At 51.8% G+C, this 57671-nt stretch carries 57 protein-coding genes, 1 rRNA gene and 1 riboswitch (1 of these 59 running past the window's edge); of the genes, 57 read left to right on the top strand and 1 reads right to left on the bottom strand.

Annotated features, from left to right (window positions below; genetic code table 11):
* From ispE to AC6ESO_RS28530, 6 genes are all read left to right on the top strand, one after another.
* Positions 1 to 284: the 3' end of a 4-(cytidine 5'-diphospho)-2-C-methyl-D-erythritol kinase gene (ispE, locus tag AC6ESO_RS28555; RefSeq protein WP_494822107.1), read on the top strand. The gene continues 571 nt to the left of window position 1, outside the view; only the last 284 of its 855 coding nucleotides appear in the window; the start codon falls outside the window, past its left edge; it ends in the stop codon at positions 282 to 284.
* Between the two features lie 83 nt (positions 285 to 367).
* On the top strand, positions 368 to 1207 hold the full coding sequence (gene purR / locus AC6ESO_RS28550; RefSeq protein ID WP_497094355.1) for a pur operon repressor: 840 nt from the start codon (positions 368 to 370) through the stop codon (positions 1205 to 1207).
* Between the two features lie 27 nt (positions 1208 to 1234).
* Positions 1235 to 1627 carry a RidA family protein gene (locus AC6ESO_RS28545; protein ID WP_090985915.1) on the top strand — a complete coding sequence of 131 codons (393 nt, stop codon included), beginning with the start codon at positions 1235 to 1237 and terminating at the stop codon, positions 1625 to 1627.
* Positions 1628 to 1756: 129 nt separating this feature from the next.
* Positions 1757 to 2044, top strand: coding sequence for a septation regulator SpoVG (gene spoVG, locus AC6ESO_RS28540; protein WP_091225515.1), 288 nt, complete (start codon positions 1757 to 1759; stop codon positions 2042 to 2044).
* A gap of 217 nt (positions 2045 to 2261) precedes the next feature.
* On the top strand, positions 2262 to 3662 hold the full coding sequence (gene glmU / locus AC6ESO_RS28535; RefSeq protein ID WP_497094354.1) for a bifunctional UDP-N-acetylglucosamine diphosphorylase/glucosamine-1-phosphate N-acetyltransferase GlmU: 1401 nt from the start codon (positions 2262 to 2264) through the stop codon (positions 3660 to 3662).
* Between the two features lie 83 nt (positions 3663 to 3745).
* Entirely contained in the window at positions 3746 to 4396 is a 651-nt protein-coding gene (locus AC6ESO_RS28530; protein ID WP_497094353.1) for a 50S ribosomal protein L25, read from the top strand.
* Positions 4397 to 4442: 46 nt separating this feature from the next.
* Here the strand turns inward: AC6ESO_RS28530 and AC6ESO_RS28525 are convergent, their stop codons facing one another.
* The gene (locus AC6ESO_RS28525; RefSeq protein ID WP_497094352.1) at positions 4443 to 4643 is read right to left on the bottom strand and encodes a hypothetical protein; all 201 of its coding nucleotides are present in this window, start codon (positions 4641 to 4643) and stop codon (positions 4443 to 4445) included.
* Between the two features lie 129 nt (positions 4644 to 4772).
* On the opposite strand from AC6ESO_RS28525, the gene pth reads away from it, so the two are divergent.
* From pth to AC6ESO_RS28270, 51 genes are all read left to right on the top strand, one after another.
* Positions 4773 to 5333: an aminoacyl-tRNA hydrolase gene (pth, locus tag AC6ESO_RS28520; protein ID WP_497094351.1), complete on the top strand. Its 561-nt coding sequence runs from the start codon at positions 4773 to 4775 to the stop codon at positions 5331 to 5333.
* A 55-nt stretch (positions 5334 to 5388) separates the two neighbouring features.
* The gene (fin, locus tag AC6ESO_RS28515; protein ID WP_497094350.1) at positions 5389 to 5619 is read left to right on the top strand and encodes an anti-sigma-F factor Fin; all 231 of its coding nucleotides are present in this window, start codon (positions 5389 to 5391) and stop codon (positions 5617 to 5619) included.
* Positions 5620 to 5822: 203 nt separating this feature from the next.
* Positions 5823 to 9350, top strand: a complete 3528-nt coding sequence (gene mfd / locus AC6ESO_RS28510; protein ID WP_497094349.1) for a transcription-repair coupling factor — start codon at positions 5823 to 5825, stop codon at positions 9348 to 9350.
* Positions 9337 to 10425: a peptidylprolyl isomerase gene (locus tag AC6ESO_RS28505; protein WP_497094348.1), complete on the top strand. Its 1089-nt coding sequence runs from the start codon at positions 9337 to 9339 to the stop codon at positions 10423 to 10425. Before mfd ends, AC6ESO_RS28505 begins: the two co-directional genes overlap by 14 nt.
* Before the next feature lie 84 nt (positions 10426 to 10509).
* Positions 10510 to 11559: a lactonase family protein gene (locus tag AC6ESO_RS28500; RefSeq protein ID WP_497094347.1), complete on the top strand. Its 1050-nt coding sequence runs from the start codon at positions 10510 to 10512 to the stop codon at positions 11557 to 11559.
* 786 nt (positions 11560 to 12345) lie between these two features.
* Positions 12346 to 13590 (top strand): urea ABC transporter substrate-binding protein, encoded by a 1245-nt coding sequence (urtA, locus tag AC6ESO_RS28495; RefSeq protein ID WP_497094346.1) that lies wholly within the window; start codon positions 12346 to 12348, stop codon positions 13588 to 13590.
* Positions 13591 to 13710: 120 nt separating this feature from the next.
* Complete coding sequence (urtB, locus tag AC6ESO_RS28490; protein ID WP_497094345.1) at positions 13711 to 14619, top strand: urea ABC transporter permease subunit UrtB; 909 nt, start codon at positions 13711 to 13713, stop codon at positions 14617 to 14619.
* A 36-nt stretch (positions 14620 to 14655) separates the two neighbouring features.
* Positions 14656 to 15747 carry an urea ABC transporter permease subunit UrtC gene (urtC, locus tag AC6ESO_RS28485; protein WP_497094365.1) on the top strand — a complete coding sequence of 364 codons (1092 nt, stop codon included), beginning with the start codon at positions 14656 to 14658 and terminating at the stop codon, positions 15745 to 15747.
* The gene (gene urtD, locus AC6ESO_RS28480) at positions 15707 to 16495 is read left to right on the top strand and encodes an urea ABC transporter ATP-binding protein UrtD (protein WP_497094344.1); all 789 of its coding nucleotides are present in this window, start codon (positions 15707 to 15709) and stop codon (positions 16493 to 16495) included. The genes urtC and urtD overlap by 41 nt, the downstream gene beginning before the upstream one ends.
* Positions 16473 to 17168 (top strand): urea ABC transporter ATP-binding subunit UrtE, encoded by a 696-nt coding sequence (gene urtE, locus AC6ESO_RS28475; RefSeq protein WP_497094343.1) that lies wholly within the window; start codon positions 16473 to 16475, stop codon positions 17166 to 17168. The genes urtD and urtE overlap by 23 nt, the downstream gene beginning before the upstream one ends.
* A gap of 118 nt (positions 17169 to 17286) precedes the next feature.
* A riboswitch (guanidine-I (ykkC/yxkD leader) is annotated at positions 17287 to 17411 on the top strand.
* Between the two features lie 52 nt (positions 17412 to 17463).
* Complete coding sequence (locus AC6ESO_RS28470; protein WP_497094342.1) at positions 17464 to 18474, top strand: ABC transporter substrate-binding protein; 1011 nt, start codon at positions 17464 to 17466, stop codon at positions 18472 to 18474.
* Positions 18475 to 18479: 5 nt separating this feature from the next.
* Positions 18480 to 19295, top strand: a complete 816-nt coding sequence (locus tag AC6ESO_RS28465) for an ABC transporter permease subunit (protein ID WP_494822122.1) — start codon at positions 18480 to 18482, stop codon at positions 19293 to 19295.
* Positions 19296 to 19365: 70 nt separating this feature from the next.
* Positions 19366 to 20208: an ABC transporter ATP-binding protein gene (locus AC6ESO_RS28460; protein WP_497094341.1), complete on the top strand. Its 843-nt coding sequence runs from the start codon at positions 19366 to 19368 to the stop codon at positions 20206 to 20208.
* Positions 20209 to 20242: 34 nt separating this feature from the next.
* Positions 20243 to 20398, top strand: coding sequence for a hypothetical protein (locus AC6ESO_RS28455; RefSeq protein WP_497094340.1), 156 nt, complete (start codon positions 20243 to 20245; stop codon positions 20396 to 20398).
* A 241-nt stretch (positions 20399 to 20639) separates the two neighbouring features.
* On the top strand, positions 20640 to 21179 hold the full coding sequence (gene spoVT, locus AC6ESO_RS28450) for a stage V sporulation protein T (RefSeq protein WP_494822125.1): 540 nt from the start codon (positions 20640 to 20642) through the stop codon (positions 21177 to 21179).
* A 150-nt stretch (positions 21180 to 21329) separates the two neighbouring features.
* Positions 21330 to 22994, top strand: coding sequence for an oligosaccharide flippase family protein (locus AC6ESO_RS28445; RefSeq protein ID WP_497094339.1), 1665 nt, complete (start codon positions 21330 to 21332; stop codon positions 22992 to 22994).
* Positions 22995 to 23054: 60 nt separating this feature from the next.
* Positions 23055 to 24536: a bifunctional methyltransferase/pyrophosphohydrolase YabN gene (gene yabN, locus AC6ESO_RS28440; RefSeq protein WP_497094338.1), complete on the top strand. Its 1482-nt coding sequence runs from the start codon at positions 23055 to 23057 to the stop codon at positions 24534 to 24536.
* Between the two features lie 179 nt (positions 24537 to 24715).
* Positions 24716 to 24988 (top strand): HU family DNA-binding protein, encoded by a 273-nt coding sequence (locus AC6ESO_RS28435; RefSeq protein WP_090985878.1) that lies wholly within the window; start codon positions 24716 to 24718, stop codon positions 24986 to 24988.
* A gap of 2 nt (positions 24989 to 24990) precedes the next feature.
* Positions 24991 to 25275: an RNA-binding S4 domain-containing protein gene (locus AC6ESO_RS28430; protein WP_090985876.1), complete on the top strand. Its 285-nt coding sequence runs from the start codon at positions 24991 to 24993 to the stop codon at positions 25273 to 25275.
* 154 nt (positions 25276 to 25429) lie between these two features.
* Positions 25430 to 25663 (top strand): hypothetical protein, encoded by a 234-nt coding sequence (locus AC6ESO_RS28425; protein WP_497094337.1) that lies wholly within the window; start codon positions 25430 to 25432, stop codon positions 25661 to 25663.
* An 84-nt stretch (positions 25664 to 25747) separates the two neighbouring features.
* Positions 25748 to 26032, top strand: a complete 285-nt coding sequence (gene yabP, locus AC6ESO_RS28420) for a sporulation protein YabP (RefSeq protein ID WP_494822129.1) — start codon at positions 25748 to 25750, stop codon at positions 26030 to 26032.
* Positions 26029 to 26670 carry a spore cortex biosynthesis protein YabQ gene (gene yabQ / locus AC6ESO_RS28415; protein ID WP_497094336.1) on the top strand — a complete coding sequence of 214 codons (642 nt, stop codon included), beginning with the start codon at positions 26029 to 26031 and terminating at the stop codon, positions 26668 to 26670. Before yabP ends, yabQ begins: the two co-directional genes overlap by 4 nt.
* 23 nt (positions 26671 to 26693) lie before the next feature.
* On the top strand, positions 26694 to 27023 hold the full coding sequence (locus AC6ESO_RS28410; protein ID WP_497094335.1) for an FtsB family cell division protein: 330 nt from the start codon (positions 26694 to 26696) through the stop codon (positions 27021 to 27023).
* Positions 27024 to 27353: 330 nt separating this feature from the next.
* Entirely contained in the window at positions 27354 to 27941 is a 588-nt protein-coding gene (locus tag AC6ESO_RS28405) for a S1 domain-containing RNA-binding protein (RefSeq protein ID WP_497094334.1), read from the top strand.
* 415 nt (positions 27942 to 28356) lie between these two features.
* Positions 28357 to 30855: a stage II sporulation protein E gene (gene spoIIE, locus AC6ESO_RS28400; protein ID WP_497094333.1), complete on the top strand. Its 2499-nt coding sequence runs from the start codon at positions 28357 to 28359 to the stop codon at positions 30853 to 30855.
* 567 nt (positions 30856 to 31422) lie between these two features.
* Positions 31423 to 32148 (top strand): vWA domain-containing protein, encoded by a 726-nt coding sequence (locus AC6ESO_RS28395; RefSeq protein ID WP_497094332.1) that lies wholly within the window; start codon positions 31423 to 31425, stop codon positions 32146 to 32148.
* Positions 32132 to 33070, top strand: coding sequence for a protein kinase domain-containing protein (locus AC6ESO_RS28390; RefSeq protein WP_497094331.1), 939 nt, complete (start codon positions 32132 to 32134; stop codon positions 33068 to 33070). The genes AC6ESO_RS28395 and AC6ESO_RS28390 overlap by 17 nt, the downstream gene beginning before the upstream one ends.
* A 36-nt stretch (positions 33071 to 33106) precedes the next feature.
* On the top strand, positions 33107 to 34555 hold the full coding sequence (gene tilS / locus AC6ESO_RS28385) for a tRNA lysidine(34) synthetase TilS (RefSeq protein ID WP_497094330.1): 1449 nt from the start codon (positions 33107 to 33109) through the stop codon (positions 34553 to 34555).
* 52 nt (positions 34556 to 34607) lie between these two features.
* Positions 34608 to 35147 (top strand): hypoxanthine phosphoribosyltransferase, encoded by a 540-nt coding sequence (gene hpt, locus AC6ESO_RS28380; RefSeq protein WP_210664337.1) that lies wholly within the window; start codon positions 34608 to 34610, stop codon positions 35145 to 35147.
* A gap of 105 nt (positions 35148 to 35252) precedes the next feature.
* Entirely contained in the window at positions 35253 to 37274 is a 2022-nt protein-coding gene (gene ftsH / locus AC6ESO_RS28375) for an ATP-dependent zinc metalloprotease FtsH (RefSeq protein ID WP_494822137.1), read from the top strand.
* 377 nt (positions 37275 to 37651) lie between these two features.
* On the top strand, positions 37652 to 38590 hold the full coding sequence (gene nadA / locus AC6ESO_RS28370; RefSeq protein WP_091225489.1) for a quinolinate synthase NadA: 939 nt from the start codon (positions 37652 to 37654) through the stop codon (positions 38588 to 38590).
* Positions 38591 to 38631: 41 nt separating this feature from the next.
* A complete protein-coding gene (nadB, locus tag AC6ESO_RS28365) occupies positions 38632 to 40248 on the top strand; it encodes an L-aspartate oxidase (protein ID WP_497094329.1) in 1617 nt (538 codons plus the stop codon).
* On the top strand, positions 40241 to 41140 hold the full coding sequence (gene nadC, locus AC6ESO_RS28360; RefSeq protein ID WP_497094328.1) for a carboxylating nicotinate-nucleotide diphosphorylase: 900 nt from the start codon (positions 40241 to 40243) through the stop codon (positions 41138 to 41140). The genes nadB and nadC overlap by 8 nt, the downstream gene beginning before the upstream one ends.
* Positions 41137 to 41904, top strand: a complete 768-nt coding sequence (locus AC6ESO_RS28355; RefSeq protein WP_090985852.1) for a type III pantothenate kinase — start codon at positions 41137 to 41139, stop codon at positions 41902 to 41904. The genes nadC and AC6ESO_RS28355 overlap by 4 nt, the downstream gene beginning before the upstream one ends.
* A gap of 16 nt (positions 41905 to 41920) precedes the next feature.
* Positions 41921 to 42823 carry an Hsp33 family molecular chaperone HslO gene (hslO, locus tag AC6ESO_RS28350; protein ID WP_497094327.1) on the top strand — a complete coding sequence of 301 codons (903 nt, stop codon included), beginning with the start codon at positions 41921 to 41923 and terminating at the stop codon, positions 42821 to 42823.
* 17 nt (positions 42824 to 42840) lie between these two features.
* Positions 42841 to 43809: a peptidylprolyl isomerase gene (locus AC6ESO_RS28345; RefSeq protein WP_497094326.1), complete on the top strand. Its 969-nt coding sequence runs from the start codon at positions 42841 to 42843 to the stop codon at positions 43807 to 43809.
* A gap of 108 nt (positions 43810 to 43917) precedes the next feature.
* Complete coding sequence (cysK, locus tag AC6ESO_RS28340) at positions 43918 to 44856, top strand: cysteine synthase A (protein WP_497094325.1); 939 nt, start codon at positions 43918 to 43920, stop codon at positions 44854 to 44856.
* Between the two features lie 122 nt (positions 44857 to 44978).
* Positions 44979 to 46304 carry a spore germination protein gene (locus tag AC6ESO_RS28335; RefSeq protein ID WP_497094324.1) on the top strand — a complete coding sequence of 442 codons (1326 nt, stop codon included), beginning with the start codon at positions 44979 to 44981 and terminating at the stop codon, positions 46302 to 46304.
* A gap of 7 nt (positions 46305 to 46311) precedes the next feature.
* Entirely contained in the window at positions 46312 to 47424 is a 1113-nt protein-coding gene (locus tag AC6ESO_RS28330; protein WP_497094323.1) for a GerAB/ArcD/ProY family transporter, read from the top strand.
* Positions 47425 to 47429: 5 nt separating this feature from the next.
* Positions 47430 to 48506: a Ger(x)C family spore germination protein gene (locus AC6ESO_RS28325; protein ID WP_497094322.1), complete on the top strand. Its 1077-nt coding sequence runs from the start codon at positions 47430 to 47432 to the stop codon at positions 48504 to 48506.
* Positions 48507 to 48640: 134 nt separating this feature from the next.
* The gene (locus tag AC6ESO_RS28320; RefSeq protein ID WP_497094321.1) at positions 48641 to 50206 is read left to right on the top strand and encodes an anthranilate synthase component I family protein; all 1566 of its coding nucleotides are present in this window, start codon (positions 48641 to 48643) and stop codon (positions 50204 to 50206) included.
* Between the two features lie 19 nt (positions 50207 to 50225).
* Positions 50226 to 50807, top strand: a complete 582-nt coding sequence (pabA, locus tag AC6ESO_RS28315; RefSeq protein ID WP_475784590.1) for an aminodeoxychorismate/anthranilate synthase component II — start codon at positions 50226 to 50228, stop codon at positions 50805 to 50807.
* Positions 50804 to 51682: an aminodeoxychorismate lyase gene (gene pabC / locus AC6ESO_RS28310; RefSeq protein ID WP_497094320.1), complete on the top strand. Its 879-nt coding sequence runs from the start codon at positions 50804 to 50806 to the stop codon at positions 51680 to 51682. The genes pabA and pabC overlap by 4 nt, the downstream gene beginning before the upstream one ends.
* Positions 51679 to 52560, top strand: a complete 882-nt coding sequence (folP, locus tag AC6ESO_RS28305; RefSeq protein ID WP_497094319.1) for a dihydropteroate synthase — start codon at positions 51679 to 51681, stop codon at positions 52558 to 52560. The genes pabC and folP overlap by 4 nt, the downstream gene beginning before the upstream one ends.
* A gap of 32 nt (positions 52561 to 52592) precedes the next feature.
* Positions 52593 to 52985 carry a dihydroneopterin aldolase gene (gene folB / locus AC6ESO_RS28300; protein ID WP_497094318.1) on the top strand — a complete coding sequence of 131 codons (393 nt, stop codon included), beginning with the start codon at positions 52593 to 52595 and terminating at the stop codon, positions 52983 to 52985.
* Entirely contained in the window at positions 52957 to 53538 is a 582-nt protein-coding gene (folK, locus tag AC6ESO_RS28295) for a 2-amino-4-hydroxy-6-hydroxymethyldihydropteridine diphosphokinase (protein WP_497094317.1), read from the top strand. Before folB ends, folK begins: the two co-directional genes overlap by 29 nt.
* Complete coding sequence (locus AC6ESO_RS28290) at positions 53490 to 53699, top strand: helix-turn-helix domain-containing protein (protein WP_475784586.1); 210 nt, start codon at positions 53490 to 53492, stop codon at positions 53697 to 53699. Before folK ends, AC6ESO_RS28290 begins: the two co-directional genes overlap by 49 nt.
* A 54-nt stretch (positions 53700 to 53753) precedes the next feature.
* Positions 53754 to 54791, top strand: a complete 1038-nt coding sequence (dusB, locus tag AC6ESO_RS28285; RefSeq protein ID WP_494822152.1) for a tRNA dihydrouridine synthase DusB — start codon at positions 53754 to 53756, stop codon at positions 54789 to 54791.
* Positions 54792 to 55044: 253 nt separating this feature from the next.
* Positions 55045 to 55521, top strand: a complete 477-nt coding sequence (greA, locus tag AC6ESO_RS28280) for a transcription elongation factor GreA (RefSeq protein WP_210664318.1) — start codon at positions 55045 to 55047, stop codon at positions 55519 to 55521.
* A gap of 138 nt (positions 55522 to 55659) precedes the next feature.
* On the top strand, positions 55660 to 57168 hold the full coding sequence (gene lysS / locus AC6ESO_RS28275; protein WP_177246165.1) for a lysine--tRNA ligase: 1509 nt from the start codon (positions 55660 to 55662) through the stop codon (positions 57166 to 57168).
* 317 nt (positions 57169 to 57485) lie between these two features.
* Positions 57486 to 57671, top strand: a 16S ribosomal RNA gene (locus tag AC6ESO_RS28270); the annotation flags it as partial.

Genomic DNA, 57671 nt, shown 5'->3' with positions numbered 1-57671 from the left:
AGCATCCATCTACTGCGGACATGCTGTCCGCGATCTCAAGCGGCTCGTTTGGCGGCGTATGCACGTATCTGGGCAACGTACTGGAAACGGTAACGCTTCAGCTTCACCCCGAGGTGCTGCAGCTTAAGGAAATCATGCAGCGTCTAGGCGCAGATGGCGTGTTAATGTCAGGCAGCGGACCAACGGTTTTCGGGCTTGTAAGCAAAGAAGCGAAGGTTTCACGCATCTATAACGGACTCCGCGGATTTTGCAAAGAAGTCTATGTGGTAAGAATGCTGACATGAAGCCTACGTGCGTCTTGATTAAATCCGTATGAAAATGGTATTATGTCATTATAATATTCGGATTTGGCTGGGGGGAGTACACGTTGAAGAAGTTAAAACGGAGTGCAAGGTTAGTAGAAATGACGCAGTACTTACTTACACGCCCCCATACGTTAATTTCTCTGACAGCATTCGCTGATCGCTACCAATCTGCCAAGTCATCTATAAGTGAGGATTTGGCGATTATTAAAGAGGTATTCGAAGAAGAAGGACTCGGTGAGCTGCATACGTTGGCAGGAGCTGCCGGAGGCGTGAAATATACGCCGAAGATGGGTCAGGCCGAGGCACTTGGCATTATGAACGGTATTTGCCGTCAGTTGGAGCAATCGGAGCGGGTTCTTGCCGGCGGCTACTTGTACATGACGGATATGCTGGGACAGCCAGGGCTGCTCGCAGATGTTGGACGAATGTTTGCAACCGCATTCGCAGCTTCGGATATCGATGTCATCATGACGGTCGAGACGAAAGGGATCCCTCTTGCTTATGCAACGGCGGCTTGTATGAATCTGCCCGTTGTTATTGTGCGTCGCGACAATAAAGTGACGGAAGGCTCTGCTGTGAGCATCAATTACGTATCGGGCTCCAATAAACGTATTCAAACGATGTCGCTTACGCGCCGCGCGTTGAAGGAACATGCGCGCGTACTGATCATTGACGATTTCATGAAGGCTGGCGGAACGATTCAAGGCATGATGGATTTGCTGTTTGAATTTAATGCAAAGGTAGCCGGAGTTGGCGTATTCGTAGAGTCCGGCGAATTGGATACCGAGGACCGACTGCTAGAGGATTATGTGTCGTTGGCGAAGCTGACGGCTGTAGATATGAAGACCAAACAAACAACCGTTGTACCGGGCAACTATTTCACATCCCGGGCTACTGTTTAGCATACAACCGAGGAGGATTACTTGTTTATGAAAGCACAACCTCAAATCGTGGCGACTACACAAGCGCCTGCAGCCATTGGACCATACTCACAAGCCATTAAGCTGGGCAACCTGCTGTTTACCTCCGGTCAAATTCCGCTGACAGCGGAAGGCGTTCTTGTTGAAGGTGGAATTGAAGAGCAGACGCATCAAGTATTCCGTAATCTGCAGGCTGTACTCGCTGAAGCAGGCGCAACTTTCGCTGACGTGGCGAAGGCGACTGTGTTCATTAAAGATATGAATCAGTTTGCAGCGCTTAATACGATCTATGCTTCCTATTTCGGTGACCACAAACCGGCTCGTTCTACGGTTGAGGTTGCGCGGCTGCCAAAGGACGTGCTTGTCGAAATTGAGCTGATCGTGGCGATTGAAGTCGAATAGAAAAGATTAATATTTAGATTTAAAAAATATTTTCAAACTATACAGTTATTTTCCAGAATCATGAAGGAATTCGCATTGAAACGTGGAAGTATACACCAAGTCCTTGATAGGCAAAGGTGGTGAACACAGATGCAAATTACCGATGTTAGACTCCGCCGAGTTAATTCCGAAGGCCGGATGAAGGCAATCGCCTCAATTACCATTGACAATGAGTTTGTCGTTCACGATATTCGCGTGATTGACGGTAACAATGGAATGTTTGTGGCAATGCCAAGCAAGCGTACTCCTGATGGAGAATTCCGCGATATCGCACACCCTATTTCTTCGACGACACGGGAGAAAATCCAAGCTGCCGTCCTAGCAGAATACGAACGTGCAGCGACGGAAGAAGATGTAGTAATCGAAGAAGGCGCCTAAATCAAGGTATCAAGACGTCTAGTGAAGAGAGCCCGCTCGGGCTCTCTTTTCTTTTGCCCACAGATACGCTATATTCAGTAGAGCATTTACGCAAGGTGAATCGGCTGCGGCCGTCCGATATGGCGGCGCTGCGAGGTTCATTCCGGAGAAATATAAGCCGTGGTTAAGGGCTATATTTTGAATAACATAGGATATAGAAGCTAGGGAGGGACATTCTTTGAAAGTAATGGCAATCGTATTGGCAGCAGGACAAGGAAAACGAATGAAGTCCAAACTATATAAAGTGCTGCATCCGGTTTGTGGGAAGCCCATGGTGGCGCATGTGCTGCAGACGGTACAAGATGCGGCCTGCGAGCGCACAGTTGTTGTTCTGGGCCATGGCGCGGAAACAGTCCGCACGTATCTCGGGGATGGCGTGGAGTTCGTGCTGCAGGAGCAGCAGCTAGGTACGGGCCATGCCGTACAGCAAGCGGAACCGCTGCTTGGTGAAGAAGCGGGTACGACGGTCATTCTATACGGAGATACGCCGCTGGTGACTTCAGAGACGATTGCAGCGCTGCTTGCGCTTCATACGAAGACAGAATCGGCAGCTACCGTACTGACGGCGATTGTGCCTAACCCGCAAGGACTTGGACGTATCATCCGCGATGAGGCCGGCAATGTTCTGCGAATTGTGGAGCAGAAGGACTGTACACCTGAGCAAGCGGCGATTAATGAGATCAATACGGGGATGTATTGCTTCGACAATAAGAAGCTGTTCCAGGCGCTTAAGAAAGTGACGAACAATAATGCACAAGGGGAGTTCTACCTCACCGACGTGATGGAAATATTGAAAAATGCAGGCGAGACAGTCGGCGCTTATTGCACGCCTGACTACGCAGAGGGCATCGGCGTAAACGACCGCGTCGGCCTTGGTGAAGCGGAGGCGCTTATGCGCGCTCGGATTAACCGGAAGCATCAAATTAACGGCGTGACGATTATCGATCCAGCTGCGACCTACATTGAAGCAGATGTGGTGATCGGCTCGGACACGATTGTTTATCCGGGCACCGTGCTGCGCGGACGTACCGTAATCGGAGAGGATTGCGTAATCGGTCCTCATGCGGATATTACGGATACGGAAATCGGCAATGGGGTAACGGTGAAACATTCTAACGCTGTGGAAGCGGTTATTGGCGACGAATGCGCAGTAGGTCCCTATGCCTATCTGCGTCCGGGTGCCAAGCTTGGTGCAGGCTGTAAAATCGGCGATTTCGTCGAGATCAAAAACGCCGAGCTCGGCGAAGGCACGAAGGTTTCCCATTTGAGCTATGTCGGGGACGCGAAGGTTGGCAAAGACGTGAATATCGGCTGCGGCGCGATTACCGTCAATTACGATGGGTACAACAAGTCGCTGACTGAAATCGGCGACCGTGCATTTGTAGGCAGCAACGTCAATTTGGTTGCGCCTGTGAAGATCGGCGAAGGTGCTTATGTCGTAGCAGGTTCCACGATTACGCAGGATGTACCGGACAATGACGTAGCCATCGCGCGCGAGCGTCAGGTCAACAAACCGGGGTATGCAGAGAAGCTGCGCGGACGTGCGAAAGCGAAGAAGGATAGCAAGTCGAAAGGCTGATTGTGAGAAGTTGTTCGTTTATTTCAGGGCCGGAATGGGTATGAATATATGGAAATCACTACACTCTCAGGAGGTTTCCGACTATGGCGATACCATTTCGAGCAGAAGCACGGACGACAGCCACGCAAGGCCAATTGAGACAAATGAGACAGCAGGGCAACATACCCGGCGTCGTATACGGCACGAAGCTAAGTAAATCGATTTCGATCACGGTCAATGAGAAGGAGCTGGCACAGCTGCTGCGCTCCCATCCCCATGCCTTGCTAGAACTTGATATTCCGGGAGAAGGCAAGCAGCCCGTAATGCTGACCCAAGTGCAGCGCGAGCCGCTGACACGCGAGCTGCTCCATATTGATTTCCACCAGGTGAACATGAATGAATCCATCAAAACGCCGGTTCGGCTGGAGATGGTCGGTGATTCTACCGGGGTTCGTGAAGGCGGGATTCTGCAAGCGATGCTGCATGAGCTTGAGGTGCATTGTTTGCCGGATCGTATACCGGAGGTCATTGAAGTGAATGTGTCCGCACTGGGCATCGGGGAGAATCTGCTAGTCAGTGATTTGCAGCTGCCATCCGGCGTCACGACTAAAGTGGACGCTGACCAAGTCATTGTGACGATTCTGGCTCCTCAGAAAGATCTGACGGCGGAAGAAGCAGAGGATGCGGCGGTAGAAACGAAGGAAGCGGAGCAGCGTGCGCATGAAGCGGAAATGCATGCGGTGAATTTCGAATAAACGTACAATCAGGGCTGCGCGCTAGAGGCAGCCCTTTACTTTTTTTTCAATAGCCGGGCCTGGAGACAAAGGTAAACTGCTTGCGGCTGTAGAAAATATTATTCAACTTGATGTACGATGGGCTGTAATATTCGACGTAGCCAATATCATGATGTTCTTTGCCCCAATAGACTTGGACTGGAACTTGATGCTCATGGTGGTCCTGGAAATGAAAATCGTCGAAGATATGCTGACCGTTTACATACATCGAAAAATACGCTCCTTTATGAACGAAGTTCGGCTTTTCTGCCGAATCTATATGTATGACAATCGAAGGCGAAGATTCGTTGCATAAAGAAAAAAGAAATTTTGTTGTAGCAGGAGTTGAGGGTTCAGCATGAAATGGATAGTCGGATTAGGCAACCCCGGCACCGCGTATCAAGGGACGCGGCATAATGTGGGCTTTATGGTCGTGGATACGCTGGCTAAGCGTTGGGGAATTAGCGTTACGCAGAGCAAATGCAAGGCGCTCATTGGCGAAGGCAATGTGGCGGGAACGAAAGTGGCACTCATTAAACCGATGACCTTTATGAATTTATCCGGTGAAACGGTAAGAGGCTTCATGGATTATTTTAAAGCCAATTTGGAAGATGCGATCATCGTTTATGATGATTTGGATACGGAAACGGGCAAAATCCGATTGCGTTATCAAGGCAGCGCCGGCGGCCACAACGGAATCAAATCCATCATCCAGCATACGGGGACCCAGACGTTCGATCGGATCCGTCTTGGTATCTCTCGTCCGCAGCCGGGGATGAGCATTTCGGACTATGTGCTTTCCAATTTCCCGAAGAGCGAGCAGGATCTGCTGAAGGCGATGGTGGAAGAGAGCTGCGACGCGGTTGAGTTCGCATTAACGAATCCTTTTGAGCGCACGATGGCCAAATATAACCGTTAAATTTCAGTCGATGCGGGCATACTGAGGGTATAACGACTACTCAGGAGGCATACATATGGCTGTAAATTACATTTGCCGGCATTGCAAATCGCAGATTGGGTCGATCGACAACGCCCAAATTTCAGAAGCACAGCTCGGTTTCCATTTCTTGACCCCCGAAGAGCGCAGCGATATAATAGCGTATAATCCGAACGGCGACGTAACGGTTAACGTGGTTTGCGACTATTGCCGCGAGGCGATCGACAGCAACCCAGAGCTGCTGCTTGTATCGAACCCGCTGCAGTAAGCGGGCCGCAGGAAATGAATGAAGAGCCTTGGCGTACGGCTGAGGCTTCTTTTTGTAGTGATTGCGAACGGAAAATGCAATACCCCTTTGCTAGTGAAGAAACTTACTGCGCTATAGAAGATGGCGACAGCTGTTTCCTCTTCATAGATTAGATATAGATTAGATTGTTGTCTGGTGTGGAAAGAAACGAGGTGCCGCTAACGTTGAAAGCATTACTGGAAGCTTATGCTGCGGATACGGATTTTCAATCTATCGTATCCGGAATCAAAAAAGGGATGCAGGAGCAGCTAGTATCAGGGCTCGCCGGTTCTTCGAGGCAGGTCATGATCGCTGCACTGAAGCAGGAGTTTGACAGGCCCATGCTCGTGGTCACTCACAACATGTTCGCCGCGCAGAAAATCGCGGAGGATCTGGTGGAGTGCCTGTCCGAGAATGAAGTCCTGTTGTACCCCGCTAATGAATTGGTCGCTGCTGAAGCAGCGATATCGAGCCCGGAAACGCTGGCGCAACGGATGGATGTGCTTATCCGACTGTCGCAAGGGTTTCGCGGGATTGTTGTCGTGCCGTTCTCCGGCGTCCGGCGGTTCCTGCCGATAAGCAGTGTGATGGCGGGTGCTCGCATCGAGCTGAAGGTAGGCGAGACACTATCGTTGGAAGCGTTTTTACGTCAAATGGTAGAGCTTGGCTATGTGCGCGTCGATAAGGTAGAGGGCAAAGGCGAAATGAGTGTGAGGGGCGGCATTGTCGATCTTTTCCCGCTTACATCCGCACACCCGTACCGGATAGAATGGTTCGATGACGAAATCGATTCGATTCGTTCCTTCGATCCGATCGACCAGCGCTCGATTGAGAAGCTGGAGACTTACACCGTACCGCCGTGTCAGGAAATTCTGGCCGATGCCAGAAGGTTCGAGAATGCGGCCCAGCATGCCGCTGAGCTGCTCAATCAGCAATTGCTGAAAATGACAGACCGTACAGCGAAGGATCGTCTGCGTTCGGAGATCGGTTCGGAGATTGAGAAGCTGCGGGAGCATGTGTATTTTCCGGAAATCTATAAATATATATCGCTGCTCTATCCGGAGCGGCATACGTTATTTGACTATGTACCTAAGGATACGCTGCTTATTTATGACGAGCCGACAAGGCTGATTGAAACCGGCCGCCAGCTGGAGCGGGATGAATCGGAATGGGCGCTGCATCTCTTAACGAACGGCAAAGCGCTGCCTTCGCTTGCCCTTGCGCGTCCATCTGACGACGTGCTCTTCCATCGTCCGTTCCCAACGCTGTTTCTTTCGCTCTTTTTAAGGCAAATTCCGCATACGCAGCCGCAAAATATTTTGAACGTGGTGTGCCGCTCCATGCAGAACTTCCACGGTCAGATGAACGTGCTGAAGGCAGAGATGGAACGTTGGCGCAAAACAGGCGCCACGGTAATGATGCTGGCCGGAAATGCCGAGCGGATGGACCGCATGCGCCGGGTGCTACATGACTATGGGATTGAACCGCCTGTCATCATGGAAGGCAACCTGCAGACAGGCTTCGAGCTGCCTTCGATTCATCTGATCGTCATTACCGAAGGCGAGATGTTCTCGCAGAAGCAGCGCAAGGCACGCCGCCTCGATAAGAAGATGGACAATGCGGAGCGGATTAAGAGCTATACGGAGCTGAAGGTCGGCGATTACGTCGTCCATCAGAACCATGGTATCGGCAAGTACATGGGGATCGGTACGCTTGAAATTGCCGGTATCCATAAGGACTACATGCATATTTTGTACGCAGGCGGCGACAAGCTGTCCGTACCGATTGAACAGATTGACCTGATTCAGAAATATGTCGGCTCCGAAGAGAAAGAGCCGAAGGTGTATAAACTTGGCGGCAGTGAATGGACGCGGGTGAAGAGTAAGGCGCAATCGTCGGTCAAAGACATTGCGGATGAGCTCATTAAGCTGTATGCCGAGCGTCAGGCTACGACCGGCTTCGCGTTTGGCACCGACACTTCGTATCAACAAGATTTCGAGGCGATGTTCCCGTATGACGAAACGGTCGATCAGCTGCGAGCCATTGCCGAAATCAAGAAGGATATGCAAACCGCGCGTCCGATGGATCGCCTGCTCTGCGGCGATGTGGGCTACGGCAAAACCGAGGTGGCGGTAAGGGCAGCCTTCAAGTCCGCTATTGAGGGCAAGCAGGTCGCCATTCTGGTACCGACAACGATTCTGGCCCAGCAGCATTATGAGACCTTCCGTGAGCGTTTCTCGGGATTCCCATTCAATGTCCAGGTGCTGAGCCGCTTCCGTTCGAAGAAGGATCAAACGGCGACGATGAAAGGACTGAAGGCAGGTACGGTCGATGTTGTCATCGGCACGCACCGTCTGCTTTCGCAGGATATTATTTTCAAAGATCTGGGACTGCTTATCGTGGATGAGGAGCAGCGCTTCGGCGTGTCGCATAAAGAAAAGCTGAAACGTCTGAAAACAAACGTCGACGTGCTGACGCTGACGGCAACGCCGATTCCGCGCACGCTTCATATGTCGATGCTCGGCGTACGGGACTTGTCCGTTATCGAGACGCCGCCGGAGAACCGTTTCCCGGTTCAAACCTATGTGGTGGAATACAGCCCTTCGCTTGTACGGGAGTCCATCGAGCGGGAGCTAGCGCGCGGCGGCCAAGTGTACTATTTATATAATCGCGTACAGGGAATCCATCAGATGGCAGAGCAAATCCATGCGCTTGTGCCGGATGCACGGGTGGCGGTCGGCCATGGCCAAATGTCGGAGCAGGAGCTGGAGAAGACGATATTGGACTTCCTGGACGGGGAATCTGATGTGCTTGTCAGCACCAGCATCATTGAGACAGGCGTTGATATTCCGAACGTAAATACGCTGATCGTCCACGACGCGGACAAGATGGGACTTTCCCAGCTGTACCAGCTGCGCGGCAGGGTCGGACGTTCAAATCGGATTGCTTATGCATACTTCACTTACCAGCGTGATAAGGTACTGACAGAAGTGGCGGAGAAGCGGCTGCAGTCCATCAAAGAATTTACGGAGCTTGGCTCCGGATTCAAGATTGCGATGCGCGACTTATCGATTCGCGGAGCGGGGAACCTACTTGGTGCGGAGCAGCATGGGTTCATTGCCTCTGTCGGTTTTGATCTGTATTCGCAAATGCTGGCCGATGAGATTAAGAAACGGAAAGCAGACATGGGCGGCGAAGTCGAAGAGCCTGTGAAAGAAGTCAGCACGATCATTGATATGAGCATCGATGCCTACTTGCCGTCTTCCTATATTTACGATAGCATACAGAAGATAGAGATTTATAAGAAAGTGGCCTCGGTTCGCACCTTCGAGGAAGTGGAAGATCTGCGCGAGGAGCTGATTGACCGGTTTGGCGATCTGCCTCAAGCGGTCGACAACCTGCTTTCTGTAGCTCGTTTGAAGGTGTACGGCGCGATCTGCGGCATTGAGCAAATCGGCGGAAAAGGCGAGGATATCGCTTTGCGTTTCGCGGAACGTGAGAAGCAGCGGTTCGACACGAAGAAGGTTGACATGTTATGCCTGCAGCTGGAAAACCGGTTCAAGCGTTCGACCGGACAAGAGCCTTATCCGCTTATGCAATTAAGGGGCAAAGGGTTGTCGGTCGAGCAGAAGCTTGAGCTGCTGGAACGTTTTTTGATGCACTATAAAGACACCATTCAATCGAAAGGGGAACTACAGAATGTTACGCACTAACTATTGGAGAAAAGCGACTCTGCTCGCACTGGCTGCTGTGCTGGTTGTTGTATTGGCAGCAGGCTGCGGCAAGAAGAAAGAGGAGGGCGCGGCTCCGGGGACGGGCGAAGGCAAGACGATCGCTACGTACACAGACGGCACGGTAACGGATAAAGAGTTTACGAAGTATTCGACATTCTTTGGCATCGTACAGCCTCAAACAGAAATGTACCTCAGCATTCCACAGCTGCAGGAACAATTTCTGCGTGAATATATCGGCTACAAAGTGTTGTACAAGCGTCTAGGCGACGTTAAGCAAGATGATGCAACGAAGAAAGAAGTCGACAATTTCTATACGCAAATGAAGCAGCAAATCGACGGCACGCCGGAAATTAAGAAGAAGGCTGATGACGCTGGTTTGACTGAAGGCGATATCAAATACTTCTACTCCATGATTTCTTCGATTATGAAGGATCAAGAGAAGAAAGTAACCGACGATCAAGTGAAGAAAGAATTCGATACGACAAAAGCCGATTATAACATGATCAGCGTTCGTCACATTCTGATCGGCACTGTAGATCCTACAACAGGCGCCGAGAAGCGCAAAGACGAAGAAGCGCTAAAAATCGCTAAAGAAGTAAAAGCGAAGTTGGATGCAGGCGGCGACTGGAAAGCACTTGCGAAGCAATACTCCGACGATACGGGCTCCAAGGATAACGGCGGTCTGTATGAAGATCAGCAAGCCAAAGGCTGGGTTGCGGAATTTAAAGACGCTGCCAACAAGCAAGAAATCGGCAAAGTCGGCGAACCGGTTAAATCCCAATTCGGTTATCATGTCATGAAGGTCGAGAAGCGCACGCCTACGGCATTCGATAAATTAACCGCAGAAGACAAAACGATGTTGAAGCAAGCGGTTGCCTCGGCAAACCTAAATAAATTTATGACGGACGAGCTTCCGAAGCTGATTACGAAGATTGACCTGCCTAAAGCGGAAACGCCTGCTGCAGACGACTCTAAAACAGATGATTCCAAAGCGGATAACACTAAGACAAACACAGACAAAACAACAAACGATACGACAACCGACAAGAAGTAAGCTGCATCGGTGAAGTAACACAACAAGCTCAGCCCCATGGCTGGGCTTGTTTTGAACATATCAGCGAAAATGGGAGGCGTTTCAGTGGGACAGCAGCTATTTTTTGTGGGATCCTATTCAGCGAAAGAGCAAGAAGGCATCTCTGCCATGGTCTTACATACGGAGGACGGCGCAATTACTCGGCTTTCAGGTCAAGCAGGCATTCTTAATCCTTCCTTTCTAAGAAGCAATGAAGCAGGCACAAGGCTATATGTGGTCAGTGAGACCGGGGCAGAACCGGGAAGTGTTCACAGCTTTGCGATCCATGCCGACAATGGCGAGCTGAAGGCTATCAATGAAGTTACAACGCAAGGCGGGTCTCCTTGCCATATTGAATTCGATGCTGCGGGGAAGCTGCTTGTGGTGACGAACTATACGGGAGGCAATTTCGCTTTATACGGAATAGAAAGTGAAGACGGTGCCCTCGTGCAGGCAGATTTCGCTGCTCATGAAGGAAGCGGGCCGCAAAAGGATCGCCAAGAAGCGCCGCATCCGCATTCCTCCATTATTGATCCGGCCAACCGTTATGTGCTGATTGCGGACCTCGGTATTGATCAAATCGTACATTATGAAATCGATCATGCGGCGCAGAAGCTGGTTAGAAAAAATGAGACGGCGATGCCAGCCGGTGCGGGGCCGCGTCACATGGCGTTCCACCCGCAGTCGCCTGTACTATATATAATCAATGAGCTGGACAGCACGGTGGGCGTGTACAGCTATGAGGCAGAACAGTCTCAGTTAACATTGAAGCAAATCATATCCACGCTGCCGGAAGGATACGACGGAGCGACGACATGTGCCGACATTCATGTGACGGCTGATGGCCGTTTCCTGTACGCCTCGAACAGGGGGCATGATAGCATTGCAGTTTACCGCGTTGTTGACGAAGGAAAGCTGGAGCTTGTCGAGATTACGTCAAGCGGCGGCAGAACACCGCGCAACTTTGCGATCTCGCCGGACGGACAATACCTGCTTGCGGCTAACCAGGATTCGGATAACATCGTGACCTTCCGAATCGATGAAGCGACAGGTGGGCTCACACCTACCGGCAATGTCATTGCGATGAGCAAGCCGGTTTGTATTTCTTTTGCATAAATAGGCGTGGCGTAAAGTCGGATGGGCACATGGTGCCTGTCCGGCTTTTTTTGTTGTTTACAGAGGACTCGTAAACGTGCGGGCCGGCCGATGTTGCGGAAGTTGACTATGGGTGGTTCAGTACGCGGGATGCGGGTTGTGACTTGTGACTTACAGAATGCGGAAGGCGGATTAAGCATTCCGAAACATTCTAACGAACCGTACAGGGCTTATTTGCGCAAAAATAGCACCGGAAAAATTCTAACGAACCGTGGAGGCGCTAGTTGACCGTTTAGGGGGACTTGGGAGCTGATTTCACCTCAATAAGGCCCGTACGGTTCGTTAGAATTTCTATGAAGAGAAATTTGGCCCAATAAGACCTATACGATTTGTTAGAGTGTCGTGAAGGCGAGAGTGAGCGGCATGGGGATTCGCGTTATGCAGCATATGAGCTGAGGAAGCGGGATCAGTGTGCAAGTTCGCAGCACGTGATTTGAGGTTGAAGGGTTGGAGAGGTGCGAAATCGTGGCAAGACGGACAAGTCTACACCTTTTGCGTCATGTAAATGTTATATGTGTGGCATGAAGCGCGGATATTAATGCATAATTCAATCATTAAAGTGAGTAAATATAACATAAAAATAATTAATTTCAGAGTGTATCCGTTACCATATAAATATCTCCATCATTTATGTAATCTTTGTTGACATGAAACTTGGGCTGATCTTATAATGAAACCACGAACGATGGAAACTTAATCCAGTAAAACGTTCGGATTAGAGATAAAAAAAGGATAGGGAGTGGGAGAATGAGGAAGAACGTATGGAAAAGTGGGGTTTTCATCCTGTTTGCCTGTTGCTTGGTGCTGGCAGGCTGCAGTAAGAACGACAATAAGGCGGCATCGACGAATGCAGCCGGGTCTGGCAGTGACAGCGAAATCAAAGTCGGCATTCTTCATTCTCTTAGCGGCACCATGGCAATCAGCGAAGTATCGGTTAAAGATTCCGAAATGATGGCGATTGACGAAATCAACGCTAAGGGTGGTGTATTAGGGAAGAAAATCGTTCCTGTCGTCGAGGACGGCGCATCCGATTGGCCGACATTTGCGGAGAAAGCGCGGAAGCTGATTTCAGAGGATCAGGTTGCGACTGTTTTTGGCGGATGGACGTCTTCCAGCCGTAAAGCGATGCTTCCGGTGTTCGAAGAGCTTAAAGGCCTTCTCTGGTACCCGGTTCAATATGAAGGCTTAGAGCAATCCCCGAATATCATGTACACCGGTGCAACCACCAACCAACAAATCGTTCCGGCCGTCACTTGGCTGCTTGAAAACCACGGCAAGAAATTCTTCCTCCTCGGCTCTGACTACGTATTCCCGCGCACCGCTAATAAAATCATCAAAGAACAGCTGAAGGTTGAAGGCGGCGAGCTCGTTGGCGAAGAGTACACACCACTTGGCCATACCGACTATGCAACCGTAATTGCGAAAATCAAAGAAGCGAATCCGGATGTGGTATTCAACACACTTAACGGCGACAGTAACGTAGCGTTCTTCAAACAACTGAAGGATGCAGGCATCTCCTCGAAAGATCTGACGACCTTATCCGTATCCGTAGCCGAAGAAGAAATTCGCGGTATTGGCGTCGATGTACTGGCCGGTACATATGCCGCTTGGAATTACTACCAAACAACGGACACCCCGGCGAACAAAACCTTCGTTGAAAACTATAAGAAAAAATACGGCCAAGACCGTGTGACGGCTGACCCAATCGAAGCGGGCTATGACGCTGTTTACCTCTGGGCGGCAGCGGTTGAGAAAGCCGGCTCCACAGACGTAGAGAAAGTAAAAGATGCCGCTAAAGAGCTGGAGTGGGATGCGCCGGAAGGCAAAGTGAAAATTGACGGCGAAACACAGCATCTGTACAAAACGGTTCGTATCGGCGAGGTTCAAACGGACGGACAGTTCAAGGAAGTGTGGAACTCCGGCGATCCGGTTAAGCCTGACCCTTACCTTAAAGGCTACACATGGGCGGCTAGCTTGAGCGAAAGCAAATAACAAACAAATAGTCCGGTACTAACGCGAACTGCGCCGCCTCCAAACGCAACAAGCCCAGCAATCGGGCTGAGCTTGTTGGGTTCTGGACGGCGCAGTTTGCATAAGGGGTGAACGCAATCGATGGATGTTATCGTGCTGCAGTTGTTTAACGGGATCAGCGTAAGCTCGATTCTGCTTCTGATCGCGCTGGGCCTTGCGATTACCTTCGGACTGATGAAGGTCATTAATATGGCGCATGGCGAGCTCATTATGATCGGCGCCTACACCGCATACGTCGTGCAAAATCTCTTCACCTCCTACATGCCGGAGTCGGCATTCGGCTGGTACTTCGCGCTTGCCATACCGGTAAGCTTCTGTGTTGCTTTCGTATTCGGCATGGTGCTCGAAATGACCCTCATCCGATTTCTTTATGGGCGCCCGCTCGACAGCTTGCTTGCCACTTGGGGCGTCGGACTCATGCTGCAGCAGATCGCCCGGAGCATCTTCGGTGCGCCGAATGTCGGCGTAACAAGTCCGGAATGGCTCAATGGCGGTGTCACTGCGCATGGCGGCGTGGTATTCCCGTACAAACGACTGTTCATCATCGGTCTGGTGTTGGTCTGTCTGTTTGCCATGTATCTGTACATCTATAGAAGTCACTCCGGACGCAGAATGAGGGCGGTTATGCAAAATCGTGAAATGGCCGCTTGTCTGGGCATTTCAACTCGCCGGGTAGATGCGATGACTTTCGCGATTGGCTCCGGTATTGCGGGTGTTGCAGGCTGTGCCCTTACGCTTATTGGACCCATCGGTCCTTCGATCGGTACGTACTACATCGTGGATGCGTTCATGGTTGTTGTCCTCGGTGGTGTAGGGAAGCTGGTCGGTACGGTGTTCGGTGCGCTTGGCATCGGATTGTCCAATACGATCTTCGAATATTATACGACGGCTTCACTGGGCAAAGTGCTGGTGTTCCTATGTATTGTTGCTTTCCTTCAGTGGAAGCCGATGGGGCTTGTGGCGATGCGCTCGCGTTCGCTTGATAACTAGATGGGAAAAAAGTCGCCCTTGAAAGGTGGAGTCATGATGCAGCTTCGAACGATGACGCCTGAGCGAATATGGCTATTGGCGGGATATGCGGTTGCCGCTGCTGCGTTATTCTGTGCACCGCTTGTATTGAGTGATTTTCGGCTGAATTTGCTGGCGAAGTTTCTGGCCTACGCCATTGTTGCGCTGGGGCTTGATCTGATATGGGGCTATACCGGCATTCTCAGCTTGGGCCACGGAGTGTTCTTTGGCTTAGGCGGCTATACGATGGCGATGTACCTGAAGCTTGATGCAAATGGCGGGAAGCTTCCCGATTTCATGGATTGGAGCGGCCTTACGGCGCTTCCTTGGTTTTGGAAGCCGTTCGGATCGCTGGCCTTTGCCGTGCTGGCGGGGATATTGATACCGGCGCTGCTGGCCTTGATACTCGGTTACTTTACGTTCCGCAACCGAATTCGCGGCGTCTATTTCACAATACTGACGCAGGCGCTAGTCATCATTACCGTCACGTTGTTCATTGGGCAGCAGGCGTATACAGGTGGCACGAATGGCGTGACCGGCTACAGTAAGTTATTTGGTTATGCACTTGCATCACCGGACACGAAACGATTCCTGTACTGGATAACGGTTGTCCTGCTAATCGGCGCTTATCTGCTCTGTCGTTTCCTGGTAAAAAGCCGATTCGGCAAGGTGCTGCGAGCGATAAGAGATGGCGAGAACCGAGTTCGGTTTATCGGTTATAACCCTGCTGTCTATCAAATGATTGCCTTTAGCATCTCGGCAGGGCTTGCCGGACTTGCGGGTATGCTGTTCGTGCTCCATGTCGGCATCATATCTCCCTCTATGATGGGCATTGTACCTTCCATTGAAATGGTATTATGGGTTGCAATAGGAGGCCGAGGAACACTGGTTGGTGCGGTGCTGGGTGCGATTTTGCTCAATTCCGCCAAGAGTGCTTTCAGTGAATCCTACCCGGATATATGGATTCTGTTCATGGGCGCATTGTTCGTAGTTGTCGTGGTCTTCTTACCGAAGGGAGCGGCGGGCCTGTTTGGACAATTCAAGTGGTTTAGAAGGAGGAAGTCTGCTGATGAAGGAGCAAAAGGAGTCCCCAATCGTTCTGCAGTGTGACGAGGTAACCGTCGACTTTGATGGATTTAAGGCGGTACAAGGGATGAATTTCTCGCTTGTCCGCGGGGAATTGCGATTTCTGATCGGTCCTAACGGAGCGGGTAAAACAACCATGCTGGATGTCATATGCGGCAAAGTGAAGCCGGCTGACGGGAAGGTGCTGTTCAGCGGAACTGTCGATATTACGCGAAAGAAAGAGCATCAGATCGCGGAGCTTGGCATCGGCCGTAAATTTCAGACGCCGTCCATCTTCCCGTCCCTTACGGTGATGGAAAACTTTGAAATTGCAATGAAGCAGAATCGCAGCGTATTTGCGGCGATGCGAGCGAAGATGCGGGCTGAAGATCGGGAGCGGATCCATGCTCAGCTGGAGCTGGTAGGGCTGTCCGGCAAAGCGGATTGGCGGGCGGGCGGTCTCTCGCACGGTGAGAAGCAATGGCTTGAAATCGGGATGATGCTGCTGCAGGAGCCGGAGATTTTGCTGCTGGATGAGCCTGTAGCGGGGATGACCGATGGCGAGACGGAGAAAACCGGTGAGCTATTGCAGCATATTCGCAAGACGCAGTCGATTGTCGTCGTAGAACATGATATGGAGTTTGTGCGCAGCTTCGCGAGCAAGGTGACGGTTATGCACGAGGGTAAGCTGCTCAAGGAAGGCTCCATGGAGGAAGTGCAGCGCGATGACCGCGTAGCGGAAGTGTATCTGGGGAAAAGGCGGGATGTCGATGCTAGCCGTTCAACAGCTTGAAGCGGGTTATGGAGAGAGCGTTATTTTGCGGCAAGTTACGCTTCAGGTACGGCCGGGGCAGGTCGTTTGTTTGCTTGGTCGCAACGGGGTTGGCAAAACGACACTGATGAAGAGCATTATGGGGGTGCTTAAGGCGCGCAAAGGTACGGTAACCTACCAAGGAACCGATCTGACGAAGCGGGCACCGGGCGAGCGTGCGAAGAAGGGGATCGGATACGTGCCGCAAGGGCGCGAAATCTTCCCGCAGCTTACCGTATTCGAGAATGTGCTGCTTGGATTGGAAGCGTGCAAAGAGAAAAAACGCGCCATTCCGGAGTCGGCCATTGCTAAATTTCCCGTATTGCCTTCGATGTATGGCCGAAGGGGCGGAGACTTGAGCGGCGGACAGCAGCAGCAGCTGGCTTTTGCCAGAGCGCTTGCCTCCGAGCCGGAGCTGCTGCTGCTCGATGAACCGTGTGAAGGCATTCAGCCATCCATTGTCGATGATATCCGAGATGTCATTCGGTCAATCAAGGCAGGAGGCGAGACGGCTATTCTGCTTGCGGAGCAAAGTCTGGAGTTTGTGAAGAGCGTCGGAGACTACTTCTACATCCTCGAGAAAGGCTCGATCGCATGGGAGGGTGGCTTGTCTGATTTGAACGAGGAAGTCATCCGCCATTATCTAACCGTTTAGCGTTCATGTAATAAAACCTAACACAGACATTGACACATAGGCTATTTCCCTCTTACAATACAAATAAATGTAAGGTTGTTTAACAATTGAATATCAGTTCTCGGCATTTCACGGGAACGACAAAGCTGTCTAGGGTTCCGTGGTGTGAAAACCAGCTGGTCCGAGAGGCGGCGTATGGAGAATGGCTCACATCACTTGGGCTTGGATCTCCGTATAACACGGAAGGACAAAAGCCTGGGAGATCTCTCCTGAGGCTTTTTCTATTCTTATAGAGAATTGATGGGAGTGGGGAGAAATGAAGAGAACGAAACGGACGATTACCCTGTTACTGCTTGCTGCAATGCTGATGGCGCTGACCGGCTGCGGTGGATCCAAGGAAGCTTCATCAGGCGCGGACGATTCACCGATTACGATTGCACTTAGTCCGTGGCCGGGGTGGTTCTTCTGGTACCTCGTCGACGAGAAGGGCTTCTTCGAGAAACATGACGTCAAAGTCGATCTGAAATGGTTCCCGGTTTACAGTGATTCTCTTCAAGCGCTCGCTACGGGCAAAGTGGACGCAAACAGCCAAACGCTCAGCGATACGCTCGCTCCCGCATCCAAAGGCATTGGCCTGAAAGCCGTCCTTGTTAATGACAACTCCTACGGTGGCGATGCGATTGTCAGTAAGTCAAATATCGGCTCCATTGCCGAACTGAAAGGCAAAACGGTTGCAACCGAGCTCGGTACAGTCGATCACCTGCTGCTGCTGACCGCGCTGGATCAGAACGGAATGTCCGAGACGGATGTCAATTACGTCAACATGACGGTCAACGATGCAGGACCTGCCTTTATATCCGGCAAAACAGATGCATCCGTGCTCTGGGAGCCGTTCCAAACGAAAGCCGTTAAAGAAGGCAAGGGCAAGGTGCTCTTCTCTTCCAAAGATACACCGGGCCTCATTCCCGATCTGCTCGTCTTCCGCGATGATGTCGTGAAGAACCGTCCGGATGATATTCAGAAGATCGTAGACGCTTGGTTTGATGCACTGAACTACTTCAAGTCCCACCAAGATGAAGCAATCGCGCTTATGGCGGAGAAAGCGGAAACGACGCCGGAGGACTTCAAGCTTGGTCTCGACAGCATTAAACTGTTCACGCCTTCGGATAACGTCAAAGCGTTCGGTAAACGCGATGATTACACGTCATTGCCTTATACAGCCCAGAAGACAGCGGACTTCTTGAAGAAGCTGGATATGGTGGATGAAATCAAAGACTTCGACGTCCTCTTCGATTCACGGTTTGTAGAAAAAGCAGCTAAGGAGTGATAGCGATGAAGGCAAACGAACGTAAGCCCGGGCATAAGAGCCGGCCGAATCGGTTTCAAATCTTCAAGGATATCGGGGGGAGGCCGTTTGCCTTCACCGCGGGATTCTCTTTCGCGCTCTTGTTCATCGTTTGGTCGGCGCTGAGCTACACGAAATCCGTAAATCCGGTATTCTTGCCAACGCCGGATAAAGTATTTGTCGAGATGTTCAAGATGCTTGCTACCGGCGAGTACTGGCATCATATCGGAATCAGCGTGTTCCGCGTATCGGCAGGATTCCTGCTTGCCTGCATCGTCGGTATTCCGCTTGGCATCTTCGCAGGTACATTTAAGTACGGCGAAGCTTTCGTGGAACCGCCAATGGAGTTCATCCGCTACATGCCGGCAGTTGCATTCATTCCGCTCATTATGGTGTGGGCCGGTATCGGAGAATGGGCGAAAATCCTGCTCATCTTCCTTGGCTGCTTCTTCCAGCTTGTCTTAATGGTGGCGGACAATACGCGCCGCGTCTCCCATGACCTGCTTCAAGCGTCCTTCACGCTTGGGGCAGGCCGCTGGAAGGCGATCGAGACGGTGCTCATTCCGGCCATTCAGCCGCAATTGATGAACACGCTTCGCCTCATTCTAGGATGGGCCTGGACGTACCTCGTTGTTGCCGAGCTCGTGGCGGTCAACAGCGGCCTCGGTTACGCCATTATGAAGGCGCAGCGGTTCTTGAACACGGATCAAATTTTTGTCGGTATTATCGTCATCGGTCTTCTTGGCCTCATTAGCGACCGGATTTTCGCTTTCTTGAACCGCAGGTTATTCCCTTGGGCTTAACGAAATAGGCTCTCGGAGAGGCCAAAAGGCAAGCAGGGTGCAATGAAATCAGTACAGGGAGTTGATCGCGATGGAAGCCGTTAAACGTGAAGCCAACTATGAAGAGCAATCGGCAAGCGCGAAAGGAAATAATCGTGCCAAGGACTTGGCGGTAGTGCCGCGCGGGGAGATCGTGATCCGCGGCCTGCAGAAGGTATACGAAACGAAGAAAAGCCAATTCGAAGCACTCAAAAATATCGATATGAGCATCGGCACCAACGAGTTTGTCACCATCGTCGGCCCTTCCGGCTGCGGTAAATCGACGCTGCTTCGTATCGTTGCGGGACTTGATGAGCTGACGGACGGATCCGTTACGCTGGATGGCGAAGAAGTGATCGGACCCGGCGCGGAGCGGGGCATGGTCTTCCAAGGCTACACCTTATTCCCTTGGCTTACAGTGCGCGAGAATATCGAATACGGTCCGAAGCTGAAAGGGATTTCGACGCTGGAGCGCCGGGCGATCAGCAATCATTTTCTGAGAGTCATCAAGCTTGAAGCATTTGCGAGCGCCTATCCGAAGCAGCTCTCCGGCGGAATGAAGCAGCGGGTGGCGATTGCAAGGGCGCTTGCGAATCGTCCGAAGGTGCTGCTCATGGATGAACCGTTCGGCGCATTGGATGCGCAAACCAAGCTGGAGATGCAGGAGATGCTGCTCGAGGTATGGGAGAAGGAGAAGACGACCGTTCTCTTCATCACCCATGATATCGACGAGGCGATCTTCCTATCGCAGCGCATCGTTGTGATGGGTGCCGGCCCGGGACGCATCCTGAAAACATTCGATGTCGGGCTTCCGGATAAACGGACACCTGAAGTACGCGAGCTGCCGGAGTTTCTGGCACTCAAGCGGGAGCTTGGACAGCTGCTGAAGCACTAGAAGCAAGGCAATCATGGGCGAGGAGTGATCCGGCATGGTGACGCGTGATTCGAAAGAACCTTCCGCAGAAAACGGTAAGGTGGAAGGTGCAATCGGTGCTGATGCGAAGCGCTTCAATAGAAAGCTGCTCGCCGCACTTGGTTTTATCGTCAGAATGATGTTCTTCCGGCATCCCGAAGCTCTTCGTTAGAGCTGCGGGGTGCTTTTTTTCTGTTTCGGGGGACTTAGTGGAAGATACCTCCAACAGCGGTGATTCAAGGCTTTTGTCCCTTTTCCACGTGAATAAGAAAATGGGAGGGGATGAATACTATGGTCAGATCGATAATCACCTTATTCAAGGATCCTCTCCTCTTGAACGATAGAAAATTTGTATTTTGCAGTTTGCGTCCAGTCCAATTCAAAACCTTCAAGGAAAGTGGGGCAACTAGAACATGAAAGCAACTGGAATTGTCCGTCGTATCGATGATCTCGGCCGGGTCGTCATCCCTAAGGAAATCCGCCGAACACTGCGCATACGCGAGGGCGACCCGCTGGAAATATTCGTTGATCGCGACGGCGAAGTTATTTTGAAGAAGTATTCCCCTATTGGTGAGCTTGGCGATTTTGCCAAGGAATATGCGGAGTCTTTATCCGAAAGTACGGGCCATATCGCGTTGATCACGGATCGGGATAATATTATTGCGGTCGCGGGAGCATCCAAGAAAGATTATTTGGAGAAGCAGATCGGCGCCATGCTGGAGAGCTGTATGGAGAACCGCAAAGCGATCATCGAATCCGGCGGCTCTTACGAGATCGTCAAAGATATCGGAGAGACCTTCAGTGCTTTCGTGGCCGCTCCAATCGTGGCCGGCGGCGATCCAATCGGTACCGTTGTGCTGCTCAGTAAAGACGAGAATGCCAAAATGGCGCAAATGGAAACCAAAATGGCCGAAACCGCAGCTGGGTTTCTCGCCAAGCAAATGGAACAATAGCAGCGTAGAAGCTTCCTTGAAGAGCATGTCTTCATGGGAGCTTTTTTCTGTAGAGGTCCATTCTGCGGTAGCGGTTTGGGGTATAATGGGAGCAGGAGAAGAGAGTAGGCAGGTGTACAGGTTTTGAAAATAGGGCAAGAGGAGCATGCTGTGACTACGGAAGTTGAGGGGCAGCATGTGGAGATCGGGCATCAAAGATTAGGGAAAAGCCCCTTGCTGCTTCGCGGTGCGGCGCTCATGGGCGTTGCCATGCTTATTAGCAAGACGCTTGGCACGATGCAAAAAATACCGCTGCAAAATATAGCCGGGGATCGTGTATTCGGGATTTATAACGCGGTCTATCCCTTGTATCAGCTGCTGCTTGTGATGGTTACGGCGGGATTTCCCGTCGCGGTTTCTCTGCTTGTAGCCGAGCGCGAAGCACGCGGGGATTCAGGCGGCGCAAAGCGTGTACTTAGCGCAAGCGCTTGGTTGTTGTTTATGAGCGGCGCGGCGGGATTTGTGTTGTTATGGCTTGGCGCCGATCGGATCGCTGTCTGGATGGGCGATGAAGCAACGGCTTCCGCCGTGCGAACCGCATCGTTAGCCCTATGGTTCGCACCGGTCATGGCGGCGCTTCGCGGCTATTATCAAGGGCGGGGGCAGATGCTGCCCTCGGCCGTATCTCAGCTGTCGGAACAGACGGTCCGCGTGGCGGGGATGTTGATTCTGCTCGCGATCGGCTGGCACTATAACTGGTCAGATGCGAAGCTTGCCGCTGGCGCAACTGCCGGTTCAGCCATTGGCGGCGTGGCCGGCCTCGCGGTAATCACGGCGTTCTGGCTGCGAGAACGAGGCGGGGCGGGGACGATTCGCCCTGCGTTGGCGGGCGAAAGGGAGAGCCTCGCAGCGCTTATGCGGAAACTGGCGCTGCTCGCGGTTCCCGTCACGCTTGGGGCGCTTGCCGTGCCGGCGCTTGGCGTCGTGGATGCCTTCACCGTTCCGCGGCTGCTTCGCGGAACCGGCGTGTCGCAGGCCGATGCGATGTCGCTCTTCGGCCTGTACAGCCGGGGCCAGCCGCTTGTGCAGCTGGTCGTCATGGTTGCCGGCGCGATGGGTGCCGCGCTTGTGCCCGCGCTAGCGGCCGCACGCGTGCGCGGCGACGAAGCCGCCGTGCGTCAGCAGGCGGCGCTCGTGCTGCGGGCTGCGTGGGGCATCGGCGCAGCCGCGGCTTTAGGGCTCGCGCTGCTGGCCGAGCCCGTCAATGTCATGCTGTACGCGGACGATGCCGGCTCGCGTACGTTTGCCCTTGTCGGGTGCACGGCGCTCGCGGGCACCGTTAGCGCTATCGCGGCTGCTGCGCTGCAAGGGCTGGGGGCCGTTCGTGCCCCTGCGCTGTTCATGCTGGCCGCGGCCGCGCTGAAGGCGGCGTTCAACGCCGCCCTTGTGCCGGCGTACGGCACGGCCGGCGCAGCCTGCGCCGGCATCGCTGCGCTCACGGCGGCCGCCCTGCTCGGCACGGGCGCCGTCCGCCGCGCCGCCGGCGCGGCCATGCCCGCGCGGCAAGCCGCGGGCATCGGACTCGCACTCGCGGTCATGGCCGCGGTGCTCGTCCTGGTCGAGCGCGGCGGTGCCCCGCTGCTCGACCTTGCGCTGCCGCCGAGGGCGGCAGCTTGCGCGCTCGCGCTCGGGGGAACCGCCCTCGGCGGAGCGCTCTTCGCCGCCGCCGTGCTGCGCTTCGGCGGCGTGACCGCGCGCGAGCTGCGCGCGCTTCCGGGCGGCGATGCGCTTGCCGCCCGATTGCAGCGGTGGCGCTTACTGCCCCGCGCCAACTAATCGCTGCCTCGGCGCAATACCTCGCCGACGTTTGCATTCCAAAAGGAGGAACATACATACATGGAACAACCAACAATAACCGTGGTCGGACTGGGCTCCGGAGACGAAGATCAGCTTACACTGGGCGTTTGGCGCAGACTGCAGGAGGCGTCCAATCGCTATGTCCGTACGGACAAGCATCCTATGATGAAGCTGTTCAGCGATCATCAGTTAGCTTATGAGTCCTTCGACTTTCTATACGAGCAAATGGACTCATTCCCGGATGTATATGAAGCGATCGCGAAGCAGTTAATCGCGAATGCCCGCACGAAAGGCAGCTTAATATTCGCGGTTCCCGGTCATCCGATGGTGGCCGAGCGGACGGTTCAGCTGCTGCGCGAGCACTGCCCGGAGCATGGCATCGAGCTGCGCATTCTTGGCGGCGAGAGCTTCCTCGATCAAGCTTTTACACGGCTGGGGTTCGACCCGATCGAAGGGTTCCAGCTGCTGGATGCAGCGGAATTGAAGCCGTCTTTGATCCGCACGGAGCTGCATACCGTAATCGGTCAAGTCTATGACGAATTTACGGCTTCGGATGTGAAGCTGACGCTTATGGAGCTGCTGCCCGATGATTACCCGATCACGATCGGCCATGCGCTTGGCGTTCCCGGCGAGGAGCAGATCATCACCGTTCCGCTCTATGAGCTGGACCGGACGCCGGGTTACGGCAATCTCTCGCTGATTTGGCTGCCTCGTTCCACGGACGATATGCTGCGCAACCGCTCCTTCGAGCGTCTGCACGAAATCGTGGCGATTCTGCGAAGCCCCGAAGGCTGCCCGTGGGATCGGGAACAAACGCATCAATCGATTCGCAAGAACTTCATCGAGGAAACCTATGAAGCGATCGAAGCACTGGATAACGATGATCCGGATGGCATGCGCGAAGAATTCGGCGATGTGATTTTGCAAGTGATGCTGCATAGCCAGATGGAAGAAGAGGTCGGCACGTTCTCCGTCTATGACGTGATTCAATCACTTAATGAGAAGCTGCTGTTCCGCCATCCGCATGTGTTTGGCGATACGAGCGCCGGTAATTCCGAAGAGGCGCTGCGCAATTGGGAGCAGATGAAAGCAGAGGAGAAGCGCCGTAAAGGCATCGATCCTGCCACAGCCTCGCAGCTGGACGGCATTCCGCCCGATCTGCCAGCACTGATGAAAGCTTACAAGATTCAGAAGAAAGCAGCCAAAGTCGGCTTCGACTGGGATCATATCGGCCCGGCGCTCGACAAGGTTGGCGAGGAGCTTCGGGAGCTGCGCGAGGCCATTCAATCCAAGGACGCTGAGGAGCAGGCGGACGAACTCGGAGACTTGTTGTTTGCGGCAGTCAACGTATCGCGCTTCATCCACGCCGATCCGGAAGAGGCGCTTTCTCGCACCAATTCGAAATTTAAGAAACGATTTTCATATATTGAGGAGCAGCTTCGTATAAGCGGCCGAACCTTTGACCAAACTGATTTAACAGAGATGGATCGTTACTGGGAGGATGCCAAGAAGCTTCCCTAGTAAAAAGGATTGTAGATTCGTCAAAATTCGGCTTATTTCCTCACAAAACGTGAAAATAATTTTCCAATCAGCAGGATTTATTTGCTAATAGGCAGAAGTAGTAGCTGAGGAAACTAAGCTATGCGGCAGTCTAAACACTGCCTACAAGTATAATTGAACTTTTAGGAGGCCATTGAACAATGAACAAAACAGACTTGATCAACAACATCTCGGCAAAAAGCGGTTTGACTAAGCGTGATGTAGAATCCGTATTGAACGGCTTTCTGGGCGAAGTAACAGACGCTCTGGCAGGCGGAGACAAAGTCCAATTGATCGGCTTCGGTACATTCGAAACGCGTAAGCGTTCCGGCCGTACAGGTCGCAACCCGCAAACGGGCAACCCGATCACGATTGCAGAATCCAAAGTTCCAGCGTTTAAAGCCGGCAATAAATTGAAAGACGCGATCAAGTAATAATGCGTCTGGATAAATTCCTCAAAGTATCGCGTTTAATCAAGCGGCGTACTGTCGCAAAGGACGTGTCCGAGCAAGGCCGCGTCTGGATTAACGATCGTGAAGCCAAAGCGAGCAGCACCGTCAAAGCCGGCGACGAGCTCAAAATTCAATACGGCCAGAAGATCGTCACCGTCCGCGTCGAGCGGATCTTGGAGACGACCAAGAAGGACGAGGCTAGCGGTATGTATACTTTGTTGAAAGAAGAAGCGCGCCAGCAAGAGAACAAGCTCGACTGGCAAGCATAAGCAGTTTAATAGACAGCCTCTACCGGTGCAATACCCGGCGGAGGCTGTTTTTCTTATTTGCGGAAATCTATATAATACTGTATCCATATTTTACCTAAAAGTGCTATAATCTCACAAGCGGTGTTTCTATTGCGGTAGTGAGGTGAACAGAACGATGTCGGCTCAAAAAAACTGCTTATTCGGTATTCTAGCCGGGCTTGCGCTGCTTTGCATGAATGACCGGATGATCGGTTCCGTCTTTTTAACATTGGCAGAGTCTTCGGGCGTCTACCTGTTCATCCGAGCGGCTATGCGAATCATCAGCGCCATTGGCGGGATTTGCGTGTTATTTTTCGCTCTCGCTTTACTCGTTCGAGTCATCAAATCTATGATCCTGCAAAAATCGTAACCCCTTATTCTCGCAGTTCTAAAACCTGTCCCTTCCCCATAGGCTAGTCTCAGTGATAGATGTGCTGGAGGAGGGGGACGAGCAATGATCGAGCAAGGAAAGGGTCAGAAGCGCCAGGAAATCAAAATGCTTAACCGCAAGATCCTTGAGATTACCGGCGTTATGAATGTGGAGAGCTTCGACAGTGAAGAGTTTCTGCTGGAGACTGAGCTGGGCTTTCTGGCAATCCGCGGGCAGAACCTGCATATGAAGCATCTCAGTCTGGAGCAGGGACTGGTCGCCATTGAAGGGCTGGTTCATTCGCTCACTTACCTGGATGGCAATACGGGCAGCAAGTCGAAGGGCTTGTTCGGGAAGATATTCAAGTGAGTTTGACCGTTCAGTGGTGGACAATGATAACGATGCTGCTCTCTGGGATCGGGATGGGCGTCGTTTTCGATGGGTATCGTGTCGTATCGGACGAGCTGCGGATCAGCCGGTTATGGATTCCGATTTTCGACTTGCTCTACTGGATTGCGGCTACATTAGTCGTCTTTCAAGTGCTCTCTGCGAGCAATGAAGGCGAAGTGCGGGCGTATGTTTTCATCGGGCTGCTGCTCGGCATCGGCTGTTACTACTGGCTCTTTAGCAAAATCACGATGCAGCTGGTGCATATCCTGATCCGCACCGTCCGCGCGGTGATAAGATTCATCATCCGTGCTTTTGATCTATTGATTATTCGTCCTCTGCTGCTGCTCTATCGAATTGGAAAGCTGCTCTTTGCGTTTTTGAGAGCATTTGCTATTTTCCTTTTCAAAATTGTGGTACAATTGGTACGTCCATTTTGGCTTCTGGCTGCATGGATGACCAAACCGATTTGGAAGCCGCTGCTTCGTTCTTGGAAACGTTGGGTAAACCCAATTATAGCCAAGTGGCGAATCCCGGAACGGGTCCAAGCATTTCGTACCGGATTGAACAAGCTATGGCAGCGCTGGAAGAATCGGAAGCAAGAGAAGAAAGACGATTAATCTTACGTCAGGAGGTCCATGATATGGCGACATCTACAACAAGCTCTCATTCATCCGCTGCGGCGCAGTATGCAGGAACCAAGCGCCGGTTGAAGATCTGGTTTGTATTTATCGCTCTCTTCATGGGCTGGGCGCTATATACGCTGTTCTCTCAGCTTGATCGTCAAGGTCAAGCTGAGATTAAGCTGGCCAATGCCTCCCAGAAAATCGACGAGGCTGCCAAGCAGGTCGAAGAGCTGAAGCTTGAAGTCGCGCGATTGAGCGATAAGGAGTATATCGGACAGCTGGCAACGAAGGAACAAGGCATGGTTCGCAAAGGCGAGAAGCGGATTGAGGTCATTACTCAGCCCTAGATAATTGGTTTGAAGCAACCTATGGTTGGTTCAGCATTTATCTAAGAGTGAATGGTTTGAGTCAACCCATGGTGACTCAGCATTTATCTAAGAGTGATTGGTTTGAAGCAACCTTCGGTTGATTCAAGTCGCCTCAACCACCTAAGATGGGCGTAACAACGGGTATCCGTCCTGTTGCCTTGCTTCTCCCATTGGAGTATAATCAGCTTAGTAACCATATTTTTAACGGCTTACCGTAGTCATATCATTATTTTTTTGCTCGCAGCCTCAGGCTGAGAGAACTCGAAGCTAAAGGCTTCGCATAACGGTTAGGGAGGAACATTTTTACCTATGGCAATTGAAGTGGGCGCCAAGTTAGAGGGCAAGGTGACAGGCATTACGCATTTCGGAGCATTCGTCGATTTGTCGGGAGGTGTCACAGGGCTAGTTCACATCTCAGAGATTGCCGATAACTACGTCAAAGATGTTAAAGACCATTTGAAACTGGAAGATGTCGTTTCAGTGAAGGTCATTAATGTAGATAAAGACGGGAAAATCGGGCTTTCCATTAAGCAAGCAATCGACCGACCAGAAGGCTCAGCACCTCCTCAGCGTGAACGCAGTGGAGATCGTGGACCAGGCGGCGGCAGCTTCAACCGGACAGGTACCGGCGGCGGCGGCGGTGGCTTCAATCGTACAGGCGGGCCAGGCGGCGGTGGAGATCGCGGACCAAGCGGCGGCGGCGGTGGTTTTAATCGTCAAGGCGGCGGTGGCGGCGGACGTCCATTCAATAAGGCTGGCGGCGGTAAACCTGCTTACGGCAAACCGTCCTTCGAGGATAAAATGTCACGCTTCCTGAAGGATAGCGAAGAGCGTATGTCTTCGCTGAAGAAGAACACGGAATCCAAACGCGGTGGCCGTGGTGCTAAGCGCGATTAATAGCATAGTATGAGAATCAGGCAGTGCCCCTTGAGGCACTGCCTTTTTTGCTGTCTTTTTCGGTATAAAGGGGCTGTCAACGGTTTATTATGCAGGGCGAGTACGATTTATACCCGCCCATCTCAAAAACTTTTCCCTTGTTCTCACGCAATCCCGACAGGTTCGGACGGCGATTCGCCATGCGCCGGCTTGGCGGAAGGAACATTTTTTGTTGAAACGGTGGGTGACGGGATGGCGCATAAGTAGGTCGACGCCTTGATAGCGCTAGGATGCCGCAATCCCGACAGAGGGCCGCCCACGACGCGTGAAAATGTCGGAAAAAACTTTTACCATGACAACGCTTTCTGACAAACATTTCTAAAATCGTGATCCTATAATGGGGATACAAATTTTGAATAAGGCGGTGTCATCAAGCATGGTGGACAAACCTAAAGTTGTCATGTTCCCAGGTGTGCAGAAAACAAGCTTCGTCCAATCAACCTTTAGGAGAGGAATGGAACGAACCGGGTTGCTTCGCTTGGCAGGGTTGCTGACCTCGCGGAAATGGACGTTTGCGCTGATGGCTGTCGGGTTTCTGCTCGGACGAGCTGTCATCTTGGAGTCGCTGACTCCGTTTGCAGTGGCTTACTTTACAGTCATTTTCTTTCTGCGCCGAGATCTGCTGCTTCCGGTTGCGGCTTCAATAGTAGCAGGCAGCTGGCTCGCGATCGCACCGGAACCGATGTGGATTGCTATGGAGCTGGCCGTTGTTTACTTATTGCTGAGGGGACTTGAAGCATATGAACGAGCGGAACTGTCGTATGCGCCTCTGCTCGTATTCCTCGCTACCATGCTGGTCCGATTGTTCGGTGTTGTGACGACGGACACGCTGAGCTGGTATGAGCTGATGATGGTTGGCGTAGAGGCATCACTGGCCTTCGTCCTGACGCTGGTATTCGTCCAAGCGATACCGGTGCTGACGCTGACGAAGAAATCCTCGGCACTGAAGAACGAGGAGATCATTTGTCTGATGATTATGCTTGCATCCATCATGACTGGGGCTGTTGGCTGGACAATATACGGCATGTCCGTCGAACACATCATGTCGAGGTTTATGCTGCTGCTCTTTGCGCTTGTAGGCGGCGCACCCCTTGGCGCTTCCGTGGGTGTCGTCGCCGGTCTCATTCTCAGTTTGGCCGATACCAATGCGATTGTGCAGATGAGCTTGCTGGCTTTTGCCGGCTTGCTTGCCGGGCTGCTTCGTGAAGGCGGCAAAATGGCCGTAGCCTTCGGCATGCTGCTTGGCGCTTCGATTCTATCCATTTATGTCGGTAATCAGGCAGATGTGATGGCCTCGACGTGGGAGTCGGTCGTTGCAGCCGCTATGCTGATGCTTACCCCAAAATCGATTATTCGTATCATCTCTAAATATGTGCCCGGCACGCAGGAACATGTGAAATCGCAGCATGAATATGCAAGGCGCGTCCGAGATGTCACGGCGCAGCGCGTAACCCAGTTCTCCGAAGTGTTTCGCCAGCTTTCCCGCAGTTTTGGGCAGCTTGGCCATGAGGCCACGGAGAAGGAGAGGAGAGAGGAAGCGGCGGGCCATTTCATGAATGCGGCCGCAGAGCGAACATGCAATGCCTGCCACAAGCGGGAGCTTTGCTGGGAGGGGCGATTCTATGATACGTACAAGATGATGACCAGTATGATGACAACCGTAGAGGAAGGGCGCCGTTTGGGGCCGAAGGAGGTGCCGAGGGAGTGGAGCGTGCATTGCGTGAAGCCGCATCAAGTGCTTAGCGTTATGCAGCAGCAGCATGAGTTGTATCAGCATGATCGGCATTGGCGAAAGCAGCTGAACGATTCTCGGCAGCTTGTCGCAGAACAGCTGTCCGGCGTTTCTCAAGTCATGGATGACTTGGCGCGCGAAATCCAGCGGGAGGGGCAGCAGCTGCATTTACAGGAAGAACAAATCCGGGAGGCGCTGGAAGGGCTCGGTTTATCGATACAAGGCATTGAAATTATTAATTTGGAGGAGGGAAACGTTGAAATTGAGGTGTACCATACGTTTGGCCGCGGTTACGATGAATGCCGCAAAATCATCGCGCCGCTGTTATCCGATATTCTAGGCGAGCCGATTGCCGTTATGTCGGAGACTTACCCGGAGAAGAAGGGAAGTGCTGCGCAGGTTGTTTTCGGGACGGCCAAAGCGTTTGAGATTGAAACGGGTGTCGCCGGACTCGCCAAGGGAGGCGATCTGCTGTCGGGAGACAGCTTTAGTACGGTGGAGCTCGGCAATGGCAAATTTGCCGTCGCGATCAGCGACGGAATGGGAAATGGGGAGCGCGCAAAGCAGGAGAGCAGCACTGCTTTGACGATTTTACAGCAGCTTCTGCAATCCGGGATGGATGAGAAGCTTGCCATCAAGTCGGTTAACTCCATTCTGCTGCTGCGTTCTTCGGATGAGATATTTGCAACCGTCGATGTCGCACTCATCGACATGTACTCCGCGAAGACGACTTTTATGAAAATCGGATCAACGCCCAGCTTCATTAAGCGCGGGAACGAAGTGATTCCGATCACGGCCAACAATTTGCCGGTAGGGATTTTGCAGGACATTGACATAGATCTTATTCGCGTGCAGCTGCAGCCCGGAGATACGCTCATTATGATGACCGACGGCATCTATGACGCGCCGGGGCATGCCGTAAATAAGGAAATGTGGATGAAGCGGGTCATTCAAGAGATTCGATCCGACGATCCGCAGGAAATTGCCGATGGACTGCTGGAAACAGTCGTGCGGTACCACAAAGGCGACATTGTGGATGATATGACGGTTGTCGTCGCGAGAGTAGACAAGCATCAGCCCGAGTGGGCTACATTCCGCTGGCCTGGCGTGACCAAGGTCGAGCGACCAAGGACGGTGAGCTAACCATGAACATGAGATGGATCCAGCAACTACTCCAAAGGCGCAAGCAGCGGAAACGCATACGGCACCCTTCTTTAATGAAGCGTGCACCGGCAATTATTAATGATCAATAAGCGGGGCGGAATAGATAGATGGATTGTCATCACTAGAATAGACAGACATCAGCCTGTGCGGGCTGCACTCCGCCAATCTGGTAGAGCCAGGTTGAGCAACATAGGGACGGTGAGCCGATTTGATGAACAACATACGAAACGGACAATTTAACCGAGGGCGGCAACAGCGGGAGCGAGTACGGGCATTGATGCAGCATAAGCGTGGAACGGCGATTATTAAAGATCCATAGCTATTAAATAGAAGATGGAAGAAGCCTGTCCGGCCGGCAGGCTTCTTTTTGCGTTTAAACCGAGGATTGGAATGTCCCTCTGGGCCTAGCGACTCAATAAAACAGGGTTATCCCCTCTCAAAAATGGCAATGCTGATAGAGCTGGTACTAGGGATGAAGCCTGTTTGGACGATAGGTACAGGTTGGTTGCATCCGGCAGTAGATTCCAAGGTTTTGGGGGAATGACGATGAGGCAGATTCTATTAGTAACGGATGGCTGTTCCAATGTTGGCGTAAGTCCGGTTATTGCGGCTGCGCAGGCGCACGCAGTGGGGATCACAGTGAATGTTGTCGGCGTAGTGGATCAAGGCGATCTCGCCGAATTTGGTACGAACGAAATTGAAGAGATTGCGCGGGCGGGCGGTGGTTTGAGCCGATTGTCGCATACGCGGCAGCTTTCGCAGACGGTTCAAATGCTGACGCGCAAAACCGTCGTACAGACGATTCAGCAGGCCGTTCAACGGGAGCTGAAGCAAGTGCTTGGCACGTCGTCTATCGAGGAGCTTCCGCCGGAGAAGCGGGGTGAAGTCGTACGCGTCATCGACGAGCTGAGTGAAACGAGCAAGCTGCGCGTTGCGCTATTGATTGATGCCAGCGCCAGCATGAAACCGAAGCTGCACGCGGTTGAAGAGGCGATTCGCGATCTGGCTATCAGTTTACAATCGAGACAGGGGGGCAGCGAGATTGCCGTGTTTCATTTTCCCGGCTCCGCCTATGGTGAGGACTGCAAGCTTGATCTGGATTGGACGAGCAATATAAGCGGCGTTCATTCTTTATTCCCGCGGCTGCAGATGAGAGGGACGACACCAACAGGTCCCGCGATCGTGCATGTCATTGATTTTTATCAAAAAGCCGATTATGGTAGTAGGAAGAATGATGAAACGGACGGGATGATGAGTGACTACGTCGTTTGAATGGACACTTCCGCGCGGCACAATCATTCGCGGCAAGTGGAAGCAGGGCAGCTATCGCGTGGAACGGCTGCTCGGTGAAGGAGCCAATGGCAAAGTATTTCTGGTCGAGCGGCAGCGTGAGCTGTTCGCGCTTAAGATCGGTTCGGATACCGTAGATTTGCAATCGGAAGTCAATGTCTTGCAAACGATCGCGAAGCAGAAACAGAAGCGCGGCGCTAAGGGAGGTCTCTTCCTTGTCGATGTGGATGATTTCCGCGGAGCCGATGGCAAGGAACATCCTTTCTATGTCATGCGATATATTAAAGGGATGACGCTTGCCGATTATTTGGGTAAACAAGGGAAGGAATGGTTTCCCGTTGTTGCCTTCAATCTGCTTGGCCGAATCGCAGAGCTGAATGAAGCGGGCTGGACGTTCGGGGATTTGAAGGTGGAGAACGTCCTTGTCGGCGATTATGGTCGGCCGGAGCTCGTGGACTACGGCGGCGCTACTGCTTATGGCAAAGGCGTACGGCAGTTTACGGAGATTTACGACCGGGGTTACTGGAATGCGGGGACGCGTACGGCGGATGCGAAGTATGACTTGTTCTCGTTTGCGGTGCTCTGCATTCAGCTGCATGAAAGCCGACGGCTTGCGCAGCTATCTGCCGGCCTGCTGCCGCAAACGCGAACGCCGGATGAGCTGGCGAAGCTCGCTGCGACCAGCGCCGTGTTGAAGCCGCTCAGCGGTTGGCTGCGCAAGGCGCTCTACGGCGAATTTGCCAGCGCCCGCGAAGCGGCTGCAGCTTGGCAGCAGTGGATGCATCGCTCAGGGGCAGCCAATTCGGTTTCCGCGCCGGCGCCTCGCTGGATGAAGGGGCTGTTCGCCGCTTCGGCCGCAGTACTGGCAACTACGATTTATTGGCTGCTGCGCGGCGCATCATAAGAATCACAATCGAGCGACATGGGGAGGATGAGGGAAGTGGAGGATTGGCTAAGCGAGCTGTCCGGACTGGCCCGGGAAGAGCAGCTGTGGCTGCCGGGGGAGACGGTCGTCGTCGCGGTATCCGGCGGACCGGATTCCATGGCCTTACTCCATGCGCTTCACCGGCTGTCCGAACAAGAGCGGCTTACTTTGGTCGCCGCTCACGTGGACCATGGCTTTCGCGGCGAGGAATCGGCGCGGGAAGCAGAATCCGTGAGACAATACGCAGCGCTGCTCGGCATTCCTTGCGAAACGGCGCTTTTTAATTTGCCTGCTTATATAGAAGAAACAAGAATGAATGCGCAGGCGGCGGCCCGCGAGAAGCGGTACGCATTCTTGCATCAAGTCGCTCATACATACGGCGCCGCGCGCATTGCGCTCGCCCACCATGCCGATGATCAAGCCGAAACGGTGCTGATGCGAGTGGTTCGCGGAACCGGGCCCGGTGGGCTCGCAGGAATTGCAATTCGGCGAAAAGAAAAAAACGTGGAACTTATTCGGCCGCTTTTGCGTACATACAAGGCAGACATCCTGCGTTACTGTGAACAGTGGGCGATCCCGTTCAGTCAAGATAGCAGCAATGGGCAGAAGTATTATTTTCGCAACGTGGTCCGCTTGGACGTTCTGCCTTACTTGGCGTCGTTTAACCCGCAGTTTTCCCAGTCGCTTGTCCGATTGGCGGAGCTTGCATCGGCTGAAGACGATTGGCTGGAGCAAGAAACTAAGGCAATTTTTGAGCGCCATATCGCGCCTCACAGCGAAGGATGCCAATTGACCCGCAAAGCGCTGCTTGGCCTGCATGTCGCTTTACAAAGGAGATTGATTAAACTAATATTGAGTTATATTGGCTTGGAAACGGAAACCACTTCATTTGAAAGCATAGAAACGATAAGGATTGCGGCCTCTGATGGCGCAGCCACAACGTGGAGCTTCGATGTTGGCAGCGGTGTTCGATTTCTGCGTGAGTACGACAATTTAGTGTTCACCTATGCGAATAAGGGGAGAATGGCACCCGGGCGCAGCGGATATGCTTATGTTGTAACCCAAGATACGGTACGCCTGGCTTTGCCGATGGCGGAAGCGGAATTGTCGCTTGAGGAATGGGCTGAGGTTGATGCGCCCAGACCCCATAATCGACATGAAGCGCTGTTTGATGCCGACGCCTTGGAATTCCCGCTCACGGTTCGAAATCGCCGTCCAGGTGACCGAATGCAAGTGCTTGGTTTAAATGGTACCAAAAAGGTACAAGATATGTTCGTTGATGAACGCGTCGCACCCTCACGTCGTGAGGTGATGCCGATCGTTGTCGACGCTAACGGAACCGTGCTTTGGATCCCGGGCATTCGAAGATCAAGACATGCTCAGGTGATGGAAACGACAAGCCGTGTTATCAGAATGATGATGCGGGTAAACCTTGATGCTTCCGCACTGAACCAACTTGAATAAGATGCACTGATCCATTCATAGTATAGGCAAGAACCATTTAGGAGGGCCCGTGTTGCTGAACGACATTCAAGAAGTACTTTACGACGCAGACCAAATTCAGCAGAAAGTAAAAGAGCTGGGCGATACCATTAGCCGCGAATTCGAGGGGCGCAATCCACTCGTCATCTGCGTACTTAAAGGCGCTTTTATTTTTATGGCTGACTTGGTTAAGACCATCACGATCCCGGTTGAGCTTGATTTTATGGCGGTTTCCAGCTATGGACAATCGACCAAAACAAGCGGTGTAGTGAAAATTATCAAGGACCTTGACACGTCGGTGCAAGGCCGAGACGTACTCATTGTTGAAGATATTATCGACAGTGGGCTGACACTCAGCTATCTCATCGATGTGCTGGAGCGCCGCAACGCCAAGTCCATCACGCTTGTTACGCTGTTTGATAAGCCGACAGGCCGCAAGGTGGAGTTGGAAGCGGACTATAAAGGATTTGTACTGCCGGATGCATTTGTGGTCGGGTACGGGCTTGATTATGCGGAGAAGTACCGCAACTTGCCGATTATCGGCATTTTGAAGCCTGAGGTTTACGAGAAGTAAGGGTTTAGACAGTCCATGCATTCAGCCATGTATCGAAGGCTCCCGCACACGGGGGCTTATCGTGCAAGGTCATCTTATTTTTTGCGTCTTGAGAGGAGGTAGGGGATGAATCGGATCATCCGCAATACTGGCTTTTATTTGATTATTTTTTTGGTGACCGTCGGGATCTTCCAATTTATCAGCAGCCAAAATGACTCCACCACTGAAATCCGTTACGATCAATTTAGGCAGGAGCTGGGCAGTGACAACGTGAAGCAAGTTGAGCTTCAGTTCGACGGCTACTCTTACCTAATCACCGGTGAGTACAAGAACAAACCGGAAAGTTCGGATTCAGCCCAATTCTACACTCATGCCAGCGTTGAGGAATTTGTCGTTAAAGAAATTACCGACGCGCAGCTAAAAAACAAATTCGCAATGGAAGTAAAGCCGATGGAAGGACAGAGCATCTGGCTCACCTTCTTGACCTCCATCATTCCATTCGTGATCATCTTTATTTTGTTCTTCTTCCTGATCAATCAGGCGCAAGGCGGCGGCGGCAAAGTGATGAACTTTGGCAAGAGCCGTGCCAGATTGTACAACGAAGAGAAGAAACGCGTAACGTTCGAGGACGTGGCAGGGGCCGACGAGGAGAAGCAAGAGCTCGTCGAGGTAGTCGAGTTCTTGAAGGATCCGCGTAAATTCGCAGCCGTAGGCGCTCGTATTCCGAAAGGGGTACTGCTAGTGGGCCCTCCGGGTACTGGTAAAACGTTGCTTGCTCGTGCCGTTGCAGGCGAAGCAGGCGTACCGTTCTTCAGTATCTCCGGTTCGGACTTCGTAGAAATGTTCGTCGGTGTCGGTGCTTCCCGTGTTCGTGACTTGTTCGAGAACGCGAAGAAGAACGCGCCTTGTATCATCTTTATCGATGAAATCGATGCCGTTGGACGTCAGCGCGGCGCCGGTCTCGGCGGTGGACATGATGAGCGCGAACAAACGCTCAATCAGCTCCTCGTTGAAATGGACGGCTTCGGTGCTAACGAAGGTATCATTATCGTGGCGGCAACCAACCGTCCGGATATTCTCGACCCTGCCCTTCTTCGTCCAGGCCGTTTCGACCGTCAAATTACGGTTGACCGTCCGGATGTGAAAGGCCGCGAAGCTGTACTGAAAGTGCATGCACGCAATAAGCCGCTTAACAAAGACGTTAAACTCGATGTTATCGCGAAGCGGACAACAGGCTTTACCGGTGCGGATCTGGAGAACCTGCTTAACGAAGCAGCCCTTCTGGCCGCTCGCCGCAACAAGAAAGAAATCGCAATGAACGAAGTGGACGAAGCGATTGACCGTGTTATCGTCGGTACAGAGAAACGCAGCCGCGTGATCAGTGACCGCGAGAAACGGATCGTTGCGTATCATGAAGCGGGCCATACGATTGCCGGCTACTTCCTCGAGCATGCGGATCAGGTTCACAAAGTAACGATTATCCCGCGCGGACGCGCAGGCGGCTATGTCATCATGCTTCCTAAAGATGGCGACCGCATGCTGACGACGAAGCAGGAATTGCTCGATAAAGTAACAGGATTGCTCGCCGGCCGCGTAGCGGAAGAAATCTATATCGGCGAAATCGGCACTGGCGCTTACAGCGACTTCAAATCAGCGACGAGCATTGTTCGTGCGATGATTATGGAATACGGGATGAGCGACAAGCTTGGACCGATGCAGTTCGGCAGCAGCTCGCAAGGCCAAGTTTTCTTGGGCCGTGACATTGGACATGAGCAGAACTACTCCGATGCCATCGCTTATGAAATTGACCAAGAGATGCAGAGCTTCATTCAAGACTGCTATGCTCGTGCGAAACAGCTTCTTACGGAGAAGAGCAAAGAAATGCATCTTATTGCACAAACGCTCCTTACCGAAGAAACGTTGGAGATTGAGCAAATCAAACGTCTGATCGAGGGCGGAGCTACAGAAGGCGGCGCGAGCGAAGGCGGTTCAAACATCGTTTCCGCTGAGCCTAAAGCAGAGCCGATTATCGATACGATTGGCGGCGTGAAGGTTCGTATTGGTTCGAAGGAGCCAGGCGAATTGACACCTCCAATTGACCCGGACAACAGAGAAAACGATGACGATGACGGTACACCGAAGTCCTAAAGAATAGAAGTTGATAGTCCTCAAAGGCTGTCCGATCGCAGGCGACTGCGCGGGCAGCCTTTTTTGCGGGCAGACGCTTTAACGCTATAGTGGGAGGACGAGTAAGCTTGTGGGCTTAGTAACTTCCTTACATGAGGAAACCTTCCTTAGATCGGCTAAAACGGCCTCTTTTGTCTGTTGACAGCGTACACTACCTTGTGTAAATTTAAGGTTAATCCCTTGTAAAGGCTCTTGCGAATCAAGCGGCTTGCGACATGGGCATGATAAGGATTATGAATCACACAGCGGAATAACAGCATTTTCGATAAATAAGGGTGAACGAATAGCCAAGTTTGTGCATCAGTTCACAAAGTTAGTGAAAAGAGGGGAATTTAGCTATGGAAGCATTGGCTCTCGAAAGGAAAGCGGAACAAAACCGCGAATTGCGGGAACGATTGTTGCAATTGAAGAAGGAACGTAACGCCATTATACTTGCGCATTATTATCAGCGTGATGAAATTCAAGAGGTGGCGGATTTCCGCGGAGACTCCTTCCTGCTTGCGCAGAAGGCAGCGGAAACGGATGCAGATGTAATCGTGTTCTGCGGTGTTCATTTTATGGGCGAAAGCGCTAAAATTCTGGCACCGAACAAAACGGTTATCATCCCCGACGAGCGTGCCGGCTGTCCGATGGCCGACATGGTCAACGTCGACGGCTTGCGGAAGCTGAAAGCCCAGCATCCGAATGCGAAAGTAGTCACTTACATTAACTCCTCCGCCGAAATCAAAGCGGAAACCGATATTTGCTGTACGTCCGCTAATGCCGTGCGTGTCGTGAATTCGGTCGATTCCGACGAAATTATTTGGGTACCGGATAAGAATCTGGGTCATTACGTGCAGCAAAAGACTGACAAAAAAATGATTATCTGGGAAGGCTACTGCAACACGCATGACATGCTGACCGTCAAAGATGTAGAAGAAATGAAAGCGAAATATCCGAATGCACAGTTCGTCGTTCACCCGGAATGCCGTCCTGAAGTGGTAGCACTAGGCGATTTCGTCGGAAGTACAACGGCTATTATAAAATATTGTAAAGAATCGGATTGCCAAGAGTTTATCGTCGGCACAGAAGATGGCACAGGGTATCAGCTACGTCTGGACAGCCCGAACAAGACCTTCCACTTTGCAACGAAGTACTTGGTTTGTCCGAACATGAAAGTAAACAACTTGAAGAAGCTTGTTAAATGTCTGGAAACGATGCAGCCGCAAATTTACGTTCCGGAGCAGGTTGCCAATCAAGCCCGTCTATCCCTGGAGCGCATGTTACAAGTGAAGTAGCATGCGCTACTCTCTTTCCATGAGAAAGGAAAGTTGCACTTATGATCCCACGTTATCTCGTAGATGTTGAACTCGAAGGGCTTCCAGTCATTCATAAAGATGTCATTGTTATCGGGGCCGGCATTGCCGGTCTTTTTACCGCGATTAAAGCCAGTGAAACGAATGATGTGCTCATGATTACGAAGAAGTCGCTTATGGACAGCAATACGCGTTACGCCCAAGGCGGCATTGCGGCTGTTATTTCCGAGGACGACTCCCCGGCTTATCATCGTCAGGATACGCTTATTGCCGGCGCCGGGCTTTGTTCGCATGAAGCCGTCGATGTCCTCGTGCATGAAGGGACAAAGGGCGTAGAAGACCTGGTCCGCATGGGTACGCAGTTTGACCAAGAGAACGGCGAGTTTGCACTCACCAAGGAGGGTGCGCACAGTCAGCGTCGTATTTTGCATGCAAACGGAGATGCGACCGGTTTCGAAATCGTACGCGCATTGTCGGAGAAAGCGATTGCGAATCCGCGAATAGAGGTTTGGGATGATCATTTCGTCATCGATCTGATTACAGATGACGGTGTTTGCGTGGGTGCGCTGGTGCAGAAGCCGGATGGACAGCGATTGTTCGTGCGCGGCAAAGCAACGATTCTTTGCTCCGGCGGAGCAGGGCAGCTGTACCGCTACACGACGAATCCTGAAGTGGCTACCGGAGACGGAATCGCAATGGCCTACCGTGCAGGGGCTTACATACAAGATGTGGAGTTTATTCAATTTCATCCAACCTCGCTTTGTTACCCGGGCGCGCCTCGTTTCCTGATCTCGGAAGCGGTGCGTGGCGAAGGTGCGGTGCTCCGCAATATTCGTGGGGAGAGGTTTATGCACAAATACCACGAGCAGCTTGAGCTCGCTCCGCGCGATGTCGTTGCGCGGGCGATTGTGAGCGAGATGGAAGCGACCAAATCGACTTTTGTTTATATTGATGTGACCCATGAATCCGCCGATATGGTGAGACATCGGTTTCCGAACATTTATGAGTTCTGCTTGAATTTCGGACTCGATTTGACGACGGATTGGATTCCCGTTGCTCCTGCGGCGCATTATATGATGGGCGGAGTTAAAACCGACTTGCACGGCGAAACCAACTTGCGGCGGTTATTTGCTTGCGGCGAATGCTCATCGACCGGCGTGCATGGCGCGAATCGGTTAGCCAGCAACTCGTTATCCGAGGCTATTGTATTCGGACGTCGGATTGTGGAACGCATCAATGCGCTGCCTCCGCTTGAAGGCCATACAGAAGTTCACATGGATTCGCTGAAGCGGAGCGAAGCGCCGATTCAAGCGGTGGTCGAGAAACGGCTTAAACTGCAGAAAACGATGGTGCGTTATGTCGGGCTGAATCGTGATGCTAACGGGCTGAACAAAGGGCTTGAAGAGCTGAAACGGCTGCGTTCGATTTTTCAATCCGTCATTACGAAACGAGAAGAATATGAATTTGCGAATCTGCTGACCTGCGCGATGCTCACGGCAGAGTCTGCCCTGGCACGGGAAGAAAGCCGCGGCGCGCATAGTCGGGAAGATTTTCCGGAGCGAAATGATCTGCTCTGGCGCAAGCATACCGTCCTCCATCGGGAGTTCGGGATAACAGAGGAGCGGATTGAAGATGTATGAAGCACAATTTGCAGCGGCGTTCGGGAACAGTGCGGCTGATACGCTGCGGGCTCAAATAAAGGCGTGGCTTGCTGAAGATATTGGATCAGGCGATATAACAAGCTGGGCAACGATTCCTGCGGGAACGCGCTCGAAGGCCGTCATTCATGTGAAAGAGGATGGAATACTGGCAGGAGTGCCGATCGCCGGGCTTGTTTTCGAGGTGGTCGACCCATCGCTGAAATTCCGTCCACTCGCTGCGGATGGAGATGCCGTGACTAAGGGCACTGTATTGGCTGAAGTAGAAGGCAGTACCCACAGTATTCTGACTGGTGAGCGCCTGGCACTGAATCTCATGCAGCGGCTGTCCGGCATTGCAACCAAAACCCGTGCATTTGTCCAAGCCATCGAAGGGCTTCCTACACGTCTGGTCGATACGCGCAAAACAACACCGGGTCACCGGATGCTTGAGAAGTACGCGGTTCGAGTAGGCGGCGGATTTAACCATCGTTTCGGGTTATACGACGCCGTTATGATCAAAGATAATCACATCAAAGGCTCCGGCGGAATAACGGGTGCTGTTCAGGCCGCCCGCCATGTGATTCCTCATACGATGAAAATCGAAGTTGAGACGGAATCACTCGCTCAAGTGGAGGAAGCACTCGCATGCGGCAGCGATATCATTATGCTCGACAACATGCCGAATGACCTTATGTGTGAAGCCGTGGCGCGGATCAAAGCAAGCTCGCCTCATGTCATTGTTGAAGCATCCGGCGGTGTGAATTTGACGACCATTCGTAGTATCGCGGAAACCGGGGTCGATGTCATTTCCGTGGGCGGGCTGACGTATTCATTCCAATCGCTCGACATTAGTTTGGATTTGAATGGGAAGAAAGGAGGCCCAGCAGCATGATCGTCGTTGTGGACGTAGGCAATACGAACATCGTGCTGGGTATCTACCAAGCCCGCAAGCTGCTGTACCATTGGCGCCTGAGCACCAATCGTTCGGCAACTGTGGATGAGTATGGAATCATGATTCACAATTTGTTTCAAATCGCAGGCGTAAAGCTGGACCAGATCGAGGGCGTTATTATTTCCTCTGTTGTGCCGCCGCTTATGCGTACGCTGGAGCAGCTTTGCCAGAAATACATGCGCCAATCTCCGCTGATTGTTGGGCCAGGCATCAAGACCGGACTAAACATTCGTTATGAGAATCCGCGTGAGGTCGGCGCGGACCGCATCGTTAACTCCATTGCAGGTATCGAGAAATATGGCGCGCCGCTGATCGTTGTCGATTTCGGCACCGCTACGACTTTTGATTATATTGACGCGGGCAACAACTATTTGGGCGGAGCGATCGTACCGGGTATCGGCATTTCAACCGAAGCGCTGTACCAGCGTGCCGCTAAGCTGCCCCGTATTGAACTGGTGAAACCGAAGAGTGTGATCGGACGCAACCCGGTTACGTCGATGCAAGCAGGTATTATTTTCGGCTATGCCGGCCAGGTGGACGGAATCGTGAATCGGATTCGCAAAGAATTCAGCGTAACGCCGCGTGTTATTGCAACTGGCGGGCTGGCGGACTTAATTGCAGCCGAATCGGAAACCATTGAAGAAGTGGACCCATTGCTGACCCTTGAAGGTTTACGCATTATTTACGAACGAAACCAAGAATAAACGAGGTATCCTAGACATGAGTGAAGAACATAAAGATTATTTAGTACGCGGTACCGCATGGAACGGACAGCTTCGCGTATTTGCCGTGAAGACAACCGGGCTGGTAGAAGAGCTGCGTAAGCGGCATAATACAATGCCGACCGCAACGGCAGCGCTTGGACGCACGGCTACGGCAGGTGCCATGATGGGTGCGATGCTCAAAGGCAATGAGAAGCTGACGATTCAAGTCAAAGGTGACGGACCTGTCGGCCAAATCGTCGTCGATGCCAATGCCAATGGTGAAGTTCGCGGCTATGTAGATAACCCGGATGTGCAGCTGCCAAGTAACGCGCTTGGAAAGCTGGATGTGGCCGGTGCAGTAGGACGTACGGGTTACATCCACATTATTAAAGATCTGGGGCTGAAGGAACCGTACCGCGGAAGCATTCCGATCGTATCAGGTGAGCTCGCGGAGGACTTCACGTACTATTTCGCTACTTCTGAGCAAACACCGTCTGTTGTTGGCCTTAGTGTCCTTGTCGATGAATATGGCACGGTTATGAACGCCGGAGGTTTCATTGTACAAGTGCTCCCGGGTATCACCGAAGAGAACATTACGAAGCTTGAACAGGCTATTGCTGCACTGCCGCCGATTTCCTCGCTGTTTGAACAAGGAGAAACGCCGGAAAGTCTACTGCGCTGGGTCGTGGGTGACGAAATCCAGCTGATGGACAATGTTGACGTCGTCTTTCAATGCCAATGCTCCATGGAACGTGTAGAACGTACGCTCATCAGTATGGGTGAGCATGAGTTGAAACAGTTAATTGATGAAGACGGACAAGCTGAAGTCGTGTGCCATTTCTGCAACGAGATCTACACATTTGACCGCCAGCAGCTTGAGATGCTGCTCGATCAGGCTAAGCCGAAACCGATTCAATAATCGGAGGCCAAGCGATAATGAAGAACGACCGGGTGCTGAGGAGCATTGTGCTGATTCAGGCGATCTGTATGATTATTTTAGCTCTCGTAGTGGTGTTCCGGGTGCTGCTCCCGCCCAAGGCAGATCCTCAAGCGGCGGTCGATAATTCACAAGACCAAGAAGGCCCCGCACCTGCGGAGGAGCCGCTTGCTGCCACGGTTGGCCATGAGCAGATTACCGCGAAGCAGCTCAGTGATGAGCTGCAACTGCAGTACGGTGATCAGCTGCTGCGCACCCTTATGGTGCGCGCCGCTACCCGGCAGGAAGCGGAGGCTTACAATCTGAGCATCTCGGACACGGAAATGAACGATGAGCTTGAAGCTATGATGACGGGTTATGAGAGCAAGGAACTGTATTACGCATCGATGAAAGAGCAGCTTGGCTTGACGCCTGAGGGAATTCGGGAAGATACGGAGTATCGGCTGCTGCTTGAGAAAATCGCTCTTCGTTCCGTAGAAGTAACCGAATCGGAGATTGATGCCTACATAGCAGACAACAAGGAGCAGTTCGCCCCCCGGAAGCAGCTGCATCTGGCATGGATTGTGCTGGCAACGGAGAAGGAAGCGGATGAGCTGCTGCAGCAGCTTGAGTCCGGAGAGGATTTTGCCCTGATGGCAAAGACCTATTCACTGGATACCGATACGGCGGACAGCGGCGGGGATTTAGGATTTATTGAAGCCGATGATCCGTTTACGGATGATGCCATTCTGGAAGCAGCCAACCAGCTGTCGGTTGGTGAGGTGACCGGACCGATCGAAGTAGAGCAGGGGCAAGCCGTCATTCAGTTGCTCGAAACGCATACGGAAGAAGTGCTCAGCGAGAGCCGTATACGCGAACAAGTGAAGAGAGAGCTAGCATTATCCAAGCTGAACGGGCTGCGGGAAGTTGAAAATTCACTGCTGCAGAAATATAACGCGGAAGTGCTGCCTAAACCGTCCAAAGGGTAGAGCTATAGGCCTTTTGTTCGAAAACTGACTATTGACAACTACTGGGTTTCATTGATAATATGTAAGTAAAACCAACTGATTTAGTCGGAATAAGGAGGAGCACTATTCATGGCTAGAATTGTACAAAGCGTGACTGAACTTATTGGGGATACACCGCTTGTCCGCTTGAACCGTTTGGTACCGGAGGACAGCGCGGAAATTTACGTGAAGCTCGAATACCAGAACCCGGGCGCAAGCGTTAAGGATCGTATTGCAATCAGCATGATCGAAGTGGCTGAACAGCAAGGTATTCTTAAACCGGGTGATACAATTGTAGAACCAACAAGCGGTAACACGGGAATCGGCCTGGCAATGGTAGCTGCCGCTAAAGGCTATAAAGCTATTCTTGTTATGCCTGAAACAATGAGCGTTGAACGTCGCAACCTGCTTCGCGCTTACGGTGCCGAGCTTGTGCTTACACCGGGATCGGAAGGCATGAACGGAGCAGTTCGCCGTGCAGAAGAGCTTCAAGCCGAGAATCCTTCTTACTTCATTCCGCAACAATTTAAGAACCAAGCGAACGTGAAAGTACACCGTGAAACAACAGGTCCTGAGATCGTTGAAGCGATCAACTCGCTTGACGGCAAACTGGATGCATTCGTTGCGGGTATCGGTACTGGCGGTACAATTTCCGGTGCAGGCGAAGTCCTGAAGAAGAACTTCCCGGGCATCAAAGTAGTTGCTGTTGAGCCTGCTGCTTCCCCGCTGCTCTCCGGCGGTAACCCTGGCGGCCACAAAATTCAAGGGATTGGCGCTAACTTCATCCCTGAAATTCTGAACCGTGAGATTTACGACCAAGTCATCACGATTGAGAATGACGAGGCTTTCGAAACAGCTCGCCGCGCAGCGAAAGAAGAAGGCATTCTTTGCGGTATTTCCTCCGGTGCAGCGATCTTCGCAGCGCTGAAGGTTGCTAAAGAACTCGGTAAAGGCAAACGTGTCGTTGCCATTGTTCCATCTAACGGCGAACGTTACCTGTCCACACCGCTGTTCAACTTCGAGAACTAATCGTAAGCGTTATGCTTGCGCACAGAGGGTCCCCTTTCCAGGGGATCCTTTTTTATTTAATAAAACACCCCATACAAGGAAAAGATAAACAAATCCTTGGCAGAAAATGAGGTGTTGCAGCAGTGCCGACCCCTAAGACCGACGATTGGAATACCTATCATCTCGCACTCCAAGAGCGTACTTACCGAATCGAGTGGCTTTCATCCATGGCGGACCAGCAAATCATGCGGGAACGCTTCTTACCCATGCTCCAACTCCATAAGCCCCATTCCAGCGAAGAGATGCAACTGATTCTGCCAATAGAAAATATCGAGATTAAGACGCGGGCCGATATGCATCATTATTTGCTGCAAGGGTATATCAGCGTAACCATCGAAACGGCCGGTGTCGCTCATCCGGATGTTCTCTATCTCCCTTGTAAGAAAAGCAATTATCGGGGTATAGAGGTACCGGTGGAGGAGTTTGCGGAATCCGGGCCAATGGAGGCTTTTACAGAATCGCTTGAAGTGAATTTGAATTTGATTCGCAGACGTCTGGTGTCCGAGCAGCTTCATGTTCGCAATCTCATTCTCGGTTTCGGCAAGCTGCCCGTCTCCATTCTCTATATGGCCGATAATGTCATGGAAGCGGATCGTTTAACCTACCAAGTAGAACAAGCCTCGATCGATCATCCAAAGGCACTGCTCGATATATCTAGCTTTGCCATGCTGCTTCCGAACGGCACGCGCACCTTCTTCCCGCCGTATGATTTTGCAGAGCTGCCTTTGCGTACGGCGCATGCGTTGGAGTCTGGAAAGGTCATTATGCTCATGGAAGGCTCGCGTAAAGCCTTGATTGCGCCAACCTCGTTCGAGGATTCGTTTACGACCGCTTCCGATTTGTTTTCACCCCGCTATTACGTAATGCTCCTTCGGATTCTCCGAGTGGCATGCTTTATTCTGGCTTTGATGCTGACGCCGCTTTATGTAGCGGTATCCACCTACAACTTTCAGATGTTTCCGAGTAAGATCATTGAAACCTTGTTGGTTTCGCGTTACCGTGTGCCGTTCTCCCCATTCGTAGAAGCGTTATTTATGGAGATCCTTGTCCTCGTTCAACTGGAAGCCGTTACGCGTCTTCCAAACAAGCTATCGCAAAGCGCGGGGATTGTAGCAGGGATTGTACTTGGAACAGCAGCTGTGGAAGCGGGCATTGTGAGCAATGTCATGCTTGTCCTGGTGTCCATTTCATCCTTGTTGACACTGGCATCGGCATCCGTTCAGCTGCGCGGCATGTTGTTTTTTCTTAAAGTACCGTCCTTGATGCTGGCGGTTATGCTGGGACTTCCAGGCATCTGCATGTTCTGGTTTCTGCTGCTGTCCCGGCTATTCGCCGTTCGTTCGTTGGACAAGCCGTTGGCGCTTTTCGGTATTCATCCGTTATCCCGTTATTTAAAGGGGAAGGGGTGAACCAAGAATGGGACAGGACCGCATAACGGCATGGCAGTTCTTTTATATGGCTTGTGGGCTTCAGGGAGCCGCAAATTATTATATCGCAACCTGCAAAATCTCCGGTTTTGTAGGTACTTCGGGCTTTATGTATATGCTTGCGATCGCCATCGCCATCGGCATTTTTTGTATGCCTTTAGGACAGGCGCTGACCGGGAGCGATAACAAAGATTTCGTTGCGAGCCATCTAGCCGCGTTTGGCAAACCGACTGGCATTGCGCTGCTGATTCTGTTTTTTGCGGCTTTGCTTCTGGTGGGAGGCATCATGCTTAATCAAATGGTTCTCCTTCTTGACCACTATCAGACGCCTAACTTCCAGTCCTACTGGGTGATCGTGCTCTTCATGATCTGTGCGGTTGTGGCGGCTAAAGGCGGTATCCGCGTCTTCGCGGGGCTCTTCTTCGTCGCTCTTTGTGCGCGCGTGCTGGAATATGTGCTGATCATCCTGGGGTCGCTTCCTTATTTTGAAACGCGATCTATTTTACCTCTTTGGAGCGGACAGCCGCAGCGGCTGGGAGGGGCAGCGGGAAGCGGAACCGCTTTGTTTAGCGGGATTGAGTTGCTCGTGTTTCTCAAGCTCTATACAACTGGTCTGAAGGCTTCCTCAATACGTTACGCTTTATGGGCGGCAATTGGCGTGCATAGTGCGTTTACGCTCCTGGCATTGTGGTTGTTGCTTGGTGTGTTTGGCATTGAAATTGTGTCTGCGAACATCGTAACGACCGTTGATCTGTACAAAATCATGTCCTTTCCGTTCTTCGAGAGCATCGATCAAGCGGGAGTGAGCTTTCAGCTGTTTCGTCTGCTTCCTATTCTGTCTTTGCTGCTCTGGATCGTTTCATCTTTGCTGCGGAAGACGGTCCTATGCAAATGGCCGGAAATGGTTCATCTGTGCTTAGGTGCACTGTTTTTTCTGGCAACGGCGATGACCCTCTGGCTTTTGAGGTATACGCAGCTATTAGAAAATTGGCAGCCGCTCTTGACGGTGTTTATGGTAGTCGTCTATATCCCTCTATATGGGCTGCTCAGCCGTAAAAACAAAGGTTCCGGAAAAGCGATTTCGGTCAAAGAAGGGAGCTAGTGACCATGCCGCGTAAAGGACTGATCGGTATGACGCTCTTGATGATTCTGCTGCTTCCCGGGTGCCAAGGCGAGTTGCTGGAGAAATTAAACATTGTTTACGCGATTGCTTATGAGGCGAATGAGGAGGAAAAGGATCAAATCGCTGCCACTTATTTGATACCGCTCTATAAGAAAGAAGAGGTGGAAAGCCGGGTTGTTCGCACGCAAGGAAGTTCTACCATTGAGACACGCAATCTGGCCGCCCTCAAGACCGGAGGCAAGTTTGTTGATGAGAAGACACAGGTACTCCTTATTGATCAAGGACTGGCGAAGCAAGGCGTTTTCGGACGTTTATTAACCTATTATGCAAGCAGGTTGAATTTGCCCGGGAATTTATCGCTGACTGTGACGGAGACTTCGCCTTCAAGTCTTCTCAATATGCCTATGAAGGATGTTGACCCAGGAACCAGCATAAACAATCTCCTGGCTAAGAATGAGAACCAAGGCGTCATTCCGTCTACCAATTTGTTGACCTTCGTCCGGCAGCATGCAAGCAAAGGTCAAGATCCGTATCTGCCACTTATACGCAAGGATGAAAGCTCGCATGCTCAGCTGGTCGGGATTGCCTTGTTTAAAGACGACCGGTTCGTCTTATCCTTGAAAGGCTATCGTAACATGCTCCTGTTCTCCTTGCTGCAGCAGTCGGTAGTCAATGGCTACTATGACGACGATGAACAAGACAAGTCGCTTCGCATGCAAATCGAGCATTCCGGCGTTAAATATGTTTGGGCGGCATCCAGCCAGTTAATGAAGATACGAATCAAGATCCACGCGAATCTGATTCCCAATAACACAAGCCCGCTTGAAAAGCCTTCACCGAGTGAAATTGAACAATTGAAAAGGAAAGCCGAATTGGCTATCGAGAATCAGATAAGCAAGCTGATTGGGCAATTTCAGCGAAGCGATATCGATCCGATCGGCCTAGGGGAAGTAGCAAGATCTCAGGATCGGCATTGGAAAGCTGAAGCATGGTATGCAATGTATCCGCAGCTGAAGGTTCAGACAACAGTGAAGGTGAATTTCGATTCGGAACGCAGATAGCTCGGAACAAGGCAAATGGATAACGAACCGTCTTTTCTTTTTCCCACAATTTCGGTATACTAGCTTGCAAACAAAGAGAGCGTGCCAATGCTGACATGGCTCTTTCGAACGGATAGGAAGTGAGGGGCTGCGATATGGAACGTACAGCCTTTAAGGATTGGTTGAACTGGCGCGAAGAAGGTTATACTTCGCTGCCATTGCTTACGAAACGCCCGCTGAGCAGCGGGGAAGGGCGACCGGCTTCTTGGGAGGCTGCGTGGAAGACGGCATCGCCGCACGCCTTCGTGCTAGAGAGCGGCAAGGATGGCCGTTATACGTACCTTGGCCTTAACCCTGCGTCTGTCATCCGAGGTAAAGGAATGGAAGCAGAGGCGATCGATCATGCTGATGGTCGTGTCACAGCCTATCAGGAGAAGCCGCTCGAAGCGGTGCGCAGCTGGATGGGCGGCCGTAAGGCACCTCGGGTTCCGGGAGCGCCTAAGTGGACGGGCGGCTGTGCAGGGTTCTGGAGCTATGATGTGATTCGCTCGATCGAGCGTCTTCCCGTACAGGCTGCAGATGATCTCGATTTGCCTGATTATTTGTTTATGCGGATGGACGAGCTGTGGATCGTGGATCATCAAGAGGAGCAGCTTTACTGCGCCGTACATACCGCTCTTACGGGGCAGGAATCCATGCAGCAGCTCGAAGCCTTGTATGGAGCAGCCTCCAATCGTGTAGCCCATATGGCCGAACAATGGTCTGATTTTGCCCGGGGAGAAGCAGCTGCAGCGGCAGAAGCGCTTCGAAGCGCACGCACTCGCTTTATGGAGGACGGTTCCCTTCAAATTGACTTGGATTCGGTCGAGGGGATTACGTCTCCATTTGCCAAGGAAGCCTTCAAAGCGGCAGTGGAGCGGATTCGGAGCTATATCGCGGCAGGTGATGTGTTCCAGGTGAATCTCTCCCAGCGTCAAAGCCGTTCGATTCAGTCGAGCCCGGAAGAGCTCTACGAATGGCTGAGACTGTTCAACCCTTCGCCTTATATGGGATTCCTGAATTGTCCGGACTTCCAACTCGTCTCAGCTTCACCGGAGCTGCTGGTCGAACTCTCGGATGGCAAGCTGGCTACGCGCCCCATTGCGGGGACACGCCGGCGCGGACGTACAGAAGAGGAAGACCGCCTAATGGCGGAAGAACTTCGAAGCAACGAAAAAGAACGGGCGGAGCATATCATGCTCGTCGATCTGGAGCGCAATGATCTCGGTCGCATATCGGCCTATGGCTCCGTTCATGTAGCGGAGCTCATGGTAATCGAATATTACAGCCATGTCATGCATTTGGTCTCCCAAGTTGAAGGCCGGATTGCCCCGGGCAAGGATGCTTATGATGTCATTGGAGCGACATTCCCGGGCGGCACCATTACAGGTGCACCTAAGATCCGTACGATGGAAATCATCGAAGAGCTGGAGCCTACACGGCGCGGGCCCTACACGGGATCGCTCGGATGGATTGACTACAACGGAGATATGGAATTTAATATTATTATAAGAACGATGTCGGTGAAGGATGAAGTCGTCCACATTCAAGCCGGAGCCGGAATCGTCATCGATTCCGATCCGGAACGTGAATACCGCGAATCACTGAGCAAGGCCAAGGCACTGTGGAAGGCGATCGAGTACAGCGAGCAATGGGCAGAAGCAAGCCGCGCGCGGCTGTAATCCAAAGGGGGAAACGCAAATGATATTGGTCATCGATAACTACGACTCATTTACGTACAATTTGGTTCAGTATTTGGGAGAGCTGGGCGAGGAGATTGTCGTGAAACGCAATGATGAGATCGGGCTGGAGGACATTGCGGCCCTTGCACCGGATCATATTCTGATTTCGCCGGGACCATGCAGTCCGAACGAAGCGGGTATCAGCCTTGCTCTCATTGAACGTTTCAAAGGCATCATTCCGATATTCGGCGTATGTCTTGGCCATCAAGCGATCGGACAAGCTTTCGGAGGCGATGTTGTTCGTGCAGAGAAGCTGATGCACGGCAAAACCTCGCAGATTCATCATGACGGCCGCACGATATTCGAAGGCATTCCTTCCCCGTATACGGCAACGCGTTATCATTCCTTGATCGTGAAGAAAGAAACACTTCCGGATTGTCTGGAAATCAGCGCGGAAACAGAAGAAGGCGAGATCATGGGATTGCGTCACAAGGAGTATCTCATTGAAGGCGTTCAATTCCATCCGGAGTCGATCATCACCGAGAACGGACTGAAGCTGCTTCGTAATTTCCTGAACATGCGGGCAGGCGCGGTACGATGAAGATTGGATGGAATGGCAGCATCAAGCTACAGGAAGAGGCCGTGATCTCGGTATACGATCACGGTTTTTTGTATGGAATGGGTCTTTTCGAGACTTTTCGCACGTATGAAGGCGGTAAGCCGTATTTGCTGGATCGACACTTGGAGCGATTGTCGGCCGGATGCGAGTCACTTGGCATCAGGTGCAAGCTGGATCCGGATGAACTCCGAAGCTGGCTTCGCGACCTGATGGCGGCTAATGAGCTAGATGAGGCGTATGTTCGGCTGACAGTTACCGCAGGCGAAGGCGTGCTCGGTCTTCCGGCGGGCGATTATGATGAGCCGAATGTGCTGCTGCTCGTCAAAGCATTGCCTGCCCCTAACGAAGCGCTCTATCGGGATGGCCGCGAGCTTGCAATGCTGCGGACCCGGAGGAATACGCCGGAAGGCGAAGTGCGTTTGAAATCGCTGCATTATATGAATAATATTATTGCAAAGCGGGAACTGGCGGCGACTGCCGGTGCTGCGCCGGGAGCAGAAGGGCTGATGCTGACGCGGGAAGGCTGGCTGTCCGAAGGCATCGTCAGTAATTTGTTCTTTGCCCGAGCAGGCAAGGTATTCACGCCTGCCATTGAGACAGGTATTCTCCCGGGGATTACGCGCCAACGCGTAATGGAGCTGGCTCGGGAAGCTGGAGTAGCTGTCGAAGAAGGATTTTACACCTGGACGGAGTTGCTTGAAGCGGAGGAGGTATGGGTAACCAACTCGATTCAAGAGCTTGTACCTGTATCTGTCTTAAGGGATGAAGAAGGGTGCCGCACAGAGGTCGGAAACGGCGGAATCGGCTCGATTACACATAAGCTGCTGGCTGCCTATCGGGAGGATACCAAATCATGAAAGCATGCATAACAGAAGATAAAGTGAAACAATGGCCTTTTGAGCGAAGCTATGTACTTCCCGGTGATGTGCAACTTAAACTTGGAACACGTACGCTCATCATGGGCATTTTGAATATGACGCCGGACTCCTTCTCTGATGGTGGACGTTACAACGAAGTGGAAGCCGCCGTTCGCCATGCCAAGCAAATGGTCGCTGACGGAGCGGATATCATCGATATAGGCGGGGAATCGACGCGCCCGGGCTTCGAGCCTGTTCCGCTAGAGGAAGAGCTGAAGCGGGTCATCCCCGTTATCCGAGCGATTCGAGCTGCACTGCCTGGCATTCCGCTTTCTATTGATACTTATAAAGCGGAGACAGCGGATCAGGCATTGCAAGCAGGTGCCCACATCATCAACGACATATGGGGACTTAAAGGTGACGCACGGATGGCCGAAGTTGCAGCAGCGCGACGCTGTCCCGTCATCATTAGTCATAATCGGCAAGCAAGAGACTATTCCGATTTGGTCGTTGACGTCGTAGCTGATTTGCGCGAAAGTATCACAATAGCTCTGAATGCAGGCGTATCGAAAGATGCGATATGGCTCGACCCGGGGATTGGTTTTGCTAAGACCTATGAGGATAATCTCGCGCTTATGGGCAAGCTTGATCAATTGGTGGCTGAAGGTTACCCCGTGCTGCTTGGCACCTCTCGTAAGAAGTTTATCCGCGAAGCGCTTCAGTTGAATTCGAATGAGATTACGTTTGGAACAGCGGCTACGACAGCTTGCGGCATTATGCAGGGCTGTCAGATTGTCCGTGTACATGATATTCGCGAGAATAAGCAGACCGCCTTAATGAGCGATGCCATTGTATATCTAGGCGCGAAGTCGATATAGGAAGAAATTTGTCGAAGAATGGGGAATGAAATATGGACAAAATGACGCTGAAAGGCATGCGGTTCTTCGGTTACCACGGCGTATTTCCGGAGGAAAACAGACTCGGCCAGCAATTTTATGTGGATCTGTCGCTTCAGATGGACTTATCGGAGGCTGCCCGAACCGATAACCTTGAACATACGATTAACTATGCCGAAATTCATGCTCGCGTGAAGACTATTGTAGAAGGACCGCCGTTTAAACTAATTGAAGCGCTGGCCGGTCACGTTGCATCGGCCGTCCTCGACGCTTATACTAGTGTAAATGAAGTGACGGTGTCCGTAACGAAGCCGAACCCGCCATTTGAAATCTTTTTCGACGGCGTGACGGTGGAACTTTGCAGAAAGCGGGATGACTATGGAACCCAACAGCCCGCAAGGCCATAATGATCTGAATCTCACCGCACAAGCCGATGGGGCAGATGCTTATATTGCACTTGGCGCTAACGTCGGAGATCGACAGAAGCAGCTTCAGGACGCACTTCATTTGCTGGACAGCCACCCTGCCATAACGGTTGTTCGCGCATCGGCACTTTATGAAACCGATCCGGTCGGGTATACCGATCAGCCGGCTTTTCTCAATATGGCTGCCGCATTGCGAACCTCGCTTGCACCCTATGATCTTTTGCATGCCATGCTTGCGATGGAACTGCAGCTTGGGAGAAAGCGTGATATCCGCTGGGGGCCGCGGACCATCGATTTGGATTTACTTTTATATGAAGGTGTTACGCTTGCGGATGAGGAGCTTACACTGCCGCACCCACGTATGATGGAGCGTGCGTTTGTATTAGTCCCTCTCAGTGATGTACTTCATGAGGAGCATTCGCTGCAGAAGCAAGTGAAAGCAATCGCAAAGCAAGCGTTACAAGACAGAGGGGAAGGAATCGCGCTATGGAATACGATCAATTGGCCGGGCGCGTCCGCGCATTCCGAAAGCTAAAGGGCTATACGCAGCAGGAGCTGGCTGCCAAGCTTAGTGTTTCTGTTGCTGTTTTGGGATCGCTTGAGCGGGGAACGCGCAAACCGGATCCTAAGCTGCTGGAGCGAATTTCGGATACACTCGGTATCAGCTACAGCGAACTGACTGCCGACTTTAAATGAGCAATACCGCTGGTTTGATTATTGTTTTTAACTCGGAAGGGAGTCTGGGCGTCCATGCTTAAAATCGGAAACATCGAGATGAAGAATCAAGTCGTGCTGGCACCGATGGCAGGTGTGTGCAACCCGGCTTTTCGACTGATAGCCAAAGAATTCGGCACGGGTCTGGTTTGCGCCGAAATGGTTAGCGACAAGGCCATCCTGCACGGCAACAAGCGCACTCTGGAAATGCTGTATGTAGATGAACGCGAGAAGCCGCTTAGCCTGCAAATTTTCGGTGGCGACCGCGAGTCGTTAGTGGAGGCAGCCAAAGTCGTCGACAAACAAACGAACGCGGATATTATCGACATTAATATGGGTTGCCCTGTGCCTAAAGTCACAAAATGCGACGCAGGGGCCAGATGGCTGCTCGACCCTAACAAAATCTATGAAATGGTGTCGGCTGTTGTCGACGCTGTCGATAAACCGGTCACGGTAAAAATGCGGATCGGCTGGGATAGCGAGCATGTGTTTGCCGTTGAGAATGCGCAAGCAGTCGAGCGTGCGGGCGGCAAAGCAGTCAGCGTTCACGGCCGTACAAGGGAGCAATTGTATACCGGTAAGGCCAATTGGGATATTATAAAGGATGTTAAGCAATCCGTATCCATTCCCGTTATTGGGAATGGCGATGTGTTCTCACCGGAGGACGCACGCAGATTGCTTGATCACACCGGCTGTGACGGTGTCATGATCGGCCGCGGAGCACTCGGTAATCCGTGGATGCTGTATCGGACGATCCAATATCTCCAGACGGGAGAACTGCTCCCGGATCCAACGCCGCGCGAGAAGCTGGACGTCGCTATTTTGCATATGGATCGTCTTGTTAAGCTGAAAGGCGAATCGACAGCCGTTCGCGAGATGCGCAAGCATTTGGCATGGTATCTCAAAGGGATTCCTGGGGCGGCACGTGTCAAAGACGTCATCATGGAAGAAACGACGCGTGACAACATGGTGCAAATTTTAGGCCAGTATGTCGAGTCATTGGGCGAGCTGAGTGAAGAGCCGACAGCATCGATCACACCTTCCACTTCGGCGGAAGAAGCCGTATATCACTAATCCCAGCGCAAAGGAGCTCGTAAGCGAGCGCCTTTGCGTTTCGTGGAGTTAAGCGATTACATTTGCTGGTTGGCTTTCGTTGACATATAGGGGAAGTTGAAATATAATCTTCCAATAACAAACCGTCCGCCTGGTTTATGACTGGTAATTCTCATTCCTGCGCGGTGTCATCAAGGGCATGATGCGTAATATATTAAGTAACAGTGATTCATACACGGTATGAAAAAATGCCACACGACAGGAGAATTGTAACATGAGTGATAAAGAGATTATCCTTACACAAGACGGGCTTAAGAAGTTGGAAGATGAATTGGAAAACTTGAAGTCCGTCAAACGTCGTGAAGTTGCTGAACGGATCAAAGTGGCTATCGGCTATGGCGATATCAGTGAAAACTCGGAGTATGAGGACGCTAAGAATGAACAGGCGTTTATCGAAGGACGGGTTATCACACTTGAGAAAATGCTTCGTAACGCCCGTATTATCAATAACGATGAAATCAATATCGACACCGTGAGCATTGGCTCCATTGTAACGGTTGAAGATTTGGAATTCGGTGATACGATGGAATATGCGATCGTCGGTACCGCAGAGTCCGATCCGCTTAAGAATAAAATTTCTAATGAAAGCCCGGTTGGTAAAGCTATTCTTGGCAAGAACAAAGGCACGATCGTAGAAGTAAGCGTACCAGCCGGCATCATTCAATATAAAATCGTTGATATTAAAAAATAAACCAGGCATGCCTTTTGAGAAAGCTTCCTTGAGGAAGCTTTTTTCATCATTGTGGAGCAGGAATCTGCTCTCATAGGTTAGGCATATAGGGCAGCGGCTGTACCGTCCTGCCTTTCTGGTACAACAAGGAGATGAATCGTGGTGGAGCAAGGAACGCAAGAACAAGAATTAAGCGAGCTTCTGCAAATTCGCAGAGACAAGCTGGACGAGCTCCGCGGTTTGGGCATTGACCCTTTCGGCGGCAAGTTTGAACGGACTCATCATGCTAAGAACATCGTAGATACGTATGAAGAGGTAAGCAAGGAAGATCTCGAAGCGCAGGCTGTTGAGGTTACAGTTGCAGGCCGAATCATGCAGAAACGCGGAATGGGTAAAGCCAGCTTTGCTCATATTCAAGATTTAAGCGGCAAAATCCAAATTTACGCGCGTAAAGATACCGTTGAGGAAGCGCAGTATCAAGCGTTCGATCTTCTGGATCTTGGCGACATTATTGGCGTTCGCGGTGTTGTCTTCAAAACAAACACGGGCGAAACCTCTATTAAAGCGAAAGAAATCACGGTGCTGTCCAAATCGCTGCTGCCGCTTCCGGAGAAATATCACGGCCTCAAAGACGTTGAGCTTCGTTACCGCCAGCGTTATGTAGATCTGATCGTAAACCCGGAAGTACAGCAAACGTTTATCTTGCGCTCCCGTATTATTCAATCCATGCGTCGTTACCTGGATGCGCAGGGCTACCTGGAAGTGGAAACACCAACACTGCATTCCATTGCTGGCGGGGCTGCGGCTCGTCCGTTCATTACCCACCACAATGCGCTCGACATGCAGCTTTACATGCGTATCGCAATTGAGCTTCATTTGAAGCGTCTAATTGTCGGCGGCATGGAGAAAGTGTACGAAATCGGCCGCGTTTATCGGAACGAAGGCATTTCGACACGTCATAACCCTGAATTCACAATGATCGAGCTGTATGAGGCATATGCCGATTATAAGGATATTATGGCTCTAACCGAGGCGGTTATTGCACATATCGCGCAAGAAGTGCTTGGTACTACGAAAATCATGTATCAAGGGACTGAAGTGGATCTGACGCCGGCATGGCGTCGTGTGTCGATGGTTGATCTGGTCAAAGAAGTGACAGGTGTCGACTTCGGCCAGCAAATGACAGACGAAGAAGCGCATGCACACGCAAAAACTCATAATGTGAAGGTTGAGCCGCATATGACGTTCGGTCATATCCTTAACGCTTTCTTCGAGGAGTTCTGTGAGCATACGTTGATTCAGCCTACATTCGTAACCGGCCACCCGGTTGCCATCTCTCCGCTTGCGAAGAAGAACGATCTCGATCCACGTTTCACGGATCGTTTCGAGCTGTTTATCGTGGCGCGTGAGCATGCAAATGCCTTTACCGAGCTGAATGATCCGATTGACCAGCGTCAGCGTTTCGAGTCGCAGCTTCTTGAGAAAGAGCAAGGCAATGACGAAGCGCATGAAATGGATGAGGATTTCATCCGTGCGCTGGAATACGGTATGCCGCCTACAGGCGGACTTGGTATCGGAATTGACCGCCTCGTTATGTTGCTGACAGATGCACCTTCTATTAGAGACGTACTTTTGTTCCCGCTTATGCGTGAGCGTGCAGGCGAATAATCCATTCCTATAGAACCGCCAAGGGAGTTAGCCGCCTTGGCGGTTTTCTTATGAGGATATTCGAGGGAGACAGGTTTCTAAATAGAAATTGAAAAAAGTTTAAAAAAAGGGTTGCAATGTGGTTGTGGGCTATGATATATTAATCAAGTCGCCGCTGAGACATGGGCGAATGAGTGAGAAAAACATGAAGTATTTGTTCTTTGAAAACTGAACAATGAGCGACCAGTCAAATGGTCATAAATCGCGAAATTAACGTTTCGCAAGCTAGTTTTTTGAATGAGCTAACAAGCAAATTCATAAACGGTCTTCGGACCACTTTTATGGAGAGTTTGATCCTGGCTCAGGACGAACGCTGGCGGCGTGCCTAATACATGCAAGTCGAGCGGATCTTGCCTTCGGGTAAGGTTAGCGGCGGACGGGTGAGTAACACGTAGGCAACCTGCCTGTAAGACCGGGATAACATTCGGAAACGGATGCTAATACCGGATATGCAATTTAGCTGC

The sequence above is a fragment of the Paenibacillus rhizoryzae genome, assembly GCF_059686995.1.
This window is presented reverse-complemented; position numbering and strand designations above follow the sequence as displayed.

Excerpts from the sequence above, each read along its gene's own strand:
- AC6ESO_RS28545 (WP_090985915.1), top strand. The coding sequence starts at position 1,235 with ATGAAAGCACAACCTCAAATCGTGGCGACTACACAAGCGCCTGCAGCC.
- spoVG (WP_091225515.1), top strand. The coding sequence starts at position 1,757 with ATGCAAATTACCGATGTTAGACTCCGCCGAGTTAATTCCGAAGGCCGG.
- AC6ESO_RS28530 (WP_497094353.1), top strand. The coding sequence starts at position 3,746 with ATGGCGATACCATTTCGAGCAGAAGCACGGACGACAGCCACGCAAGGC.
- AC6ESO_RS28525 (WP_497094352.1), bottom strand. The coding sequence starts at position 4,643 with ATGTATGTAAACGGTCAGCATATCTTCGACGATTTTCATTTCCAGGAC.
- pth (WP_497094351.1), top strand. The coding sequence starts at position 4,773 with ATGAAATGGATAGTCGGATTAGGCAACCCCGGCACCGCGTATCAAGGG.
- fin (WP_497094350.1), top strand. The coding sequence starts at position 5,389 with ATGGCTGTAAATTACATTTGCCGGCATTGCAAATCGCAGATTGGGTCG.
- AC6ESO_RS28505 (WP_497094348.1), top strand. The coding sequence starts at position 9,337 with ATGTTACGCACTAACTATTGGAGAAAAGCGACTCTGCTCGCACTGGCT.
- urtA (WP_497094346.1), top strand. The coding sequence starts at position 12,346 with ATGAGGAAGAACGTATGGAAAAGTGGGGTTTTCATCCTGTTTGCCTGT.
- urtB (WP_497094345.1), top strand. The coding sequence starts at position 13,711 with ATGGATGTTATCGTGCTGCAGTTGTTTAACGGGATCAGCGTAAGCTCG.
- urtC (WP_497094365.1), top strand. The coding sequence starts at position 14,656 with ATGCAGCTTCGAACGATGACGCCTGAGCGAATATGGCTATTGGCGGGA.
- urtD (WP_497094344.1), top strand. The coding sequence starts at position 15,707 with ATGAAGGAGCAAAAGGAGTCCCCAATCGTTCTGCAGTGTGACGAGGTA.
- urtE (WP_497094343.1), top strand. The coding sequence starts at position 16,473 with ATGCTAGCCGTTCAACAGCTTGAAGCGGGTTATGGAGAGAGCGTTATT.
- AC6ESO_RS28470 (WP_497094342.1), top strand. The coding sequence starts at position 17,464 with ATGAAGAGAACGAAACGGACGATTACCCTGTTACTGCTTGCTGCAATG.
- AC6ESO_RS28465 (WP_494822122.1), top strand. The coding sequence starts at position 18,480 with ATGAAGGCAAACGAACGTAAGCCCGGGCATAAGAGCCGGCCGAATCGG.
- AC6ESO_RS28460 (WP_497094341.1), top strand. The coding sequence starts at position 19,366 with ATGGAAGCCGTTAAACGTGAAGCCAACTATGAAGAGCAATCGGCAAGC.
- AC6ESO_RS28455 (WP_497094340.1), top strand. The coding sequence starts at position 20,243 with ATGGTGACGCGTGATTCGAAAGAACCTTCCGCAGAAAACGGTAAGGTG.
- spoVT (WP_494822125.1), top strand. The coding sequence starts at position 20,640 with ATGAAAGCAACTGGAATTGTCCGTCGTATCGATGATCTCGGCCGGGTC.
- yabN (WP_497094338.1), top strand. The coding sequence starts at position 23,055 with ATGGAACAACCAACAATAACCGTGGTCGGACTGGGCTCCGGAGACGAA.
- AC6ESO_RS28435 (WP_090985878.1), top strand. The coding sequence starts at position 24,716 with ATGAACAAAACAGACTTGATCAACAACATCTCGGCAAAAAGCGGTTTG.
- AC6ESO_RS28430 (WP_090985876.1), top strand. The coding sequence starts at position 24,991 with ATGCGTCTGGATAAATTCCTCAAAGTATCGCGTTTAATCAAGCGGCGT.
- AC6ESO_RS28425 (WP_497094337.1), top strand. The coding sequence starts at position 25,430 with ATGTCGGCTCAAAAAAACTGCTTATTCGGTATTCTAGCCGGGCTTGCG.
- yabP (WP_494822129.1), top strand. The coding sequence starts at position 25,748 with ATGATCGAGCAAGGAAAGGGTCAGAAGCGCCAGGAAATCAAAATGCTT.
- AC6ESO_RS28410 (WP_497094335.1), top strand. The coding sequence starts at position 26,694 with ATGGCGACATCTACAACAAGCTCTCATTCATCCGCTGCGGCGCAGTAT.
- AC6ESO_RS28405 (WP_497094334.1), top strand. The coding sequence starts at position 27,354 with ATGGCAATTGAAGTGGGCGCCAAGTTAGAGGGCAAGGTGACAGGCATT.
- spoIIE (WP_497094333.1), top strand. The coding sequence starts at position 28,357 with ATGGTGGACAAACCTAAAGTTGTCATGTTCCCAGGTGTGCAGAAAACA.
- AC6ESO_RS28395 (WP_497094332.1), top strand. The coding sequence starts at position 31,423 with ATGAGGCAGATTCTATTAGTAACGGATGGCTGTTCCAATGTTGGCGTA.
- ftsH (WP_494822137.1), top strand. The coding sequence starts at position 35,253 with ATGAATCGGATCATCCGCAATACTGGCTTTTATTTGATTATTTTTTTG.
- nadA (WP_091225489.1), top strand. The coding sequence starts at position 37,652 with ATGGAAGCATTGGCTCTCGAAAGGAAAGCGGAACAAAACCGCGAATTG.
- nadB (WP_497094329.1), top strand. The coding sequence starts at position 38,632 with ATGATCCCACGTTATCTCGTAGATGTTGAACTCGAAGGGCTTCCAGTC.
- nadC (WP_497094328.1), top strand. The coding sequence starts at position 40,241 with ATGTATGAAGCACAATTTGCAGCGGCGTTCGGGAACAGTGCGGCTGAT.
- AC6ESO_RS28355 (WP_090985852.1), top strand. The coding sequence starts at position 41,137 with ATGATCGTCGTTGTGGACGTAGGCAATACGAACATCGTGCTGGGTATC.
- hslO (WP_497094327.1), top strand. The coding sequence starts at position 41,921 with ATGAGTGAAGAACATAAAGATTATTTAGTACGCGGTACCGCATGGAAC.
- AC6ESO_RS28345 (WP_497094326.1), top strand. The coding sequence starts at position 42,841 with ATGAAGAACGACCGGGTGCTGAGGAGCATTGTGCTGATTCAGGCGATC.
- cysK (WP_497094325.1), top strand. The coding sequence starts at position 43,918 with ATGGCTAGAATTGTACAAAGCGTGACTGAACTTATTGGGGATACACCG.
- AC6ESO_RS28330 (WP_497094323.1), top strand. The coding sequence starts at position 46,312 with ATGGGACAGGACCGCATAACGGCATGGCAGTTCTTTTATATGGCTTGT.
- AC6ESO_RS28325 (WP_497094322.1), top strand. The coding sequence starts at position 47,430 with ATGCCGCGTAAAGGACTGATCGGTATGACGCTCTTGATGATTCTGCTG.
- AC6ESO_RS28320 (WP_497094321.1), top strand. The coding sequence starts at position 48,641 with ATGGAACGTACAGCCTTTAAGGATTGGTTGAACTGGCGCGAAGAAGGT.
- pabA (WP_475784590.1), top strand. The coding sequence starts at position 50,226 with ATGATATTGGTCATCGATAACTACGACTCATTTACGTACAATTTGGTT.
- pabC (WP_497094320.1), top strand. The coding sequence starts at position 50,804 with ATGAAGATTGGATGGAATGGCAGCATCAAGCTACAGGAAGAGGCCGTG.
- folP (WP_497094319.1), top strand. The coding sequence starts at position 51,679 with ATGAAAGCATGCATAACAGAAGATAAAGTGAAACAATGGCCTTTTGAG.
- folB (WP_497094318.1), top strand. The coding sequence starts at position 52,593 with ATGGACAAAATGACGCTGAAAGGCATGCGGTTCTTCGGTTACCACGGC.
- folK (WP_497094317.1), top strand. The coding sequence starts at position 52,957 with ATGGAACCCAACAGCCCGCAAGGCCATAATGATCTGAATCTCACCGCA.
- AC6ESO_RS28290 (WP_475784586.1), top strand. The coding sequence starts at position 53,490 with ATGGAATACGATCAATTGGCCGGGCGCGTCCGCGCATTCCGAAAGCTA.
- dusB (WP_494822152.1), top strand. The coding sequence starts at position 53,754 with ATGCTTAAAATCGGAAACATCGAGATGAAGAATCAAGTCGTGCTGGCA.
- greA (WP_210664318.1), top strand. The coding sequence starts at position 55,045 with ATGAGTGATAAAGAGATTATCCTTACACAAGACGGGCTTAAGAAGTTG.